45 protein-coding genes and 2 pseudogenes (1 of these 47 running past the window's edge) are annotated in these 57,671 nt (G+C 69.7%); 20 read left to right on the forward strand and 27 right to left on the reverse strand.

The window, feature by feature from the left end; genetic code table 11:
* Positions 1-141, forward strand: a pseudogene (locus ABIA33_RS00005) (IS256 family transposase); the annotation flags it as partial.
* A gap of 523 nt (positions 142-664) precedes the next feature.
* Here the strand turns inward: ABIA33_RS00005 and ABIA33_RS00010 are convergent.
* The 5 genes from ABIA33_RS00010 to ABIA33_RS00030 all read right to left on the reverse strand — a co-directional run bounded on the left by ABIA33_RS00010 (position 665) and on the right by ABIA33_RS00030 (position 5,185).
* Positions 665-1,666 (reverse strand): toll/interleukin-1 receptor domain-containing protein, encoded by a 1,002-nt coding sequence (locus ABIA33_RS00010; protein WP_370075455.1) that lies wholly within the window; start codon positions 1,664-1,666, stop codon positions 665-667.
* Between the two features lie 459 nt (positions 1,667-2,125).
* Positions 2,126-2,812 carry a hypothetical protein gene (locus ABIA33_RS00015; protein ID WP_370075457.1) on the reverse strand — a complete coding sequence of 229 codons (687 nt, stop codon included), beginning with the start codon at positions 2,810-2,812 and terminating at the stop codon, positions 2,126-2,128.
* Positions 2,813-3,561: 749 nt separating this feature from the next.
* Positions 3,562-3,759, reverse strand: a complete 198-nt coding sequence (locus ABIA33_RS00020) for a hypothetical protein (RefSeq protein ID WP_370075459.1) — start codon at positions 3,757-3,759, stop codon at positions 3,562-3,564.
* Positions 3,756-5,018: an MFS transporter gene (locus ABIA33_RS00025; RefSeq protein WP_370075461.1), complete on the reverse strand. Its 1,263-nt coding sequence runs from the start codon at positions 5,016-5,018 to the stop codon at positions 3,756-3,758. Before ABIA33_RS00025 ends, ABIA33_RS00020 begins: the two co-directional genes overlap by 4 nt.
* Positions 5,018-5,185 carry a hypothetical protein gene (locus ABIA33_RS00030; RefSeq protein ID WP_370075463.1) on the reverse strand — a complete coding sequence of 56 codons (168 nt, stop codon included), beginning with the start codon at positions 5,183-5,185 and terminating at the stop codon, positions 5,018-5,020. The genes ABIA33_RS00025 and ABIA33_RS00030 overlap by 1 nt, the downstream gene beginning before the upstream one ends.
* A gap of 509 nt (positions 5,186-5,694) precedes the next feature.
* Between ABIA33_RS00030 and ABIA33_RS00035 the strand changes: the two genes are divergently transcribed.
* Complete coding sequence (locus tag ABIA33_RS00035; protein WP_370075465.1) at positions 5,695-6,018, forward strand: hypothetical protein; 324 nt, start codon at positions 5,695-5,697, stop codon at positions 6,016-6,018.
* Complete coding sequence (locus ABIA33_RS00040) at positions 5,937-6,686, forward strand: nucleotidyl transferase AbiEii/AbiGii toxin family protein (RefSeq protein WP_370075467.1); 750 nt, start codon at positions 5,937-5,939, stop codon at positions 6,684-6,686. The genes ABIA33_RS00035 and ABIA33_RS00040 overlap by 82 nt, the downstream gene beginning before the upstream one ends.
* A 307-nt stretch (positions 6,687-6,993) precedes the next feature.
* On the opposite strand, the gene ABIA33_RS00045 is transcribed toward ABIA33_RS00040, so the two are convergent.
* The 3 genes and pseudogenes from ABIA33_RS00045 to ABIA33_RS00055 all read right to left on the reverse strand — a co-directional run bounded on the left by ABIA33_RS00045 (position 6,994) and on the right by ABIA33_RS00055 (position 8,943).
* Positions 6,994-7,293: a BTAD domain-containing putative transcriptional regulator gene (locus ABIA33_RS00045; RefSeq protein ID WP_370075469.1), complete on the reverse strand. Its 300-nt coding sequence runs from the start codon at positions 7,291-7,293 to the stop codon at positions 6,994-6,996.
* A 59-nt stretch (positions 7,294-7,352) separates the two neighbouring features.
* Positions 7,353-7,580, reverse strand: a pseudogene (locus ABIA33_RS00050) (winged helix-turn-helix domain-containing protein); the annotation flags it as partial.
* 373 nt (positions 7,581-7,953) lie between these two features.
* A complete protein-coding gene (locus ABIA33_RS00055; protein WP_370075471.1) occupies positions 7,954-8,943 on the reverse strand; it encodes a helix-turn-helix domain-containing protein in 990 nt (329 codons plus the stop codon).
* A gap of 188 nt (positions 8,944-9,131) precedes the next feature.
* Here ABIA33_RS00055 and ABIA33_RS00060 point away from each other — a divergent pair, with 188 nt between their 5' ends.
* From ABIA33_RS00060 to ABIA33_RS00075, 4 genes are all read left to right on the forward strand, one after another.
* Positions 9,132-9,917: an SDR family NAD(P)-dependent oxidoreductase gene (locus ABIA33_RS00060; protein ID WP_370075474.1), complete on the forward strand. Its 786-nt coding sequence runs from the start codon at positions 9,132-9,134 to the stop codon at positions 9,915-9,917.
* A gap of 255 nt (positions 9,918-10,172) precedes the next feature.
* Positions 10,173-10,631 (forward strand): cupin domain-containing protein, encoded by a 459-nt coding sequence (locus ABIA33_RS00065; RefSeq protein WP_370075476.1) that lies wholly within the window; start codon positions 10,173-10,175, stop codon positions 10,629-10,631.
* 91 nt (positions 10,632-10,722) lie between these two features.
* Positions 10,723-11,526, forward strand: coding sequence for an alpha/beta fold hydrolase (locus ABIA33_RS00070; RefSeq protein ID WP_370075478.1), 804 nt, complete (start codon positions 10,723-10,725; stop codon positions 11,524-11,526).
* 283 nt (positions 11,527-11,809) lie between these two features.
* Entirely contained in the window at positions 11,810-13,297 is a 1,488-nt protein-coding gene (locus tag ABIA33_RS00075) for an MFS transporter (protein ID WP_370075480.1), read from the forward strand.
* A 29-nt stretch (positions 13,298-13,326) separates the two neighbouring features.
* Here ABIA33_RS00075 and ABIA33_RS00080 read toward each other — a convergent pair whose 3' ends face one another.
* From ABIA33_RS00080 to ABIA33_RS00095, 4 genes are all read right to left on the reverse strand, one after another.
* The gene (locus tag ABIA33_RS00080) at positions 13,327-15,672 is read right to left on the reverse strand and encodes a beta-glucosidase (protein ID WP_370076210.1); all 2,346 of its coding nucleotides are present in this window, start codon (positions 15,670-15,672) and stop codon (positions 13,327-13,329) included.
* Positions 15,673-15,904: 232 nt separating this feature from the next.
* Positions 15,905-16,723: a carbohydrate ABC transporter permease gene (locus tag ABIA33_RS00085; RefSeq protein WP_370075482.1), complete on the reverse strand. Its 819-nt coding sequence runs from the start codon at positions 16,721-16,723 to the stop codon at positions 15,905-15,907.
* Positions 16,720-17,649 carry a carbohydrate ABC transporter permease gene (locus tag ABIA33_RS00090; RefSeq protein ID WP_370075484.1) on the reverse strand — a complete coding sequence of 310 codons (930 nt, stop codon included), beginning with the start codon at positions 17,647-17,649 and terminating at the stop codon, positions 16,720-16,722. The genes ABIA33_RS00085 and ABIA33_RS00090 overlap by 4 nt, the downstream gene beginning before the upstream one ends.
* Positions 17,650-17,682: 33 nt before the next feature.
* On the reverse strand, positions 17,683-18,972 hold the full coding sequence (locus ABIA33_RS00095) for an ABC transporter substrate-binding protein (protein ID WP_370075486.1): 1,290 nt from the start codon (positions 18,970-18,972) through the stop codon (positions 17,683-17,685).
* A 553-nt stretch (positions 18,973-19,525) separates the two neighbouring features.
* Between ABIA33_RS00095 and ABIA33_RS00100 the strand changes: the two genes are divergently transcribed.
* The 5 genes from ABIA33_RS00100 to ABIA33_RS00120 all read left to right on the forward strand — a co-directional run bounded on the left by ABIA33_RS00100 (position 19,526) and on the right by ABIA33_RS00120 (position 30,847).
* Complete coding sequence (locus ABIA33_RS00100; RefSeq protein WP_370075488.1) at positions 19,526-20,566, forward strand: LacI family DNA-binding transcriptional regulator; 1,041 nt, start codon at positions 19,526-19,528, stop codon at positions 20,564-20,566.
* Between the two features lie 211 nt (positions 20,567-20,777).
* Complete coding sequence (locus ABIA33_RS00105; RefSeq protein WP_370075490.1) at positions 20,778-22,973, forward strand: RICIN domain-containing protein; 2,196 nt, start codon at positions 20,778-20,780, stop codon at positions 22,971-22,973.
* 348 nt (positions 22,974-23,321) lie between these two features.
* Entirely contained in the window at positions 23,322-23,963 is a 642-nt protein-coding gene (locus ABIA33_RS00110) for a hypothetical protein (RefSeq protein ID WP_370075492.1), read from the forward strand.
* Positions 23,964-24,009: 46 nt separating this feature from the next.
* A complete protein-coding gene (locus ABIA33_RS00115; RefSeq protein ID WP_370075495.1) occupies positions 24,010-26,025 on the forward strand; it encodes an SPFH domain-containing protein in 2,016 nt (671 codons plus the stop codon).
* A gap of 61 nt (positions 26,026-26,086) precedes the next feature.
* Positions 26,087-30,847, forward strand: a complete 4,761-nt coding sequence (locus tag ABIA33_RS00120) for a DNA repair ATPase (RefSeq protein ID WP_370075497.1) — start codon at positions 26,087-26,089, stop codon at positions 30,845-30,847.
* Here ABIA33_RS00120 and ABIA33_RS00125 read toward each other — a convergent pair.
* Entirely contained in the window at positions 30,844-31,872 is a 1,029-nt protein-coding gene (locus ABIA33_RS00125) for a PucR family transcriptional regulator (protein ID WP_370075499.1), read from the reverse strand. The two genes, ABIA33_RS00120 and ABIA33_RS00125, sit on opposite strands and share 4 nt — an antisense overlap.
* A gap of 360 nt (positions 31,873-32,232) precedes the next feature.
* Here ABIA33_RS00125 and ABIA33_RS00130 point away from each other — a divergent pair, with 360 nt between their 5' ends.
* The 4 genes from ABIA33_RS00130 to ABIA33_RS00145 are packed head-to-tail and all read left to right on the forward strand — an operon-like array spanning position 32,233 to position 34,942.
* The gene (locus tag ABIA33_RS00130; protein WP_370075501.1) at positions 32,233-32,964 is read left to right on the forward strand and encodes a helix-turn-helix transcriptional regulator; all 732 of its coding nucleotides are present in this window, start codon (positions 32,233-32,235) and stop codon (positions 32,962-32,964) included.
* Positions 32,965-33,000: 36 nt separating this feature from the next.
* Complete coding sequence (gene thyA, locus ABIA33_RS00135; RefSeq protein ID WP_370075504.1) at positions 33,001-33,960, forward strand: thymidylate synthase; 960 nt, start codon at positions 33,001-33,003, stop codon at positions 33,958-33,960.
* Positions 33,957-34,484 (forward strand): dihydrofolate reductase, encoded by a 528-nt coding sequence (locus ABIA33_RS00140; protein ID WP_370075506.1) that lies wholly within the window; start codon positions 33,957-33,959, stop codon positions 34,482-34,484. The genes thyA and ABIA33_RS00140 overlap by 4 nt, the downstream gene beginning before the upstream one ends.
* Positions 34,481-34,942 (forward strand): HIT family protein, encoded by a 462-nt coding sequence (locus ABIA33_RS00145; protein ID WP_370075508.1) that lies wholly within the window; start codon positions 34,481-34,483, stop codon positions 34,940-34,942. Before ABIA33_RS00140 ends, ABIA33_RS00145 begins: the two co-directional genes overlap by 4 nt.
* Here the strand turns inward: ABIA33_RS00145 and ABIA33_RS00150 are convergent.
* On the reverse strand, positions 34,914-35,789 hold the full coding sequence (locus tag ABIA33_RS00150; RefSeq protein WP_370075510.1) for a cytidine/deoxycytidylate deaminase family protein: 876 nt from the start codon (positions 35,787-35,789) through the stop codon (positions 34,914-34,916). The genes ABIA33_RS00145 and ABIA33_RS00150 overlap by 29 nt on opposite strands.
* Before the next feature lie 3 nt (positions 35,790-35,792).
* Positions 35,793-36,410 carry an adenylyltransferase/cytidyltransferase family protein gene (locus tag ABIA33_RS00155; protein ID WP_370075512.1) on the reverse strand — a complete coding sequence of 206 codons (618 nt, stop codon included), beginning with the start codon at positions 36,408-36,410 and terminating at the stop codon, positions 35,793-35,795.
* Positions 36,411-36,852: 442 nt separating this feature from the next.
* Here ABIA33_RS00155 and ABIA33_RS00160 point away from each other — a divergent pair, with 442 nt between their 5' ends.
* Positions 36,853-37,671: a hypothetical protein gene (locus tag ABIA33_RS00160; protein WP_370075514.1), complete on the forward strand. Its 819-nt coding sequence runs from the start codon at positions 36,853-36,855 to the stop codon at positions 37,669-37,671.
* Here the strand turns inward: ABIA33_RS00160 and ABIA33_RS00165 are convergent.
* The 9 genes from ABIA33_RS00165 to ABIA33_RS00205 all read right to left on the reverse strand — a co-directional run bounded on the left by ABIA33_RS00165 (position 37,652) and on the right by ABIA33_RS00205 (position 51,400).
* Positions 37,652-38,485, reverse strand: a complete 834-nt coding sequence (locus ABIA33_RS00165) for a phosphate ABC transporter ATP-binding protein (RefSeq protein WP_370075516.1) — start codon at positions 38,483-38,485, stop codon at positions 37,652-37,654. The two genes, ABIA33_RS00160 and ABIA33_RS00165, sit on opposite strands and share 20 nt — an antisense overlap.
* Positions 38,486-38,521: 36 nt before the next feature.
* Entirely contained in the window at positions 38,522-39,478 is a 957-nt protein-coding gene (locus tag ABIA33_RS00170) for a sortase (protein WP_370075518.1), read from the reverse strand.
* Complete coding sequence (locus tag ABIA33_RS00175; protein WP_370075520.1) at positions 39,475-41,337, reverse strand: hypothetical protein; 1,863 nt, start codon at positions 41,335-41,337, stop codon at positions 39,475-39,477. The genes ABIA33_RS00170 and ABIA33_RS00175 overlap by 4 nt, the downstream gene beginning before the upstream one ends.
* A gap of 97 nt (positions 41,338-41,434) precedes the next feature.
* Positions 41,435-43,012, reverse strand: a complete 1,578-nt coding sequence (locus tag ABIA33_RS00180) for an Ig-like domain repeat protein (RefSeq protein WP_370075522.1) — start codon at positions 43,010-43,012, stop codon at positions 41,435-41,437.
* Positions 43,013-43,117: 105 nt separating this feature from the next.
* Entirely contained in the window at positions 43,118-44,104 is a 987-nt protein-coding gene (locus tag ABIA33_RS00185) for a hypothetical protein (protein ID WP_370075524.1), read from the reverse strand.
* Positions 44,105-44,275: 171 nt separating this feature from the next.
* On the reverse strand, positions 44,276-46,990 hold the full coding sequence (locus tag ABIA33_RS00190; RefSeq protein ID WP_370075526.1) for a hypothetical protein: 2,715 nt from the start codon (positions 46,988-46,990) through the stop codon (positions 44,276-44,278).
* Positions 46,990-50,007 (reverse strand): phosphate ABC transporter permease PstA, encoded by a 3,018-nt coding sequence (gene pstA / locus ABIA33_RS00195; RefSeq protein WP_370075528.1) that lies wholly within the window; start codon positions 50,005-50,007, stop codon positions 46,990-46,992. The genes ABIA33_RS00190 and pstA overlap by 1 nt, the downstream gene beginning before the upstream one ends.
* The gene (pstC, locus tag ABIA33_RS00200; RefSeq protein ID WP_370075531.1) at positions 50,004-51,008 is read right to left on the reverse strand and encodes a phosphate ABC transporter permease subunit PstC; all 1,005 of its coding nucleotides are present in this window, start codon (positions 51,006-51,008) and stop codon (positions 50,004-50,006) included. Before pstC ends, pstA begins: the two co-directional genes overlap by 4 nt.
* A 77-nt stretch (positions 51,009-51,085) precedes the next feature.
* Positions 51,086-51,400, reverse strand: coding sequence for a hypothetical protein (locus tag ABIA33_RS00205; protein WP_370075533.1), 315 nt, complete (start codon positions 51,398-51,400; stop codon positions 51,086-51,088).
* Positions 51,401-51,742: 342 nt separating this feature from the next.
* Between ABIA33_RS00205 and ABIA33_RS00210 the strand changes: the two genes are divergently transcribed.
* Positions 51,743-52,579 (forward strand): hypothetical protein, encoded by an 837-nt coding sequence (locus ABIA33_RS00210; RefSeq protein ID WP_370075535.1) that lies wholly within the window; start codon positions 51,743-51,745, stop codon positions 52,577-52,579.
* A gap of 60 nt (positions 52,580-52,639) precedes the next feature.
* On the opposite strand, the gene ABIA33_RS00215 is transcribed toward ABIA33_RS00210, so the two are convergent.
* Both ABIA33_RS00215 and ABIA33_RS00220 read right to left on the reverse strand, forming a co-directional pair.
* A complete protein-coding gene (locus ABIA33_RS00215; RefSeq protein WP_370075537.1) occupies positions 52,640-53,443 on the reverse strand; it encodes a TIGR03084 family metal-binding protein in 804 nt (267 codons plus the stop codon).
* A 181-nt stretch (positions 53,444-53,624) separates the two neighbouring features.
* Positions 53,625-55,160 (reverse strand): MFS transporter, encoded by a 1,536-nt coding sequence (locus ABIA33_RS00220; protein WP_370075539.1) that lies wholly within the window; start codon positions 55,158-55,160, stop codon positions 53,625-53,627.
* Between the two features lie 110 nt (positions 55,161-55,270).
* On the opposite strand from ABIA33_RS00220, the gene ABIA33_RS00225 reads away from it, so the two are divergent.
* The gene (locus ABIA33_RS00225) at positions 55,271-56,254 is read left to right on the forward strand and encodes a helix-turn-helix transcriptional regulator (RefSeq protein ID WP_370075541.1); all 984 of its coding nucleotides are present in this window, start codon (positions 55,271-55,273) and stop codon (positions 56,252-56,254) included.
* Positions 56,255-56,288: 34 nt separating this feature from the next.
* On the opposite strand, the gene ABIA33_RS00230 is transcribed toward ABIA33_RS00225, so the two are convergent.
* Entirely contained in the window at positions 56,289-57,314 is a 1,026-nt protein-coding gene (locus tag ABIA33_RS00230) for a hypothetical protein (protein WP_370075543.1), read from the reverse strand.
* 170 nt (positions 57,315-57,484) lie between these two features.
* Between ABIA33_RS00230 and ABIA33_RS00235 the strand changes: the two genes are divergently transcribed.
* On the forward strand, positions 57,485-57,671 hold the 5' portion of the coding sequence (locus tag ABIA33_RS00235) for an AAA family ATPase (RefSeq protein ID WP_370075545.1). The gene runs 2,741 nt beyond the window's last position; the window shows 187 of its 2,928 coding nt (coding positions 1-187); the start codon lies at positions 57,485-57,487; its stop codon lies beyond the right edge, outside the window.

Consider the following 57,671-nt stretch of genomic DNA (forward strand, 5'->3'; position numbering starts at 1 on the left):
GGCGCCGTCCTGGCCGAGCAGAGCGACGAGTGGGCCGAACAGCGCCGGTACATGGGATCCGAGATCCTCGGACGCTGCCGCCTTCACCTGATCGAAGGAGAAACCGGACCGGAAACGCCCCCAACATCCCTCACTGCATAACCTGTTAACGAATCACCGAGTGGCCGTCAATACACCACTCCACTGGACTCCACCGTTTCTTCTTTTCGTTGACCTTGGAATTCGGGCTAATCGGACACCGGTGGTCTACGCATTGCAATGCGTAGGACGCAGGTTCACCTTCTGTCGTTGGCCGACGTTGGCGAGCCTCTGACCTGCGACTTTCTGGGTCGGGTCGCAGAGCTATGCCGATTCCGTGATGCCTCCGTTGGACAGCCGTTGGACAGCTGTGCGTGATGCCTGGTCAGAAGGCCCTGGCTGCCTTGGGCTCCTCGGTCGCTCGGGGGATTGGAGGACGAGGTGCATCGGCGCTGGAACTGTGCTGTTCCGACATGCCGTAGGACGCGTTGCGGAAGCTCGCTATACAGGCCCGGGTCGTGGTCGGGGCCGGATGGCGAAGACCTCGACCTCTGTGTTCATCACCCGCAGCTTGTCGACAACGGCTGCGACGGCCCTGAGGCCACCGCCCGGAGCGACCATACGAACCTGACGACGAAAGAGCGTGTTAACCATTTGCGTGCCAGGAACTGGCAAGCATCTCCTGGACATTTTTAGCGTCACCCTGGGTCATCAGTAGCACGCCGTTGTAGATAGATTTGAACAAGGCCTCTGAGTTTATGGTCTTATCGATGACGCATGTCATTCGGTCTTGCGGAAGAAACTGAATCGCCCATCGGGGGCTGAAGAAGAGGATGCCCTCCTGTGTATCGGGGTCGATGATGACCGCCGAGAGAGTGGAGGCGCCGATATGGAAATGTGCAGATATGAGCTCCTTTTCTGCATCGTCAAGCAAGTTGAAAATCTTCTGGATGTCTTTGACGCTCTCCCTCAGATGGATAGCACCTTCAGGCGAAACCGCGCGAAGCGTTTCATAGGTCGCCAATATGAGCGTCACTCGAATATGGCGCTCCTTGACGAGGGCGACTAGGCCTCGTTTGCTTTCGGCGTCACTCATCCAGCTTCGGAGGTTCGGGCCAGCGAGGATGAGCTCTTTGTTGGCCCGCTTCATAAGATCCAGCCTAGAGTAACCGGCTGAGTCGAAAATGGCTGGGCCAGCTAGAATGTGGTCGTCAGACGGTACAACCCGCTGCACGGTCTGGAGCGATGCCCAGGCGCGGCCCGTCAATTCGGCAAGCAGACGCGTGCGGCTGTCTGGCGTTAGAACACCGAAGAGAACCTCGTTCTTCAGGTCTGCTGGCACCTTGCTGAGAGTCTCTTGAGAATCTACATACGGTGCGACGGTGGTCCCCGGAGTCTCGAGCGCATGTCGGAACTCCTTCATACACCACGGCGATTGCAGGTAATTCTTCGTGACGTAGGCGAGGACGAGGCTTGACCGAGAAATGGCGTCTTCGATGACGGGATTTAGCCTGTCGCCGGTCTGGATATGAGTGTCGTCAATCCAGCATTCGAGACCGGAGTTTATCAAATCCGCCCTAATCCCATAGACGAATCCCGCATCGTGCCTGGCGTATGACATGAATATTTGCGGCCGTATGATAGTCATCAATTGCTGCCACCTGTCGTATATCCGGCTGCTTGTGTTGCGCAAAGCGAGTGTGAGCCTGGGTGAATCACTGCATATGGCCGCCTGTGCCTTGATCGAGTTGCAGTACGTGACTTGCATTTGTGCCGGATCCACGTTTTGCCAACTGCCGAATCGAAGCAGGCCGAGCATGATGCCCGTAGGTGTTGCCCGAGTCGGCGTGAGGCGACAGCACGCAAGTCCCGCGCAGCATCCTGGGAAGGGCGCGGCCGGTCTTGCCCGAGAAGGAGATGAACAGGTGGTCCGTATTCAGGCGTCCGAGTTCGTTGATCCACCGACGCGCCTGGTTCAGGGGGCGGTCTCTGCGAGCTCTTCCCTGGAGATTCACCAGTCCCCCTTGATGTTGAGTCACTGCCAGCCCGGATGGTGATGGTGACACCAGAGTTGACTCGGCGCCTAGGTTTTCGCCGTAATAGACCGTTATGCGTCGGATCGAGGGCCCATCATGGCCCCGGCCTCGTGCACTCCCGCGAGATTGGCGAAGCCGAGCGCGTACGCCGCTATGTCCGACTGGACCCTGCGCAGCTCACTCCGGCATGCCTGTTTCTCGGGCCACGCCGATTCGGGGGCGCCTGGTTGTTGCTGCTCGAAGTCCCGCAGCTTGGGATGCCACTTGGCGAGGAAGGGGCGCAGCACATGGTTGAGCATGGTGATGGCCAGGTGCTCGACACTTTGGCCGGCTTTGCCCGGGACCGACGGGCGACTGGACTTCAGGGTGTCCCGGGTCGTGGCGAACAGTCCGTACAGGGAGGTGAGTGCCTCCCGCAGGACGCCGTCGTCGTCCGCCAGGGTCTGCGTTGAGATTCTGGTCACCACCTCGACGTAGATGCGCCAAGCGACCTGCCGCGATTCGTTGTTGACGACGAAGGTCAGCTCGCTGAGCTGCGGGACGGTGATCTTCAGCTCGGTCAGGCGCGCTGAACGCCCATACAGTCGCAATGTCAAGGCGGCGACCAGCCCTGATATTGCCCCGGTCACGATATAGAGGCCGACTCCAGCGAGCATGGTGACGCTGAACATGGCGGCGCCGACTGCCGCCCCCAGCAGAATCGCGGCGATGTTGGACGCGGTGCCGCCGCCGCGGAACCGCGCGGATGCAGCGCGCATGGATAACACCCTTGCCCCCCTCTTCGACCTGCACACGAGAATATGCCGATTTGTACTCGCTTCGCAGGGATCGGGCAGAAGTTGTGGAGGCGCCGAAGACAGGCCCCGAGGACTGGTGCTGTTCCCGCAATCCCGGCACGTCTATGTGCCCGCTCCCGGGCGGAGGGTCGAGGCGTGCGAACGGGCGAGGGGTGTCGACCAGCGTAGCCGGGGGGCGTTGACGGCAGCTCGGGGCGAGCTGGGCGGATGCTGTGCACGCGTCACTGAGGCGAGCGGTTGCACGATCGGCCCGCTGCCGGATCACATCAGTCTCACCCGTTCCCTGAGAATCTCCGTGCACAGCAGTGCCGACGTCGATCTGCGCCAAATCCCTTATTTGTCAAAAGCCATGACGGGGCGACAGGAGTAGGTGTAATCTCGCCAATCCGAGCACGACAGCCTCTCGACCCGTGGTGTCGCACCTTTGTCAAATCGCGCCATCGCCTGATAGCAATCGTGCTCGTCCGTCCGCCGCCGCACTGCGCTTTGCTGCGCCCGATCGCATGGGGGATTTCAATATTCGACAAGCACGCGTACCTGCCCCCTGAGCGCGTCGGGACCAACGACTGCTGCACACGCGGGGCAAGGACAGGACGGCGGCCGTGCCCCTGCGCGACAGCCGTCGGGCAAGTGCGTCAGCGGAGAGCGAGCTCGGACCTCGCAGCGCGTGATGATCCGCTGATCTCTTGCGCCACAGGCGTCCGCAGCCTTCAGGGCGGTTGCGGACACCTCTTGGTCGGGGCGGACCCGGGTCGGCCCATGTGGACAGGGGTGGCGGCGTCGGTGTGGTGCTGCTTGCTGGCGGTGACCGCCAGGGACATGACGGCCATGGCAGCCAGGAACAGGATCGCGCCGGTGGTGAAGGCCAAGTTGTAGCCGTGGGTCAGCGCGTTCGCGGCACGGGTCACCAGGGCGAGTCCTTGGTGGCCAGCCCGTGGTACAGGGCGTGGGCTGCGCCGGGTAGCTTGTCGTTGGCGGCCGAGGTCGAGATCGTCGACATGACCGCGAGGCCGAGGGCGCCGCCGATCTGCTGGGCGGTGTTCAGCAGCGCCGAGGCGATCCCGGCGTCTTCGTGCTTGACAGCACTGACCGCGCCCAGCGTCATCGGGACGAAGCCCAGGCCGAGCCCGAGGGCGGTGACGAACATCGCCGGCATGAGGTGGGTGGTGTAGGAGGAGTCCGGGTGCAAGGTGGCGAACCAGAACATGCCGACGGCGGCGACCAGCAGGCCGGGTACGGCGATCAGCCGCGGCAGGAGGTGGGTGACCAACTTGGAGCTGACGCCCGCCGCCAGGGCCATGCCGAAGCTGAACGGCAGGTAGGCGAATCCGGTCTTGACCGCGCTGTAGCCCAGGATCAGCTGCATGTACAGCGTGAGGAAGTAGAAGGTGGCGAACATGCCCGAGCCGATGAACAGCGCGGTGGCGTAACTGCCGGAGCGGTTGCGGTCCTTGAACAGACGCAGCGGCAGCATCGGGTGGTCGACCCGGGCCTGGTAGAGCAGGAAGGCGGCCAGCAGGCTGGCAGCGATGATGAAGGAGGCGAGGGTGACGCTGTCGGTCCAGCCGTGGTCGCCGCCACGGGTGATGCCGTAGACGAGAGCGATCAGGCCGCCGGTGCCGGTGATCGCGCCGGGGATGTCCAGGCGGCCGGGGTGGCGCTCGGCCTCGACCAGGTTCTTGGTGCCGGCGAGGACGGCTAGACCGATGGGGATGTTGACGAAGAACACCCAACGCCAGTTGAGGGCGTGGGTGAGGACACCGCCGAGCAGCAGGCCGACGGTGGCGCCGAGACCGCCCATGGCCGCGTACACGCCCATCGCGGTGTTGCGGGACTTGCCCGCCGGGAAGGTCGTGGTGACCAGGGCCAGTGCGTTCGGGGCGGCGAGGGCTGCACCGACGCCCTGCAGGACGCGTGCGCCGATCAGCAGAAGGGTGTTGGGGGCCAGCCCGCCCAGCAGCGAGGCCAGGGTGAAGACGGCGATCCCGGCGCGGAACATCCGCCTGCGGCCGGACAGGTCGCCCGCGCGGCCGCCGAGGAGCAGCAGGCCGCCGAAAGCGAGCGCGTAGGCGTTGACGATCCAGGCCAGGTTCGAGTCGGACACGCCGAGGGCGGTCTGGATTTTGGGCAGGGCGATATTGGTGATCGTGGCATCGAGGACCACCATCAGCTGGTCGCCGGCTGATGCCTGTCATCATCTGGGGCGAGAACAGATTTTGCGCTGCCCACGGCCGGGACGCCTGCGGCCTGGCAGGCCGAGTAGTACGCGGCCGCGTCCCCGCGCCACTCGCCCTTGTCGAAGTCACAGGTCAGCAGCTGGCAGGTGTCGTCCAACAGAAGCGCGTACAGCCCCGCGTGCAGTTTCTCGAACGTCTTTTCCGTGCCCGGCTCGGGCCGGGCCAGTGCTCGTACAGTGCCTGGTCCGTCACCGGCAGCAGCACTTGCTCCTCGCCCTCGCGCGGGTCCCACGGCGGCTTCTCGGTTGCTGGGATCCACCCGGAGCGGTCCTTCTTGTTCACCCACGGCTTGGCCTGCACATCGCAACGGCCCACGAACAGGGGCAGCTTCTCATGCCCCGCCCGAGGATGCGTCCGCGTACGGCAGCCCCGACGACGACAGCACCTGGGGCACCACGATCACACCCAACATCATCCGCAACCCGAGCGGCGAATGCACCACAACTGCGCAAATGCGCCCAGGCAGGTCGCCCCGCCGAAGGCGATGGCGACACGCTTTCTACGACGTGTTCGTGGGCGGCACCGCTTCATAGGAACCACCGTGCCACCAGCTGGACTCGCGGATGGCCGTGGCTGCCCGGGGCTCAGTCTGGGCATACTGGGTGCATGGAGTCACGGGTGCGGTATGCGGAGATCCGGCCGTACACGGTTCCGGAGACGTTGGAGGAGCTGGCCGGTCCGAGGGACGGGGTGGTGGTGCTGCCGACTGTGTTGGACTGGACGCCGAAGCGGGTCTATGACCTGTCGGACGACGTTGACTTGCGGATGCTTTACGAGACGGTCATCCGTGAGGCCATGCATGTGGAGGAGCTACGGCAGTTCTTGGACCGGGTGCTTCTCTCGGACGTGTGGCAGAGGCTGTGGCTTCCGCCGCGCGTGCGGTTGATGTGGGAGGGGCGATTCCCGCAGCTGGCTCGCAGGGCTGCGTAGTATTCGCCTGTATGGATCCGTTTCATGCCCGACTCGCCCGTATCGGCCTTGGACCTGCCGCGAAATACGGCTTCGTCCTGGCCGGCGGGTACGCGGTTCAGGCGCACGGGTTCCTGGAACGGCTGTCGGATGACGTCGACCTCTTCACGAACATCGCCGACCCGGTCGCTTTCTCCGAAGCCGTCGATGCGGTGGCTGCGGCTTACCGGGCAGCGGACCTGACCGTCGAGGTGGAGAAGTCCGGTGGGGTGTTCGCTCGGTTCGCGGTCGCTGATGAACAGGGGCACAAGGCGAAGGTGGAGCTCGGGTGTGACTGGCGGGCTCACCCGCCTGCCGTGCTGGAGATCGGTCCGGTCCTGCACCCGGATGACGCGGTGGCCAACAAGGTGACCACCCTGTTCGGACGGGCCGCGCCGCGGGACTACCTCGACGTGAATGCCGCGCTCGCCTCCGGGCGGTACTCCGGTGGGCGACTCCTGCAGTTGGCATCGGAGCACGACGCCGGATTCGATCCGCACTACTTTGCCCAGGCGCTGCAGGCGGTAGACCGTTGGCCGGACCGGGAGTACGAGGCATACGGCGTCGATAGCGGCCAGGTGGAGGACATGCGCCGACGGCTGCGCGCCTGGGCTGCCGAGATCCTCGATGAACGGATCACCGAGAGATGACCCAGTCGGCCGAGTCGACTCTGAGCGCCGCCTGGCGTCGATCCTTTCGTCGCCTTTGGCGTTCGGCACCCAAACAGGGGCATGATGCCGGGACCCGGCGAAGGGGCCCCTGTATGGTTTCTGCAATGAACTACGGTCGTCTCACCGACCGGTCGACATCATCGTCGGGATCCCAGTGCCAGTCTCGCGGACGGGCCGGTGACAACCCCTCCGGTGGACAGCCGGTGGACAGACGCCTTTGGGACGGTGCATCACGGGGCGGCACCGGTCAACCTATGGAACGTGCTCTGATCAGGAAAAACGTCACTCAGCAGCACGGCCAGGCATGCAGACAGAACATCATCAACCGCACCAGCGACTCGCGAAGTGGGTGCGCCTGCGAAGTCTCCGCGAGCTCCGCCGAGATCAGATGTCCCTGGCCTGCACGCAGCAGCTTCTCGGCCAAAAGCTCCAGTGCCCGCACCCGCGTACTCTCAAGGCGCTGCGCCGAACCCTCCTGCAGGAGCGCGGATCCGCAGTCAGCAAGCGCCGGCCCGCGCCACTGGTCAAGGACTTGGCGCAGCAATCGGATGGCCTCGTGGTCCACCTCCTCGTCAGCCTTTGCCACAGCGTCCGCAGGCGGTGGACGTCAATCTGGTCGGGATCGGCCTGCAGGATGTATCCGGGTTCTCGTGTGACCAGCTGGATGCTGTCGTCGAACATGCCGCGCAAGCTCGCAACATGGCCCTGCAGCACGGCCCTGGCAGTGGGTGGTGGGGACTGGTCCCAAACCATGCTCAGTAGCCGGTCGACGGGGACGACCCGGTTGACCTCCAGGGCCAGTGTGGCTAGCACTGCGCGCCGTTTGGCAGCGCCGATCTGCAGTACCGAGCGGTCGCGTGCCCGAAGTTCCACCGGACCCAGCAGCAGGATCTACACGTGATCTCCTGTTTTTCTAGCTCTCGTATTCTTGCGTGGCACCAGAAGCAAGAAGCACTTGGGTGCACCATCGGGGGAAGGAAGGGCAAGGGCCAGCAGCCCGGGCATCGACCAGAAGACAGAAAGTCCAGGCGCGGGCAAAGTGACCCCGATGCGGAAGCAGGTCTGCGTCTCCGGGAGGTCTCATCGGCTCCCAGGTCGAGGAGCATCTTGGTAGGGAGTCTAACTGGAATGCTGCCCCCCGATCCGACGGAGGGTAAACGATGGGGGTACGTGTGGTGTCAACTACACCGCTGGGGGCCTGCAGTGGATGGTTGACCTACCCAAGGCGGACAGTCGGCCCGTCGGTTCAGATCCCGGCCGACCGGGTCGACCGGGCATACTCGGTGGGCGTCCGGCCGTAGTGCTTTTTGAAGGCACGGATGAAGTGGCTGCTGTCGGAGAACTGCCAGTGTGCTGCGAGTTCTGAGACGCTCAGCCGGCCGGAGGGCGGCGCCGTGAGGGCGAGCCGGGCCTCTTCCAGTCGCCGCCGGCGGATGTAGGAGATCACTGACCCTCCCGCCGCGGTGAACGCCCGCTGCAGAGTGCGTACCGAGACGTTGAGTTCTCGCGCCAGGACCGCCGCGGAAAGCCCGGGATCGGAGAGTCGGCTGTCGGCGAGGTCTTTCGCGGCCTGGGCGAGCGCGGGGGCCAGCCGGGGTTCCACGTCGTCGAACCGGCGGGTGGCGACCGCCTTGGCCAGCTCAATCAGGGTGCTGTGGGCGGCCTGCACGCCGGCCGGGGCGAGCTCGGGTATCGTTTGGTGGACCATGTTCGTGTGGGCCGTCAACAGGCGCACTTCGGCCGAGTCCGCCGGCCCGGTGATGATCCGGTTCCCGAGCAGCGGTTTGAGCATGGCGGCGGGCAGGACCAGGACCTTCGCCAAGGTGTCCGGCAGGGTCTCGAAGTGCGACGACCGCCCGACGTGCTTCAGGAGGAACTGCCGGGCCGAGATGGTGCGTTCGCCGCGATCGTGCGGGCCGCCCAGAGTCCACGCGCCGCGCTGTACGACGTACAGCCGCACCACGTCCTCCACGCCGTTGAGGGGGCCGTCGGTCCGGATGACCGACGCGCCGTGCAGATCGGTGAGCGCCACATCGCACACCTTGGTGGCGCGGCTCTTGACCCGGAAGTCGCCGGTCGTGGCCGGGCTGAAGGCCGGCAGCGGGACACCATCGCCGAACTCTGCCTCCCACCCGCGCCGGAAGGCGTCGAACGCTCGCGATACGCCGCCCGGGATCGTGGGGTCCGGGGAGAACTCGCCGCGTGGCCTGTCGTTGTCCGCTTCGGTGCTGTCCATCGCCGCTCGATCTCCCTTCGCGTTCATCTCTCTCCGATGCAGATCTCTTCGATGCAAAGCCCTGTGGCGCTGATGTTCTGTTCGGATGGCGCTGTGGTTCAAGCGCGCGCTGTCCCAGTCTTCCTAGGCTCGGTCGTGGGGGCAATCCCCAGTTCAGGCCCGAAGGCATAGGAAGGGACAAGAGATTGATGACCCAACAGAACTCTGGCCGGGTGGTCGTCATCACGGGTGCGGGCACCGGCATCGGGGCCGCGACCGCGCACCGGTTCGCCGCCGACGGGTACACCGTGGTGCTCGTGGGCCGCACCGAGGCGACCCTGAAACAGACCGCACAGGCGAGCCCGGATGGCGCGGACATGCATCCCTGGGTCGCGGACATTTCGGACCTGGCTGCCGTCACCGCGGCCATGGACGGAGTGGCCGAGCGGTTCGGACGCCTGGACGTGCTGGTCAACAACGCGGGCGTGGCGATTCCGGGCACCGTGGACCAGATCGACGTGGACAGCTACCGGACCATGGTCAGGACCAACGTCGACGGCGTGTTCTTCGCTTCGCGGGCCGCCCTGCCGCACTTGCGGATGGTGCGCGGATGCATCGTCAACGTCGGATCCGTGGCCGGGCTCCGTGGTGAGTGGAATCAGGCCGCGTACAACATGACCAAGGGTGCGCTGGCGAACCTGACCAACTCGATGGCGCTGGACCACGGTCGGGAGATCCGGGTCAACGCCGTCCACCCTGGCGTGACGCTCAGCCTGCCGTTCCTGCGCGACGCTCTTGCCGAGGGAACCCCGCTGCACAGGCGTTTCGCCGATCGCGTGCCCATGGGTCGAGCGGCCGAACCGGCCGAAGTCGCAGCGGTCATCGCATTCCTGGCCGGTCCCGACGCCGGGTATCTCAACGGAGTGCACATCCCCGTGGACGGTGGTCTGACCGCGTCGGACGGCCAGGCCAACCTGTACATGATCGATGGCTGACAGCTCCGGCCTCGGTGGTGAGGAGGAGTTTTCGTGCGTCCCGACTTCCGGAACCGCAGCGCCGAGGCGGGCCGGCGCGATGACCGGGACGGCGTGCGCGACACAGGTCGTGGGGGTCGAAGGTTTACCAGGTCCCTCCGGCCGCCGTTCATGAGAGTCCACTTGCACAAAGCGACTGGCGGGCCCTACTCTTATGATAGTTAGCTCTCATGAGCTGAGTTAACTATCACAGTCATCTCGATGGAGGCGTTTCCCATGGCACAGGTTTCAGTGGTCGGCCCGGATTCCGGTGAGTCGATCCAGCTCGGCCCGACCCGGATGCGGATCCTGGAGGACGGCACCACGACCGGGCACCGCCTGGGCATCGGGGAGATCACCCTGGCCCCGCACACCGACGGGCCGCCGCAGCACCGGCACGCCCGGCACGACGAGGGCTTCTACGTGGTGTCCGGCGCGGCCCGGTTCACCGTCGGCGAGACCGTGTACGACGCACCCGCCGGAACGCTGGTCATGATCCCGCCCGGCGCCCCGCACACCTTCGCCAACCCGACCGACGGCACCACGGTCCTGCTCAACACGTTCACCCCGGACCTGTACGTCAACTACTTCCGGGACCTGCGCGACATGATCGCCGGCGGCCGGCCGCTGACCCCCGAGTCGACGATCGAGGCGATGAGCCGGTACGCCACCGAACCGGCCACCGACTTCGCCTGAGGCGCCCGCGCCCCGCACCCCGCGCCCCGCACCCGTCACGTCCCCGCCTGCCGTCCGGCATCCGGGACCAGCAATGATCAAGGAGAAGGCCGTGGGCACCACGACTCAGTACACCGTCACCCTCGAGGGCATCGGCCCGGTCGAGGTGTCCGTCTCCGACTACGGGTCCGGGCAGCCGTTCCTGCTCCTGCACGGCGGTGCCGGCGAGCAGTCGGTGACCGGGTTCGCCGAGAAGTTCGCCGCCACCCACGAGGTGCGCGTGCTCACCCCGACCCACCCGGGCTTCGGCGGGACCGTCCGGCCCGAGGCACTGACCTCCGTCGCCGCCCTGGCCGCGCTCTACCAGGGGCTGCTGGACCAGCTGGACCTGGCCGACGTCACCGTCATCGGCAACTCGATGGGCGGGTGGATCACCGCCGAGATCGCGCTGCTGAAGTCGCCACGGGTCAGCGGCATCGTCCTGATCGACGCCGTCGGCATTGAGGTCTCCGGCCACCCCGTCGCCGACTTCTTCTCCCTGACCATGGATCAGGTCTTCGAGCTCAGCTTCCACAACCCCGATCCGTTCCGCTTCGACCCCGCCACGCTGCCCCCGGCGGCGCAGGCCATCGCGTCCGGCAACCGGGCCGCGCTGGCCGCCTACGCCGGTGCCGGAATGAGCGACCCGGCCCTGGCCGCACGCCTGGGGACGCTGGAGATCCCGACCCTGGTGCTGTGGGGGGAGAGCGACCGGATCGTGGAGGCCGACTACGGACGCGCCTACGCCGCGGCCATCCCCATGGCCCGGTTCCAACTGCTGACCGGCACCGGCCACTCCCCGCAGCTGGAAACCCCCGACCAGGTACTGGACGCGATCTGGGACAGCGCGGACACCGACTTCTCGACGGCGCGCTGATCAGCCACGAGCGCTAGGACCACTGCGACCTGGAGGCCTTCGAAGCCCGCGATGTCCCGGGACGCTTCTGCCTCTACGAGGTCCACACCGACGCCGCCGCGTTCGACTCCCACCTGACGATCGACCACGTCCACCGCTTCATCCCCCACGCCGCCCCGCGACCCCATGCGGGGCGTCGGCAGCGTCGGCACCGCCCGCACCCAGCTGACACCGCAGGTGGTTCGCGGACCGGCGGGCGCGGCGCACACCGGGACCACACCACCACTGATCGAGGAGGACGGACATGACGACGCATACGCCGCCGGCCGACGGCGGCCCCCAGCGGGGAGGGTTGGTGCTGGCGGTGTGCTGCCTGAGTCTGCTGATCACCGCACTGGACACCACCGCCGTCAACGTGGCCCTGCCTGCCGTCGGCCGCGATCTGCAGGCCTCGGTGAGCGGGCTGCAGTGGACCGTCGACGGCTACACCCTGGCGGTCGCCGCCTTCATGATGCTCGCCGGATCCACCGCCGACCGGATCGGACGGCGCCGGGTGTTCCAGGCCGGACTGGCCCTGTTCACCGCCGGCTCGCTGGCCTGCTCCCTGGCCCCGACCCTGGGTTGGCTGATCGTGTTCCGCGTCGTCCAGGGCCTCGGCGCCAGCATGCTCAACCCGGTCGCCCTGTCGATCATCACCCATGCCTTCCCGGACCCGCGCGAGCGCGCCCGCGCGATCGGGCTCTGGGGCACCACGGTCGGCCTGTCCCTGGCCGCGGGCCCGGTGGTCGGCGGTCTGCTGGTCGCCTCGGCCGGCTGGCGCTCGATCTTCTGGATCAACATCCCGATCGGAGTGGCCGCCCTGGTGCTCGCCGCCGTGTTCGTGCCCGACTCCAGGGCCGCGGCGGCGCGACGCCCGGACCCGGTCGGTCAGGTGCTCGTGGTCACGATCCTGACCTCGCTGATCTTCGCGATCATCGAAGGCTCCCGCCGAGGATACGGAAGCGCCCCCATCATCGCCCTGTTCGTCGTGTCCGCGATCGCGGTCGCGGCGCTGCCCGGCTACGAACGACGCCGCGAGCAGCCGTTGGTCGACCCGGCGTTCTTCCGTTCGGTCCCGTTCACCGGTGCCTTCGTCGTCGCGGTCACGGCGTTCTTCGTCCTGTCCGGGTTCCTGTTCCTCAACACCCTGTACCTGCAGGAGGTGCGCGGCTACAGCGCGCTGCACGCCGGCCTGCTGACCGTGCCGATGGCCGCCGGCATCGCGCTCGCCTCACCGCTGTCCGGGCGTCTGACCGCCGCGCGCGGCCCGCGCCCGCCACTGGTCGCCGCCGGCCTGCTGATCGCCGCCGCCGCGCTGACGCTGACCACGCTCACAGCGACCACGCCCTGGGCGGTCCTGCTCGCCGCCTACCTGCTGCTGGGCATCGGCTTCGGCCTCGTCAACACCCCGATCACCAGCACCGCCGTAGCCGGCATGCCGCGCGCCCAGGCCGGGGTGTCCGCCGCGATCACCACCACCGGCCGCCAGGTCGGCAACAACCTCGGCGTCGCAGTCCTCGGCTCGATCGTCACCGCGCGCACCCGGGCTCCGGGCCATGCCGGATTCACCGCCGCCAGCCACCCGGGCTGGTGGATCCTGGCCGCAAGCGGACTGGTGATCGCGGCGATGGGCCTGGCGGCCACCACCCGCCGCGCCACCGCCACGGCCACACGGGTCGCCGCACGCTTCCCGACCGATCCCGTGACCACCGTGAGCAGCACGCCCACGATGCCCCGAGGCGCACAGGCATGATGCGTCGTCAGCGCTGGGCGACGGGGAAGTCAACCTGGAAGCAGCGCGGTCGGAGTGCTCATCGTTCGGGTCTGGTCGACGAAGCGTGTGTCTCCTTCCAGCGTGACCTGGATGGTTGTCCCGGGGTCGCCGGCCGACTGGGCGAGACGTAGGACGACGTGTCCGGGTTCGACTCGTCTGCGCAGATCCCGTCCGGTGAAGCTGGTCATGTCCGTATGGACCTCGAACTGCACCGTGCGGGTCTCGCCGGGGGCGAGGTCGACCCGGGTGAATCCGATCAGTTGCCGGACAGGGCGGGTGACCGAGGCGACCGGATCGGTGAGGTAGAGCTGGGGCACCGCGGTGCCCGCCCGGTCGCCCGTGTTGGTCACCGTCGCGCTCACGGCGACCAATCCGTCGACAGGTACGAGAACCGGGACGGCGCCGACGGAGCCGACGGCGCCGACGGCTCCGAGGACATGGACGTCGGTGATCGTGAAGGCGGTGTACGCCAGTCCGTGTCCAAAGGGGAAGGCGGGGGTGGGGTCGATGTTGCTCACGCCGTCACTCCTGAGCGCGAGCGGGGATGCCAGGTACGTGCCCGGCTGGCCGGCGGCGTCTCCCGGGATCTGGACAGGCAGGCGTCCGGACGGGTTGATCCGTCCGGAGAGAACACCGGCAATCGCCGCTCCGCCCTCCTGTCCGGGGAAGAACGCCTGCAGGGTCGCGTCGGCCTGCTCGGCGTACCGGCCGATCGCATACGGGCGGCCCGAGACGACGACGAGCACGGCCTGCTTGGCAGCAGCCACCACCGCCTGGACCAACTCACCCTGGACTCCTGGGAGTTGCAGGGTGGCGACATCGCAGCCCTCTCCTGAGGTGCCGTGGCCGAACATGCCTGAGCGGTCGCCGACGACGAGCAGGGTGACGTCTGCGGCTGCGGCTGCGGCCACGGCGGCTTCGATGCCGCTGCGATCGTCGCCGTTACGGCCGGCATCAGTGATGTGGCAGCCCGCCGCATAGTGCACCGTTGCGTGCGGGAACTCCTGTCGAACCGCATCGAGCACGGTCGGAGCCTCGACGCCCAGCGAGAGCTCGGGGTGATGCGGCAGGACGTGGTTGGGGAAGGAGTAGCAGCCGAACAGGCACTGGGCGTCGTCGGCGACGGGGCCGATGACGGCGATGGAGCGCGGGCCGGTGAGCGGCAGCAGGCCCGCGCTGTTGTCGAGCAGTACTACGGACTCCTCGGCCATGCGGCGGGCGATGTCGTGGTTGCGTGGCGAGTTGAAGTCTGCGGGTGCCGTGTACTGCGCGGGGTTCCATCCGTGGTCGAGGAGGCCCAGTTCGGCCTTCTGCGTCAGGACCCGCAGCACCGCCCGGTCCAGGAGGTAGGTGGGGACGCGTCCGTCCTGCACCATCTCCCGCAGCGGTTCGCCGTAGCCGGAGGTGTGGGGCAGTTCGATGTCGATGCCTGCCTGCAGTGCGACCCGTGCTGCGCCTGGGATGTCGGCGGCCACGTGGTGCATGGAGGCGAGGAAGGCGATCGACCAGTAGTCCGACACCACCGTTCCGGTGAACCCCCAGGTGTCGCGCAGGAGTTGGGTGAGCAGGTTGTCGTCCGCGCCGCAGGGGACGCCGTCGACGTCGTTGTAGGCGTTCATCACCGAGCCGACGCGGCCGTGCACGACGGCCTTCTCGAAGGGCGGCAGGATGACGTCGGCGAACTCGCGGGGACCGACCGCCGCCGGAGCGTGGTTGCGCGCCGCCCGGGAGGTGGAGTACCCGGCGAAGTGCTTCACCGTGGCGACGACGCCGGCGGACTGCAGGCCCTGGACGTAGGCAAGCCCGAGTTCGGACACCAGGTAGGGGTCCTCGCCGAGGGTTTCCTCCACCCGGCCCCAGCGGTAGTCGCGCACCACGTCGAGGACCGGCGCCAGACCCTGGTGGATGCCGACTCCCGCCATGTCCGCGCCGAGGGCGCCCGCCATCTGCCGGACCAGGTCGGGGTCCCAGGTGGCGGCCCAGGCGAGCGCGGTCGGATAGACGGTGGCCTGCCAGGTGGTGAATCCGGTCAGGCACTCCTCGTGGGTGATGGCCGGGATGCCGAAGCGGTTGGCGGCCACCACCTGCGTCTGCAACTCCGTGAGGCGTTCGCGGCCGGCCTCGGCAGTAATCGGTCCGGTGCCGAACACCCGGGTCAGGTGGCCGAGACCGTCGACGACGGCCTTCTCGAAGGGTTCTGCGTCCTGGAACGTCTCCTGCATCGGTGCCACGTCACCGCCGGCGTCGTGGCCCGGCCAGGAACTGCCGAGCTGTCGGATCTTCTCGGCTTCCGTCATGGCGTCGAGTAGGGCCTGAGCGCGGACGGGCGCCGGAAGGGCGGGGTCGTTCCACATCCCGGTCGTAGGGCGCTCATCGTCGTTCGTCAAGATCTGGTCCGTTTCTCTCCGGACGCGGGCATGGGCGTCCTGCCGGACGGCGCCGACGGGTTCGCGGTCGGCGCGTTCGGTCCTTGGTTCGGGGGTAGTTCGTCCGGGGGTGTGTCGACTGAGGGACGGCCTGTCGGTCAGGCCGTGGCTTCCTGTCCCGCTGTCACTTTCGGTCCTGCTGTCACTCTCTGTCCCGCTGTCACTTGCCGCCGGCTCCCATCAGTCCCGCCACCAGGGCCCGGCGGGCGAAGAGGTAGACGAGGAGGATCGGGACCGCCGACATCAGCACGGCGGCCAGCAGGGCCGGGATGTTGGCTCCGTACTCGGAGACGAAGTTGTACAGGCCGAGGGTGACCACCTTGGTGGAGTCGGACTGCGTCATGATCAGTGGGAAGAGGAAGCCGTTCCACGCCTGCAGGGCCGCGAAGATGGATGCGGTCGCGATGCTGGAACGTGACAGCGGGATCACCAGGTCCAGCAGGATCCGGGCCGGTCGGGCGCCGTCCAGGGCCATCGCCTCGTACAGCGAGACGGAGATGTTCCGCATGCCTCCGCTGATCACCAGCACACTCACCGGCATCGAGAAGGCCGCCGTGGGCAGGATGATCCCCCACAAGCTGTCGTAGAAGCCGAGGCGGTTGATGATGAGGAAGAGCGGGATGATGACCGCCTGGGCGGGAATCGCCAGTCCCAGCAGGAAGAGTCGGAACACGCCTCTGGTCAGCCAGCCGTGCCCTCGTACCACGGCGTAGCTGATGGGTACGGCAAGGAGCAGCACGATCGCGACGGTGGCCGCCGCGACGAGAGCGGTGTTCCAGAGGTAGCCCACGAAGCCGCTGCGCACCACGGTGACGAAGTTGTCGAAGGTCACTGCGGAGGGAAGCGACACCGGCCCCCGGTCGGTGTACGTGGTCTGCGGCTGGACCGCGGTGTTCACCAGTGCGTAGAGCGGGACGCCGATGATCAGCAGCCAGCCGAACGTGGCGATGCCGGCGAGGTAGTTGGGGCGGCTTCTCACATCCCCTCCAGGGTGCTGGTCATCTTGTCGTAGCCGCTCAGCTTCACCATGACGAACGAGGCGCCGGTGGCGAGCAGCAGCAGGAAGCTCGCGATGACACTGGCGTATCCGTAGTCGTAGGTCCGGAACGCGGTCTGGTACATCGTGAAGGGCAGGATCGACGTGTCCGTACCGGGCCCTCCGTTGGTGAGCAGCAGCACGATGTCGAACGTGGTGAGGCCGCCGACCAGCATGAAGGTGGTCGAGGTCACGATGGTGTTGCGCAGCTGCGGAAGCGTGATGTGGAAGAACTGCCGCGCTCTCCCCGCGCCGTCGATCGCGGCCGCCTGGTACAGGGTTTCCGGGACGGTGCGGGCAGCGCCCTGGTAGAGCAGGGTATGGAAGGGGATGAACTGCCAGCTGGTGACCAGGACCAGACAGGCGACCGCGCCCCCCTGGCTGCCGAGCAGGTTGGCGCTCCCGAGGAGACCGGCGAGTTCGGCCGGGACGCCGAAGTTCGGGTCGAGCAGTTGGCGCCACATGACGGCCGTGGCAGCCGTGGAGAGCAGCAGCGGCAGGAAGAAGATCGCCGAAAGGACCGCGCGGTTGCGCTGGTGGCCCGCGGACCAGACACCCAGAAGAATGCTGATCGGCGCCTGCACCGCGATGTTGCCCACCAGTAGGACGGCGGTGACCAGCGTGGACTGCCACATCTGGCCGTCGCTCAGGAAGCGGGACCAGTTGTGCAGTCCGGTGAACTGCGGGGCGCTGAGGCCGTCCCAGCTGGTGAGGGACAGGTAGACCACCCCTGCCATCGGTGCCAGCGCGAAGACGGCGAAGAACAGCAGCCCGGGAACCGCCCAGGCCACTCCGGGCCGCTCCAGGGCGAGAGTGGCCCGGCGCGCCTCACGGTTCCGGACCAGCCGCGAACTCGTAACGGAGACCACGTGCGTTGCCTTTCTTGCTGTTTGATCAGTCAGCTAGGGCTTGATGGCCAGCACGCCGCTGACGAACTGCTCCGGAGAGTCCTGGCCGTTGAACAGCCTCTGGATCTCGGTGAGCAGTGGCGTGCCGAGGGTCAGACCGAGCGCCTGGTCCCAGGACTGGGTGAAGGCCGGCGCCTTCTGGACCAGGTCGTACTGGAACCCGGCGTAGGTCGGGTCAGGTGCCTTGGCCAGCGCCTGCTTGGCGTTCACCGTGACGGGGACCTCCCCCTTGGCGACCAGTCCGGCGACATAGCTGTCGCTGTACGTGGTCTTCAGGAAGTCCGCCGCGGTCGTGGCGGGAGCGGCGGTGGTCACCGAAAGGTAGTTGGTGGGGTTGCCGACGACATCGGCGGGATCGCCCTTGCCGCCCTCGACGGACGGGAACGGCAGGTAACCCAGGCCGTCCTTGGCGAAGGCAGGGTCGGCGCTCTGCTGGGTGGCGTACTCCCATGACCCCATGAGGACCATCGCCGCCTTGCCCTTGTCCAGCAGGGTCGATGTGCCGCCCGCGCCGTAGCTGACGGAGGCGAAGTTGCTGCCGAAGGCACCGCTGTCCACCAGTCCCTTGACCATCTGCGCGGTCTTGAGGATCGCGGGGTCCTTCCACTGCGACCAGTCCCCGGCCGCGATCTTCTGGAACAGGCCAGGACCGGCGAGCCGGTCGACCAGGTACTCGATCCACATCAGCTCGGTCCACGAGGAGGTGGCGTTGCCGGCGACCGCGAAGGGGGTGATGCCCTTGCCCTTGAACACCTGGACCAGGTTGGTCAGGTCGGCCCAGGTCGTCGGCGGCTGCACCCCGGCGTCGGTGAACACCTTCTTGTTGTAGAAGAGGAACACCGGCTGGGTACCACGGGCCGGTATCCCGACCAGCTTGCCGTCGACCGTGCCGGCCTGCAGCGCCGAGGGGAGGAACTGCGACTTCAGCGCCGGGTCGAGGGTCACCAGCTTCCCGGCGCGGACGTAGTCGGTGAGGCTGCCGCCGCCCCAGTTGAAGAAGATCCCGGGCATCAGGGACGAGCCCATGGCCGTCCGCAGCTTGTCCTTGAAGCCGTCCGTGGCGATCACGGACATGGCGACCTTGCCGGGGCCGGCGGAGTTGTAGGAGTCCACCGCGGCCTGCTGTACCGAGTTGGTCGGATCCTGCAGCGTCCAGAACTGGACGCTGCCCGTCGCGGACTTGGCCGAGCCGGCGGAGGATCCGCAGCCTGCGGCGGTGACCACGAGTGCGGCACTGACCACCAGGGTGGCGCAGGCCCGCTTTCTGGAGATGCTGTTCATCATGGAATGCCTTTCGATTCGGCAAGGTGTCCCGCCAGGGTTCGCTGTCACCCGACGGGCGGTGGAAGCCCTTTTGCGCCCAGGGGCCTATGGAGAACCAGTGCTTGTGGTGACCGTCCGCAGCACCTGCAAGCTGTTCCCCTGCGGCGAGCTGTCACGTTAAGCGCCACGATTCGGCGAGGCAATAAACCGGACATCCTCGGTTCCGAAAGACTTTCGGAACTGGGGGCAGCGGGCACCGGCCATGTGCGCACGTAGGCTGTGGCATGTACCGCCGGTCGGCTCCGCGGAGGCGCGTCGGCGCGAAACTCTTTCGGAGCCACGGCGAGGAAGCCCGGCGGGCCCCGCGAGCCGGGTCAGCAGCGGTGGTCTGTCCCGGTCGACCGGAGCGGACGCCGGCCGCTTTCGACCTGGGCCTCTCGGCCTTCTCCCTCGTCGTTCTGGCAACGGCCTTGCTTCTGGGTATTTGCCCGGTTATCTTGCGTCGGCATCTGACGAGGGAGTCGGTGCGTGTCGGCGAATCGGTGTCGGCGAGTGCGAGTGAGGCAGGCATCGGGTGACAACTCAGGGCAAAACGCATCCGAATGCGCAGTACGGTCTGCTGACGAGCATCGCCGGCGAGGCGGGGGTGTCGCTCAGCACCGTGTCCAAGGTCGTGCACCGCCATCGTGACGTCGGTGCGGTGACCCGTGCCCGGGTCGAGGAGCTGCTGGCGCTGCATGGTTACGTCAGGGAGTGGGAGCGGGATCCGGCGATCCCCCGTCAGATCATCGCGGTGTTCCGGGACCTGTCCGGCCCGTACACGCTGGAGGTCGTCCGGGGGATCGTGGACGCGGCGGGGGAGCTCGGCATCCATGTGGTGACCGGGACGACGAGCCGGCGTTCGATCTCCCAGTGGATCGAGGAGTGCGTGGCGCTGGGTGCGGCAGGGTTGATCATCGTGATCTCGATGCTGACCGAGGAGGACCAGCGCCGCATCGTCGAGCAGCGGCTTCCGGTGGTGCTGGTCGATCCGCTCAGTGCGCCGACCCTGGACATCCCGAGCATCGGGGTGACGAACTGGAGCGGCGCCAAGGACGCGGTGGAGCACCTCCTGGAGTGCGGGCACACCCGGATCGGTATGGTCGCGGGCCGATCGCACTCGCTGACCGGGGCGGCCCGCCTGCACGGCTACCGGGCCGCCCTCGAAGAGGCCGGGATCGCCTATGACCCCGCGATCGTGCGCTCGACCGACTTCGACTTCGATCAGGCGCTGGCCGCCAGCCTGCAGATCTTCCGCTCCGACCAGCCGCCCACGGCCGTCTTCGCGGCCAGCGACGCACAGGCGCTCGGCGTCCTGGAGGCCGCCCGCCAGAAGGGGCTGGGCGTCCCGGACGATCTGGCCGTCATGTCCTTCGACGACACCTTGGTCGCGGCCATGGCCTGCCCGCCGCTGAGTGCGGTGCGGCAGCCGTTCGAGGAACTAGGCCATGAGGCGACCCGAGTGCTCATGCAGGTCGCCGAGGGCCGGCCGCCCGCCTCCCCGCGGATCGAGTTGGCGACAAAGCTCGTGCTGCGTACGTCGACGTCCGGTCGCCGCCGCGTCAGTACCCCGTGACGACCAGCGCCCGAAACACTTTCGAAATGCGCCAGTGACATGGCGGCCCCGCACCCGAATACTGGCTCCACCCTCGCTCCCCCTCGCGGATTTTATGGAGCGCCGCGGCGGGCGGGTCGCGAAAGGGTTTCCCATTCGGCTGCGGAGCGGCCCTTCCCAGGCCTCATGGTCGCTCACCATGACCTTCAGAGGAACTGCATTGATACAATCAATGGCACGAAAGGCTCTCGCGACAGCGACAGCCGTCTGCATCGGCTTGGCTTTCGCCGTCGCCTCTGCAGCGAGTGCGTCGGCGTATCAGCCGAGCCCGTCGAACCTGTATGTCGCGAACAATCCCGCCTCGTGCAACAAGAACCCCTGTGTGCTCTACCCGAAGTCGGCCCAGCTTCCGAGCGGCCGGATCGTGGCAGCGTTCGAGAACAGTCAGAGCGCTCCGGTGGGGCAGACGATGCCCGTCTACAACAGTGACGACAACGGCACGACGTGGCAGAAGCTGTCGGATGTCAAAGCTCCCGCCTACCTGTCCAGCGACCCCCAGTACGCGAAGTACACGAGCACCTGGACGAACCCGTTTCTCTACGTGCTCCCGCAGAACGTCGGAAACCTCAGTGCCGGCACGTTGCTTCTCGCGAGCATCGTCTCGGGGGACGACTACTACTACCAGGAGCAGAAGGCCGCGAACCCCAACTGGACACCGTCCGGCGACGGCGACCGCAAGGACGTGGCACTCGCGTTGTACTCCAGCACCGACCAGGGCGCGACCTGGAACATCGTGAACATCATCGCCGCCGGCGGATGGCAGGGCGGGAGCGCGGGAGACCTCGGCCGCGTCTCCAGCGCCAACACCTACGCGCAGTCCGATGCAGTCTGGGAGCCGCATCTGATAGCCCGGAACGGCCAGCTCATCGCCTACTACTCCGACGAGAACGACTACCTCGGTTTTGACGCCTCAACAGGAGCGCCGACCCTCGACCCGAACAACGGCACGGCGTCGGATTCGGGCGGCCAGGTCCTCGTGCATCGGACCTGGGACGGTAGCAGCACGTCCTGGAGCCAGCCGGTCGTCGACGTCCCGGGTCTCACTGTGGACCGGGGCAACGGCAAGACGGAGATCGGCGGCGGACGCCCGGGCATGGAGACCATCGCCCCGACCACGGACGGCAAGTGGCTACTCACCTACGAGTACTGGGGCGGCGGAACGAATGTCCGATACAAGATCGCGGACGACCCGCTGAAGTTCTACGCGGCCAGTGACGCCCCGATCACCGCGCTGCCCGTGCCCGCCGGGGGGCACACGCTGTCAACGGGTGGCAGCCCGGTGCTCCTCGCGATGCCGGACGGACGGATCGTCTACAACGCGGCCGGCAGCGGCAACGTCTGGGTGAACGAGTCCGGTCTGAGCACCGGTACCTGGAAGGAGTACCAGACGCCGATCGCCGCCGGTTACAGCCGCGATCTCCAGTACGTCCAGGGGACGGGACGCGTCCTCATCCTCCAGGCCTCGTGGAGCGGCGGGAGTGTCGGCCCCGTGACCTACGCCGAGGTCGACCTCGGTCACTCCGACGGTGCCTACGACACCCTCGTCAACCGCCTGACCGGTCAAGTCCTCAGCCCCGACGCAGGGAAGACACAGGACGCGAACCTCACCGGAAACGTCCCCGACCTCGTCCTCCGAACTCAGAATGCCGCAGACGACACGCAGCGCTGGCATCTGACGGCCAAGGGCAGCAACGTGACCCTGCTCAACAAGGCGGGTGGTCGCGCAGCCGGCGTCTGGACCGGCAACGCGACGGCCGGGCAGCCCCTCGCTCAGTGGGTCGACGACGGAGCCACCGACAAGCAATGGACCCTCGTCCCCCAGACCGACGGGTACGACAAGATCCAATCGGTCCGCAACTCGAGTCTGTTCATGACGGGCGCGACCCAGAACGGCGCCGTCGCCCTGGAAGCGTTGATCGACACGTCCACAAACCCTGCGGCGGGCTACTCGCAGGAGTGGCAGCTCGTCCAGGAATCCTCGACGACGGGTGTGCCCTCCACATTGAAGGGCAGCAACTCCGGTCGCTGCCTCAATGTGCCGAACGGCCAGACGGGTGTGCAGATACAGATCTGGGACTGCCTCGGGAATCAGAACCAGGAAATCACGGCGACCGCCGCAGGTGAACTCCGTGTCTCCGGCAACTGCCTTGCCGCGGCCGGTGACGGCACCACCGCGGGCACCAAGCTCATCCTCTGGTCCTGCAACGGGAAGTCCAGCCAGCAGTGGTGGTTCCGTCTGGACGGATCCATCATCAACCGCTCCAACGGTCTCGCTATCGACGTCGGCGGTTGGGCGACAGCCAACGGCTCGCCCGTGCAACTGTGGACGGCTCTCGGCAACGCTACCCAGAGGTGGAGCCGAGGGTAGTCCGGGCTCGCCGGGCAGGCCATCACCGCGGGAACCGACCTCTCGGCCGGTCTCGCCGCCTGGCGGAAGAGGATCACCGACTGCTGACGCACAGGGTGGCCGGCGTGTCGAATACGGAGTCGAATACGGAGTGGCGGACTCCGGTGTTCGATCATGGACGTCAAGAGAGCGCTAAGACTGCCGGGATCATGCAGTGTGCGGGCCTGGGGCGGGCTGCCACTCTGGCGCAGGCGGCGTGAGGGGGATCGGGCACGGCGCCGGGCGCGGCCGATGGTGCCGCGCCGGATCTGCAGAGGCGGGGCGACGTCGGTGAAGGGCTTTCTGGGGGCGGTCACGGGGTTTCCGACCGTGTTGTTCACCTTCGCGCTCGTGGTGGTCGTCGGGTACTGGTTGCTGGTGCTGGCCGGGGGGATCGGCCACGGGGGACACCATGCGGGCGGGGGAACCGGCGGCCACGGGGGACACGGCCACGGCCACGGCGGCCACGGTCATGGGGGCCGCGGTCACGGGGGACAGGGCCGCCACGGGGGACTGCGGAACGTTCTGGGCCTGGGCGGAGTGCCGATCACCGTGGCCGTGTCGCTGCTGATCGCCTTCACCTGGTTCAGCTCGCTGTCGATCGGGGTCCTGCTGCACGGCCGGTACGGGGGCGTGGTGCTGCCGGCGGCCCTGCTCGGCGGCTGGTCGGGGGCGCGGCTGCTGGTGTGGCCGCTGCGGCGGATCATGCCGGCCCCCGGACCGCCGCCCTCGCGACTCGACTTCGTCGGCAGCGGCTGCGTGATCCGCACCGGCCGGGTCGGCCCGGACTTCGGGCAGGCGGAGGTACGGGCGAAGGACGGCTCCGCCTCCCTGGTCCAGGTCCGCCAGAGCGGCGATGAAGCCGCAGGCGTCGGCCGGACGCTGACCAAGGGTGCCACCGCGCTCATCTACGCGTACGACGCCGAGGGCGAGTTCTTCCGGGTCATGCCGGACCTGCCCGGTCTCCGCTGACGTTCATTCACATCAACCCGACACAAGCTCGGTCAAGGGACCAGTCATGTCTGCTGTCACGATCGGTATCGGCGTGCTCATCGCCGTGCTCCTGCTCATCGGCCTGGGCACGCTGCTGCTCTTCGGCCGGCTGTTCCGCAAGGTGGTCCAGGGCGAGGCCCTGATCATCTCCAAGCCCAAGCACGTGGACGTCACCTTCACCGGCGCCCTGGTCGTCCCGGTACTGCACCGGGCCGAGGTCATGGACATCTCGGTGAAGACCATCGAGATCGACCGCACCGGCCGCGAGGGCCTGATCTGCCAGGACAACATCCGCGCCGACATCCGGATCACCTTCTTCGTCCGGGTCAACAAGACCGCCGAGGACGTCATCAAGGTCGCCCAGGCCATCGGCACCGACCGGGCCAGCCACCAGGAGACGCTGCAGACGCTGTTCAGCGCCAAGTTCGCCGAGGCGCTGCGGACCGTCGGCAAGCAGCTCGACTTCGTCGACCTCTACACCAAGCGCGAGGAGTTCCGGGACCGCATCGTCGCCGCCATCGGCACCGACCTCAACGGCTACCACCTCGAGGACGCGGCGATCGACCACCTCGAGCAGACCCCGATGGTCCAGCTCGACCCGGCGAACATCCTGGACGCCCAGGGCATCCGCAAGATCACCGAGCTGACCGCGATCGAGCACGTCCGCACCAACGAGTACCAGCGCAACGAGCAGATGGAGATCACCCGTCAGGACGTGGACGCCCGCGAGGCCGTCCTGGAGCTGGAGCGCCGCCGCTCGGAGGCGGAGATCCGGCAGCGCAAGGGGATCGAGACGCTGCGCGCCAAGGAGGAGGCGGCCACCGCGCAGGTCCAGGAGGAGGAGCGGCTGAAGTCGCACAGCGCGCTGCTGCGCACCGAGGAACTGCTGGGCGTCCAGCGGGAGAACCAGCAACGGGAGATCGCCGTCGCGGAGAAGAACCGCGAGCGGGTCATCGCCATCGAGACCGAGCGGATCGAGAAGGACCGGCTGTTGGAGGTCGTCAACCGGGAGCGGGAGGTCGAGCTGTCCCGGGCCGGCATGGACAAGCAGGTCGAGGTGGAGCGGCGGGGCGTGGCCGAGGTGGTGCGCGAGCGCATCGCCGTGGACCGAACCGTCGCCGAGCAGGAGGAGGAGATCAAGCGCGTCCGGGTGGTCCAGGAGGCCGAGCGGACCCGGCAGGCCGTCGTCATCGCCGCGGAGGCGGAGGCGCAGGAGCTGCTGGTCAAGGACATCAAGTCGGCCGAGGCCGCCGAGACGGCCGCGCACTTCCGGGCCAAGGAGCAGCTGGTGCTCGCCGAGGCGCGGCAGCGGACGGCGGACATGGACGCGGCGGCGGCGATCCGGCTCGCCGAGGGCGAGCGGGCCCGGGCCGGTGCGGCCGGCCTGGCCCAGGCCGAGGTGTCGGAGCGTCAGGCCATGTCTGACGCGGCCGGGATCCGGGCCCGCCTGGGGGCCGAGGCCGAGGGTCTGAAGCAGAAGGCCGAGGGCATCGAGAAGGTGGGTCTGGCCGAGGCTGCCGTCGCCGAGAGCAAGGCGCTCGCGGAGGCCACCGGGATCAGGGAGCGGCTGCTGGGCGAGGCGGCGGGGCTCAAGGAGAAGGCCGCGTCGATGGCCGCGCTGGACGAGGCGTCCCGCACCCACGAGGAGTTCCGGCTGCGGCTGGCGGCCGACAAGGAGGTCCGGCTGGCCGCTCTCGAGGTCCAGCGCCAGGTCGCGGAGGCGCAGGCGGCGGTGCTCGCGGCCGGGCTTGAGAGCGCCGACATCGACATCGTGGGTGGGGACAGTGTGTTCCTGGAGCGGCTGGTCGGTGCGGTGTCGTTCGGTAAGGGAATCGACGGGGTGGTGCAGGGGTCGGAGACCGTACAGGCCCTGGGCGCGGACTGGTTGAGCGGGAAGCAGAGCTTCCCGACGGACGCGACCGAGGTGCTGAGCGCGTTCGGCGTGGGTGGCCTGCAGAACCTGGCGGCGCTGCTGCGGTTGTTGAACACCCCCGGTGGCGACGCCCAGCTGCCGCAGGTCCTCAACGGCACCGCCAAGTAGTCACGCCGAGCAGTCACGTCGAGCAGTCACGTCGAGCAATTACCAGGAGCAGGAAGAAGCCATGGGCGTCGAAGACGGCACCTACCAGATACTGCGGGCCCGACTCGCGGACCGCGCCGCCGAGTTGGGTCGGCGGGCGGCGGCGCTGAACGCAGAGCGGCAGCAGGTCTTCGGCGCCCCCGTGCTGGAGCTGTCGAGCTCCGCGCGGCTGCGCACCACGGGGGAGGCGCAGGCCTGCGGCGTCGTGGCCGTCCGTCCGGGCGTGCTCCTGCTGGGCACGTCCGCGCCGACGCCGGCCGAAGGCATGCTGTCGCTGCAGACCCCGGACGGGGAGCAGTCGGCCGAGGTCAAGGGTCTGCTGGACGGCGAGCGCTTCCGCCGCGACCTCGCAGAACTACTGCGCTACTACCGCGACGCCCGGCTGGTGGAGCTCTGCCGCACGCCGGCCGGGCTGCTGCTCGCGGTGTTCCGCACCGGCGAGCAGGACGGTGACGTCCGGGTGCTGCGCTGGCAGTTGACGGACGATCAGGCCGAGTACCTGGACAACCACGGCGAGCGCGACCTGCCTCAGCCGCCCGTCTTCGAGTTGGAGTGGACGCAGACCGGGCGGGAGCACCACGACCAGGGCCGGATCGTCGTCGAGGGCGCCCTCTCGGTGGCCACGACCGGGGGCAGTCTCAGTGTGCGGGGCGCCGACGGACGCACGCTGTACGAGGAGCCCGTCGACGATCCGCTGCAGAGCCTGGCCGACGCCGCCGTCGCGTACAGCCGGGCCACCGAGAGCCTGACGCTGCTGCGGGTCCGCCCCTACAACGAGCCGGCCGACCGCTATCTGGTGGTCAACACCCGCACCGGCTCGGTCCGCAGGCAGGACACCCTCGCCCAGGGGGCCCGGCTGCTGCCCGCGGAGCAGGGCCTGATCTTCCCCGGCGGCTACGAGCTGGCCGACGGCACGCACCGCGCCTTCCGCACCGACACCACCGCCGGGCTGCGCTTTGACGCGGTCGTGCTCTCGCCCGACGGCGAGGACCTGCTGTACGTACTGAGCCGACCCGGCCGGGCCCAGGTGCTGCTGCTGCCCTGGAACACCCTGCGCCGCGAGGCGGCCGCCCCGCTGTACGGGGCCGGCTACGCCCTGCTGCCGGACGGCACCCTGGTCCTGCTCAAGTCGGCGCAGGTTCCGGGCCGCAGCCATGACGTCCAGCTGTGGCGCACCCCGTTCAGCTCCACCGACCACGTCGCCGCGCAGCCAGTGGGCGATGGGCCGCTGGAGCGGATCGGCAACGCCGACCTGGTGCGCGGTATCGCGGACTGCCTCGACATCGTCCGAAGCAGCAGTAGTGGCAGCAGCGGCAGCGATGGCGACACCGACCCGGCCGTGGTTGTGGACGCCTGCGCCAAGGCCGTCGACCGGCACTACTGGCTGGGTGACGCCGGACTGCTGGAACCCCTGGTCGAGCTGCGCGACGCCGCCGAGCAGCTCGGCGCGGAAGAGGCCCGGATCGGGGCCCTTGCCGCCCGCGCCGCCGAGGCGCTGGCGCAGGCACGGGAGGAGGCGGCCTCGCTGGTCCGCCGCTCCCAGGGGGAGCCGCCGACCGGCGCGGACGCCTGGACGGCGCTGCTCGCCGAACTGCGCCGGGCCCAGGGCCGGATCCGCTCGCTGCGCGAGCTGCCCCGACTGGACCTGGCGGCACTGGAGTCCGTCGAGGACATGCTCGCCGCCGAGCTCGGCTCCGCGACGGAGCGCGCGCTCGCCTACTTCGCCGGTCCGGACGCCTTCGGCCACTCCCTCGCCGCCGCGCAGGCCGCCGCCGAGGTGGCCGCGGCTGTCGCGACGGGAGCCGAGGCCACCCGGCTCGCCGGCCAACTCGCCGAGCAGGCCGATGCCTTGGCCACCGTCACGGACCTGGTCACCGACGCGGCCACCGCCGACCCCGGTGCGGGCACTGCGGTGCTGCTCGCGATCGGCGAGGTTCTCGCCGCCGTCAACCGCGCCCGCGCCGTCCTGGACGGCCGCCGCCGCGCCCTGTTCGACAGCGAGCACCGCGCCGCCTTCGCGGCCGAGTCCGCGCTGCTCGCCCAGGCCACGACTGCGGCGCTGGCCGCCGCCGACAACCCCGGCGCCTGCGACGACCAGCTGGCCCGGCTGCTGCTGCGCCTCGACGGCCTGGACGCCCGCTTCGCCGAGGCCGAGGACCTCGCCGAGCAGCTGGTAGCCCGGCGCGAGGTGATCCGGCAGGCGTTCGCGGTCCGCCGGCAGACTCTGCTGGACGAGGGAGCCGCCCACGCCGACCGTCTCGCCGCCTCGGCCGGGCGGGCGCTGGAGGCTCTGCGCCGCAGGCTCTCCGGGCTGAGCACCCCCGAGGACGTCCACACCCTCCTGGCCACCGACGCGATGGCCCGGCGGGTCCGTTCCGCCGCCGCCGAACTGCGGGAACTCGACGACCAGGTCCGCGCGCAGGAGCTGGCGGACGGCCTGACCGCCGCCGCGCAGACCGCGGTGCGTACGCTGCGCGATCGGGCCGACCTCTCCGCCGACGGTGGGGCGACCGTCCGCCTGGGCCGGCACCGCTTCGCCGTACGGCGCGACCCGGTCGAGCTGACGCTGCTGCCCGACGGCGACGGCGACGGCCTCGTCTTCACCGTCACCGGGACCGGCTACCGCCGTGCGGCCGGCGTTCCCGGGCTGCTCGACGGCCGGGCCTTCTGGTCGCAGCCGCTGGTCAGCGAGTCGGCAGAGATGTATCGCGGTGAGTTTCTGGCAACCGGGCTGCTGGAGCAGGGGGTTGACGGAAGTGACGGAACCGGTGGAACTGGCGGTTCCTTGATTGATCTGGTGCGCGGCGCGGCGGAGACGGCCTACGACGAGGGCTATGAGCGGGGCGTGCACGATCACGATGCGGCGCTCATCCTCGACGCGCTGCTGCGGCTGCGCGCGAGGGCCGGGCTGCTCCGCCACCCCGCTGACCGGCGCGCGGCAGCGCAACTCTTCTGGGCGCACGGCGCCACCGACGCCCAACGCCTCGCCTGGCAGCGCCGCGCCCGCTCGCTCGCGGCAGCCCGGACCACATTCGGGCCCGCAGCCGACGAGCTGGTCTCAGCGACGGCGCGGATCTCCAACGAACTCGAGGATGCGGCACGGCAGTTCGCCCTCACCGTCGGACTTGGCCGGCCCTGCCCCAGCGGGGTCGGCGACTACCTGGTCGAGGAACTCGCCACCGCACCCGAGGGCTTCGCCACCAGCGCGGCCGCCCGCGAGCTGCTGACGAGCTTCCGCGCAGCGGCCGGAGCCGCCCGACTCGCCGATGATCTGGACGCGCTGGAGCCGGACGACCTCGCCGCCCGCCAGCAGCTCGCCATGGCCTGGTTCGGCGCGTTCGCCGGCACCTTCGCCGGCTCCGATGACATCCGCGCCGATGACATCCGCGCCGATGACATCCCCGCCGACGGCGTCCTCGCAGAGGCCGCGGCCCTGCTCTGCGCCGACACCCTGCCCCACTACGACCTCGACGCCCCGCTCAGCGAGACCGTCCCGGGACTGCTCGGTACCCACCCCCGGATCCAGGGCGGACGACTCACCGTCAGGATCGACGAACTTCCGCTCCGGGCCCTGCAGTTCCGTACCCACCGAGTCCCCGCCTTCCGCGCCTTCCAGCGACAGCGCGCGGAGGTCCTGGCGGCGGAACGGGCCCGGCTGCGGTTGGAGGACTACCGCCCCCGCCCGCTCGCGGGCTTCGTCCGAAACCAGCTCATCGACGAGGTCTACCTCCCCCTCATCGGGGACAACCTCGCCAAGCAACTCGGCGCGCTCGACGCGTCCACCGCCGACCGCAGCGGGCTGCTGCTCCTGCTCTCTCCGCCCGGCTACGGCAAGACGACGCTGATGGAGTACGTCGCGGACCGCCTCGGCCTGCTGATGGTGCGCGTCGATGGCCCGGCACTGGGCCAGGGGACGAGCTCCCTCGACCCCGACCGGGCACCCGACGCGGCGGCCCGCCGCGAGGTCGAGAAGATCGTCTTCGCCCTGGAGGCCGGCAGCAACGTCCTGCTGCACATCGACGACATCCAGCACCTCTCCGCCGAGCTGCTGCAGAAGTTCATCCCGCTGTGCGACGCGGGCCGGCGGATCGAGGCCGTCAGCGACGGCCAGGCCCGCAGCTTCGACCTGCGCGGACGCCGGTTCGCGGTGTCGCTGGCCGGCAACCCTTACACGGCCTCCGGGCAGCGCTTCCAGATCCCGGACATGCTGGCCAACCGCGCCGACGTCTGGAACCTCGGGGAGGTGCTGACCGGCCGGGAGGAACTCTTCGCGCTGAGCTTCCTGGAGAACGCACTGGCCGCCAACCCGGTGCTGGCGCCGCTCGCCGGCGGCGATCCGGCCGAGCTGGGGCTGCTGATCGCGCTCGCCTCCGGCGACCCCGCCGCCCAGGCCGACCAGCTCGCTCGCCCCCTGCCCGATCTGGACCGGATCCTGGCCGTGCTGACCCGGCTGCGCCAGGTGCAACGGACGGTCCTCGCCGTCAACCGCGCGTACATCGCCTCCGCGGCCCAGGAGGAGGCGACCCGCACCGAACCCAGGTTCCTGCTGCAGGGCTCCTACCGGACCATGGCCGCACTCGCCGCACGGATCGACCCGGTCCTCAACGACGCCGAGGTGGAGGCCCTGGTCGACGACCACTACCTGGCCGAGGCGCAGACCCTCGGCAGCGCGGCCGAGGCCGGTTTCCTCAAACTCGCCCATCTGCGCGGCCGCGCGACCCCCGAACAGTCCGCCCGCTGGTCGGTGCTCTGCGCCGAACTCCGGGCAGTCAGGGCCGCCTAGGCCGGGGCGGGTGGTGGGCCCGGCCAGGCCAGGAGCTTGGCGCCCAGCGCGGCCGTCTCCAGGGTGTAGCGCTGGAGCGCGTTGTCCGGATCGAGGCCGGTCAACTGCGCTACGCGCTCCAGCCGGTAGGACAGCGCTCGCACGCTCAGCCCGAGCCGCCGGGCCGCCTCCGCCGCCACGTACCGCGACTCCGCGTACACGGCCAGGGTGTCCAGCAGCGGCTTGGCCCCGCCGCGCGCCGTCGTCAGCGGCTCGAGCACGCTGCGGACCAGGTCCTCCAGGGCGTCCCGGTCCCGGAGCAGCACCGGCAGCACCAGCAGATCGGCGGCCCGCAGCAACGGCCCCGGCAGGCCCAGCCTGGTCGCCTGCTCCAGGGCCGTCCGCGCCTCCTCGTAGGAGCGGACCACCCCGCCGGGGCCGCTGTGCGCCCGGCCCACAGCGACCCGGCGCCCCTGCGTCAGCGCGGCGAAGGCATGGACCGCGGACTGCTCGCTGGAGCCGGTCGGCGCGATGCACACCAGCCGGCCGTGTTTGACGGCGAGCAGCACGTCCTGCTCGCCGAAGCGCCCGATCAGCTGCCGCTCGACCCCGCGAACCAGTGGGTCCTCCAGGTCGTAGCCGTCGCCCTCGGCGACCGCCACGACGTGCGCGCAGGCCAGGTTGAGGCCGAAGCGCTCGGCGTGCTCGGCCAGCCGCCCCAGGTCACTGCGGCTGCTCAGCAGGTCGGCGAGGAACTCCCGGCGGCCGGCCTCCTCCTGGCGCAGCCGCTGCCGATAGGCCCGGCCATGGCCCTCGGCCAGCGCCGCGACCGCGGACCGCAGCGCGGTCATGGACGCGGCGTCGACCCTGCGGCCGAGCCATACGGTGCCGGTCGCGGCCAGGTGCTCGTCTATCAGCTCGGCCAGGGCCCGGCCCTCGGCGGCGGCTTCGTCGCCGGACTTGCGCATCGACTCCAGTTCGTCCCGGCGCAGCCGTCGCCCCGTCACCGCGACGTCCTCAAGCAACTCGGCCCATGCGGTGGCCATCGGCGCGTTTCCTCCCCCTACCCCGTACCCCGTGCGCTACTGCGACGCGCCAGAGTAGCTGCCCGGGCAGGGAAACGGACAACCCCGTTGCTACCGAAGGCCTCCAGGACCGGTCACCTCGAAAGGATCTTGGCTTTCGCCTGCTCGAACTCCTGTGGGCTCAGGTATTTCACCCAGCTCCCGGCTATTCGAATCGCGCGTTGTCGGGTGCGGTGAAGGTCAGGAGTAGATGCTGCATCTATACGCTCAGTGTCTACGCGCGTCGGCAGGGCTGGGCCGCGCGCGGTTCAGTATGCTGAGCAACGCTCCACGCGCCCTCGCGGCGCGGGAAGGTCGAGGGAGTCGAGGGAACCGCACACCATGGACGCGCCAGCCCCTAGCCACTCAGGCAGTTCCCGCGAGATCGAGCAACTTCAGGCCTACCTGGCAAGTGCCCTCACCGCTCTCGGGGCTGGCGAGCGGGCGCGGATTTTCGAGATCTCGGATGTCATCGCAGAGGTGTGCCAGAGCTGCGGAATCGCCCTGTACGAGCCACGAAAGATCACGGATCCGGTCCACCATCCGGATATCTCGGACACCGAGGTCTTTCGCCTCGATCGGCAGCGGGTGGTGCGCTCCGATCTGGTGATCTACCTCGCCGACCAGCCCAGTACCGGAGCGGGGCAGGAGCTCGTCTTTGCGACCGAGGCGATGACCCCGATCGTCGTAGTCGCGCAGTCCGATCTGAATGTCAGCCGCATGGTCACCGGAATGCCGGGGCGGACGGCGATCGTGCGCTACTCGCAGGCGCGGGATCTGCGGACAGAATTGACTCAGGGTATCGTCGAGCTCCGGCCGACTCTCGAACAACGCCGGCGAGTTCTGCGCGAATACACCGGAAACGGCCTCGGTTCGCGAATCCGCGAGCTTCGGGAAGCCCGTGGGATGACCTATCAGGAAGTCGCGCGTGCGGTCCGGATCCCGGGCGGAATAACGGCTCAGCAGATTCGACTCTGGGAGCAGAGCAGCGACCGCGACAATAACATGAGCATTCTCTTTCTCCGGGAACTCGCGGCGGCTCTGGGGGCCAGTGCGGCCGATCTCGTCGAATAGGACCGCACGGTTCCGCGGCGGGGCGCTATCGGCAGAGTGCTAACATTGCCGTGGCCAGTTCATGCACCAGTTGCGGCCAACGGCGTCGTGGAGACTACTGTGGATTACCTTCCTTACGGGCAGCGCAGGCCGGACCTGCAATACAGCGAGATTCTTCGGAGGATTCTCGACCGTGGTATCCCGGCCCCGACCCGGCAAGGACCGCGGGCGCTGACACTCATGCAGCAGACCATGCAGTTCGACCTGGCGAACGGATTCCCGATCATCACCGAGCGGAGCATGTCCTCATTCTGGCGAAAGCCGATCGGGGAACTGTGCGCATTCATCAACGGTGCCACGACCGTCGAGCAGCTGCGGGAATTCGGGTGCACCTGGTGGGATCCCTGGGCCACTCCCGAGAAGACGTCGTCGCGCGGACTTCCGCCCGGGGATCTCGGGCCCGGTTCCTACGGTGGGGCCTTCATGAACTTTCCGACCTCGGAAGGGAAGGGATTCGACCAGTTCCAGCACATTGTCGAGCAGATCAGAGAACTTCCGAACGACCGCACCCACTTCATTTCCCCGTGGATCCCGCAGTACCAGGTCCGAGGGGTGGGAAAGACGCCGAGGACGACCATTTCCCCGTGCCACGGGTGGGTGCATGTGCGGGTGCTCGACGACCAGCTGCACCTGCATATGTTCCAGCGTTCCGGAGACGTCCCGGTGGGTGTCCCTTCCAACATCGTCCAGTATTCCGCGCTCCTGCTCATGTTCGAGCAGCTGACCGGAAAGAAGGCCGCGGCCTACTACCACACGATCTCGGACGCACACATCTATGACGACCAGGTCGACAGCGTGGAGCTGATGCTCACCCGGGCGCCGCGCCCGTTCCCCACGGTCCGGCTCACCGAGCAGGGCAGGAACGTCCAGGACATCCACGACTTCCGCGCCGAGCATTTCGAGGTCTCCGACTACGATCCCCACCCCTCGATGCCCGGAATCCCGGTGTCCACATGATCACGTCACTGGTGGTGGCCTGTTCCGCCAACGAGGTCATCGGACGGGACGGGGACCTGCCCTGGCACCTTCCGGAAGACCTGCGCCACTTCAGACGGCTGACGTCCCATCACGCCGTGGTCGTTGGACGGGTGACGCACGACTCCATCGTCGCCAGGCTGGGGCGGCCGCTTCCCAACCGGGTCTCTGTGGTCATCAGCGGAAGCCCGGGTACCGGGGACGAAGCCACGGAGCAGGTGATCCGGCAGCCCTCATTCGAGTCCGCTTTGCGGGCCGCGGAGGCGGCCGAGGAGGCATTGGGAGGGGACGAGGTGTTTGTCATCGGCGGAGCCTCGGTCTACCGGCAGGCACTGCCCTTCGTGGACCGGATCTATCTCACCCGGGTCGACCTCCAGTGCGAGGGGGACTCCCGGATGCCCGACGGGTGGACCGACGGGTTCGACGTGGTGGAACGGGACGACGGCTACGACGAGAAGTCGCAGATCTCCTACTCGTTCCTGCGCTACCAGAGGGCCGGCCAGTGAGCCTCTACTGCTTCGAGAACGCTCGAACAGCGGAGCAGTCGGCCGAGATGGAGCGACTGGAACGGCTCGGCGTCTGCCTGTTCTGTCCCGACGACATCAAGGGGCACGAACGGCAGCAGGTGCTCTGGGAGACGGCCCACTGGATAGTCACGCCGAACGAGTTCCCCTACCAGGGGACCCGCCTGCACCTGCTCCTGGTGCCGAAGTTCCATGCGACGGACATGATCGACCTGCCGGCCGAGTCCCAGGCGGACTTCTGGGCAGTCCTCTCCGAGGTCCGGGAGCGCCACGGCCTGACGTCCTACGGACTGGGGGTGCGCAACGGCGACTGCCGCTTCACCGGGGGAACCATCAGGCATGTGCACGCGCACGTGCTGGTGGGGGCCGAGGCGGCGCCAGCCGAGGAGTTCGTTCCGGTCCGGATGCGATTCAGCTCGACGCCGGATCGTCGGGCATAGACTCCCACGTGTCGACCCAGATCAGCTCGATTCCGCTCGCGCGCAGGACGTCCTGGCCCGCCAGTACGGAATACGGGCCGGCGAAGAAGCACCGCGAGAACCCAGCCTCGGCGACGAGCCGTGCGCAGGCCGGGCAGGGAAACGTGCTCACATAGAGATCCGCGCCGTCGAGGCTCTGCGCGTCACGCGCGCACTGTGCGATCAGCGCCGCCTCGGCGTGGATGGCTGTGGACAGGTCCGCGCGGATTCCGCGCCGGAACTCGTTCCGCGGGTCTCCGTCGATGTAGGGGGCGTATTCGGTGGGGAGGTGCCGGTTGAAGGTCTCTCTGAGCACCCGCCCGTCACGCGCGGCGACCGCGCCGACCTGACGCCACCAGTCCGAGCTGTGCGTCGACTGCTCCTGCGCTTCGCGCATGAACTCCCGGTCGAGGGCGGCGCGCGAGATCCGGCCGTCGAAGTCCGCCGGCAGCTGCGCCTGGCTCCACTTCCGGTCCCACCGCAGGAAGGTGCGGTCGAACTGCACGGTGGCGGTGCGCGGAAAATCGGGGAGGCCGGCGAGGGTGTGCATGATCTCCTCGTCCGGCATGACGACCAGGTCCCCGGTGATCGCCGAAGGCACATCCTGGGGGTCGATCAGCCGGACCAGGGAGCCGGGCGCGGAGATTCGGGCATACGCCGCCGCGCGCTCGGGGGCGAGCGCGCGGATCTCCTTCGACATCGCTGGAAACAGTTCCCGGAACCCGCTGCCGAGGATGAGGATCTCGGCCGAGTCCGAGTGCCGTTCCAGGAATGCCTCGTAGCCGGAGTGCATGACGGGCAGGTAGAGGACGGCCTGCTTCAGCGACACGTCTCACTCACCCTGGGGGGCGTCGGTGGGATGCGTCGCCCCGGAGTCCGTAAGGCCCAGCTGGATTCTGCGGAGGCGTGCGGAGGTGCTCACCGTCGCCATGCGTTCGAGGACGATCACCTTCCCGCAGTAGCCGTCCTCGAGCTCCTTGATCTCCACCTCGGTGTAGGTGTCCTCGGTGGCCACCAGGACGTCCGGCCGGACCGCCTGGATCAGGCTCCACCGGGCGTCGGACAGGTTCTTGAGCGTGACCAGGCCGACCCCGCGCTGGTGCGTGACCATCCGCAGCCGCTCCATCTCGGGGACGGCCGGCCGGTTCGGTCCCTTGCGGGCGCGAATCTTCTCGTCGCTGTCCAGGCCCACGATGAGGAAGTCGCCGAACTTTCGGGCGGCCTCCAGATACATGGAGTGGCCTTCGTGCAGGATGTCGAAGGAGCCGCTCGTCAGCACCACCCGCATGTCGAGCACCCGCAGCGCAGTCACGATCTCGGTGATGCGCTGGAAGTCCTGGATGTACCGCTGCTCGAAATTGGACTCGTCCCCGAAAAGCCCGCTGTTCGCCAGCGAGATCTCCACGGCGGTCGTTCGGCTGCGTCCAGTGCCGACGGTGTGGCCTGTCATGCGTGTTCCTGCTCTACGAAGCGAATCCGTTGGGACCGATGGGCTGTCCTGGCACCTTTCATCGCCTTCGATGGTAGCCGCTCGGGCTGCTGTGACTCCAGGGACGGGACGGTGTCCGAGCGGCGGCCGAGCCGGTCGGCTCCGTCCCGCCGGACGGTCAGCGGGCGGTTCCCCCAAGTTGGCTACCCAGCTGACCGCTTGGCGGCATGCTGGAGTCAGGCGGCGGGGCGGCGGCGATGGCGTGGGGGTTCCTCTGATGATGAACGGTGACGGGCGTCTCCTCTCCGGCGCTGGACTCCTGAGTGCGCTGGCCGAGCCGGACCGGATCTTTCGGGCGGGTTCATGGAGGCCCGAACAGGTACTGGGAGCCGGGTACAGCGTTCGACTCGGTGGTGACCTGCTGGTCATTCCTGATGCTCCGGGGAAGTCCAGGTATACGGCGGTGACGGCTCAGAGCCGGGTTTCCGCGTTCACGCTGGCCCCGGGTGATTCGGCCCTGATCTCCACGATCGAGAAATTCTCCTTTGATTTCGACATAACGGCGACGATCGGCGACAAGTTCGCCATGTCGGCCCGGGGCCTGCTCATCCTGCACGGTGCGGCCGTCCACCCCGGATACGGCAGGACCTACGACTCGATGGCCGACCGGTGGGTGCCGAAGCACGACGAGCGCCTCTACTTCATCGTCGCCAATGTCGGCCCGATCGACATCCACCTGCGCGAGGGCGACGAGATCGCCTACCTACAGTTCTTCGACATCGAGCCGGCGGCGCAGCTGCGGTCGGTGTCGAACGTCGGCTTCGACTACCTCAGCAGGCTCTTCCGGGCGGACCACGACACGGAGGACGGCGGGCTCGCGTATTTTCGCAACGTCAAGGATCTGCGGAGCGAGACGGAGAGCACTGTCAGGGATCTGCAGACCCGGATCGAGCAGAGCCAGCGAGAGATGGAGTCCGAGCTCGCCCAGCTGAAGCGTGAGGTCAGCGACGCGCAGACCTCCGTCGACCGGGTCACCAACGCGAGCAACACCGTGGTGGTCTTCGGGGTGTTCCTGGTCGGCGTCACCTTGCTCGGATTCGTGCTGACCAGCATCGCGGACCTGATCGACAAGCTTCCCGATCACATGGGTGCCGGTCGGTTCGCGATCGTCGTCGCGCTGGCCGTAAGCTACGGCGTCGCCGCCATCGCCGGTGTGGGCTTCGTCGCCAAGGCCGCGTGGGCATCGGCGGGGAGGACACCTCCTAGCCGAAGCGGCCGTTGACGTAGTCGGCGGTGCGTGAGTCCTGCGGGGAGCCGAACATCGCCTGGGTCGGGCCGTGCTCGACGATCCCGCCGGGGACGCCCTGCGCGGCGAGGAAGAAGGCGCACTGGTCGGAGACCCGGGCAGCCTGCTGCATGTTGTGGGTGACGATCACGATGGTGACCTCGGCCACCAGCTCCCTGATGGTCTCCTCGATCCGGCGGGTGGAGGTCGGGTCCAGAGCGGAGCAGGGCTCGTCCATCAGCAGCACCTGGGGCCGGACCGCCAGGGAGCGGGCGATGCAGAGCCGCTGCTGCTGTCCGCCGGAGAGTGCCCCACCCGGCTGCCGCAGCCGGTCCCGCACCTCGGTCCACAGACCCGCCTTGACCAGGCACTCCTCGACCAGCCGGTCCCGCTCGGACCGGGACGCGCGCACGCCGGTGAGCCTGAGCCCGGCGGTGACGTTGTCGTAGATCGACATCGCCGGGAACGGGTTGGGCTTCTGGAAGACCATGCCGATTCGGCGCCTGGCGTCGGTGAGCCGACGATCGGGGGCGTAGACGTCCTCGCCGTCCAGCAGCACCTCACCGCCGAGCGCGGCGGCCGGGATCAGCTCGTGCATCCGGTTGAGAATGCGCAGGAAGGTGGACTTGCCGCAGCCCGAGGGGCCGATCAGCGAGGTCACCTGACCTGCGGGCATGGTGAGCGAGACGCGTTCTAGCACCTTGTGGTCGCCGAACCAGGCCGAGACCTCGCGGGCCTCCAGGCCGCCGGGACGCGCGGTGCGCTGGACCGGCAGGACCACGGTCTCTGCGGTGCTCTCGGTGACGGACATCGATCGGTACCTCTCACGCGGGGGGTGTGACGGGCTTCAGATGAGGTTCGGCAGCAGGCGGACCACCTGGTCGGCGACGGACAGTCCGAGCGCGCCGAGGACCGGCACGCCGACGATCCAGGCCTGCCAGCGGCCCCAGCGGACCCGGGCCAGGGTCAGCACGACGGCTGCGAGCAGCAGCGCCTCACCCCACAGCACCAGTGGGACCCAGGCGGCCGGATCGCCGCCCATCGGCAGTTCCGCCGGGCCGAGTCCCTGGGTGGTCAGCGGTCGGTCGGGCGCGGGACGCACCGTGCCGGTCAGGTCGGCGTCGACCAGCAGTACCCCGTCCGGCATGAACGCGGGGCCGTCGGCGGTGACCAGGATCAGCCGGCCCTTGCCGTCCGCAGGGGCGGGCGGCAGCGGGTCGCCGGCGCGGCGCACGTCCAGGACCCGGTAGACCTGGGTGCCCTGACCGGTCAGCAGGCTGAAGGTCTCGGCCGGCCGCAGTTCGCCGATGTGGCCGAAGGGTCCGCCGAAGCCGGACTGACGGCCCATCAGTACGCTCGTCCCGGCCTGGCCCGGCAGGGGGGTGTCCCGGCGGTGACCGGGTCCTGAGGCGAGCACCCCGGAGGTGGTGCCCTCGTGGACCACCTCCCGCAGGGCCAGCTGCGGGATGGTGAGCAGGGCCACGGGTTGGCCGAGCGCCAGCAGCTTGCCGTCGGTCCCGGTCTGGCCGACCGGGACGGTTCCCTGCGCGAAGGCCAGCCGCAGGTCGGCGTAGGAGGTCTCGCTGTCGCGGGCGTGCCGCAGGTCGCCGATCGGGCCGACGTCGAGCAGCAAGCCGAACAGCAGTGCGGCCAGGATGCACAGGGTCGCGCCGTAGACGCCGGCGGCGTCCGGACCGCGTCCGGCAGGGGCGGAGGTGAGCCCGGGGGCCGGGCCGGTACGCCGGGCGGCGGCGGGGTTCGGGACTGCGTGCGCGGCGGGGGCATGGACCTCGGTGAGTGTCATCGCCGGGCCGCCTTGACCTGGGCCCGGCGGCGCCGGACCTGCGCCGCGCCGAGGAATGCCAGCAGGGCCCCGCCGCCGGCCATCGCGATCACCGAGCCGACCGGCGTGCCTGCCCCGGCAGCCGTGGCGGCCTGCGCGAGCGGGGCAGGGGTGGCGGTGGGGGCGTTGGCGGTGCCCGCGGCCACCGAGGGGGTCGCGGTGGACTCGCTGCCGTGGGCCAGACCGGCGGGTGCCACGTGCTCGGCGGTCCAGGTGCCCTTCGCGCCGAAGGTCAAGGCTCCGTCGAAGTCCCGCAGGTGGGCCGGCAGGAAGCGACCACGGCAGTAGACGTCGACCACGTAGCGGCCGCGCAGCGCGCTCACTCCGTGCTGCTGGGCGACCACCCGCAGGGTCTCGGTCAGCGGGACGACGTAGCCGCCGTTGGCCGCGACGGAGTAGATCCCCGCAGAGGAGAGGCCGAGCACGGACGCGCCCGCCGCGGGGAAGCCCGCACCGCTCACGGAGGCCATCAGCCAGTCGCCGGGGTGCGGGCACCGGCCGGAGGTGACGACATCGATGGGGTCGTCGTCGTGTCCGGTGGCGTAGTCGAAGGCGAGGGTGCCCGAGCCCGTCCCGCCGTCGGCGAGCGCGCGGGGCGCGGCTACGGCCACGCTGCCGAGGGCGAGCAGGAGCACCAGACCGAGCATCGCGGTGACGGGCGCCGCGGTCTTGCCCTCGGGCACCGCGGTCTTGCCCTCGGCCACTTCAGGGGCCTCGGCGGCGGGGACGGTCGGCCCGGCGGGGGCCGTCGGCGCGGGGGGGACGGGCGGTACGAGCGGCGCTGACGGCGTTCCGCCTCCGCCGGTCCGCCGCCGGCGCCTGCGCAGGAACTGCCGTACGGCCAGGGCGATCAGCGGCAGCACGATCGCGAGCAGGGTCCACGGCACGGTCGCGTAGCTGACGCTGCTGGTCGCGCTCGGCAGGGCCGGGTCGACGTCACCGGGCAGGGCCTGCGGGTCGATGGTGACCGAGGCGGTCGACCACAGGGTGGGGAAAACCCCGGAGACCTGCACGGTGTAGGTCTCGGTGTTGCCCGGCAGCAGCTCGGTGAGATCGGCCGGTCCCCGCGCGGTGACCAGGTTGCCCAGGGCGTTTCGGACGCGCACCGCCTGGTGCCCGGCCAGCCGCACGTTGCCGGTGTTGCGGACCAGGTAGCTCGTGGTGGTGCTGCCGGTGCCGAAGGGGTTGAGCGTGCCGTGGTAGACGACGTGCACGGACTCCACCGCGAGTCGGGGCCGCAGCGCTCCGGGCACCCGCAGGTGGATCCTGGTGCCGACCCGCTGGTCGACGGCGACGGCGTTGCCCTTGGCGTCGACCGTGTGCCGACGCAGCGACAGCACGATGCCGCCGGAGTGGTCGCCGGGCGTGGCCGCAGTAGGCACGGCGAGCGTGAAGGGCACGATCTGCCGGGTACGTGGCGGCAGTTGGACGCTTGCTGCGGCCAGGTGCACCCAGGAGCCGATGTCGCTGGACGGCTTTCCGGCGGGAAGCACGTCGTAGCCGCCGCTGTCGGTGTTGAAGGCGTCGGCCGCGCAGAGGGTGAGGGTCAGCGGCTGGTCGCCGTAGTTCCACACCGCCACATGGTCCTTGAGCTGCGCGCCCGGGGAGGCTGCGAAGGTGTAACCGGTCCGGGTGTCGGGTCCGGACGCGCTGGCGGGCTGGATGCCGAAGGTCTGCTGCTGCTGTGCTCGCGGGAGCGTGGGCGCGAGCCCGGCGGCCCCGGCGGCGGGAGCCGCGCCGAGGCCGAGGAGCAGCACCGCGAGCAGCGCGACCAGCGCGGCGAGGCGGGGTCGGGGCCGGTTCGGTACGGGGCGTGTCATCGCGGGCTCGTCCTCTTGGTGCGGCGGGGTGCGGGAGGAGCGGGAGCCCCGCCGCGTCGCGGGCTGCGACGCGGCGGGGACCACTGGTGACGGATCGTCAGATCGCAGTCAGGGTGAGCACGCCGGTGTAGGTGCCGGCCTGCGTGGAGGTCGGCGCGACCAGGGAGAGGTCGGCGCCGATCTGCGCGGTGCCCAGACCGGTCGCGGTGGCCAGGGTGCGGGAGGACTTGAGGCCCAGAGCGCCCGAGTCGCCGGGGGCGACCGCGTTCGCCGGGGCGACGTTCCCGCCCAGGGTGACCTTGAGGCCGTCGCCCTTGTTCACCAGGTTGGGGGCCCAACCGAGGTTCTCGGCGCTGATGGAGTGGGTACCCGAGGTGAAGTCGGCGACCTGGCCGCTGAGCGACCAGCCGGGCGCGCCGGCACGGGTGTCGGTCACGGTGACGGTCTGGATCGGACCGGCCGCCGCGAACAGGGTGCTGGTGGAGTTGAGGGTCAGCGGGGGCAGGTTCACGTTGGACCCGGCCACGCTGAGCACCAGGGCGCCGGAGGCGACCGTGGTGGTGATGTTCTCGGTGCCGGTCGCGCCGCCGCCGGTTCCGCCACCGGTGGGGGCGCTGACGGTGAAGGGCACCGCCACGGAGGTGGAGGCGGCGTAGGCGGTGGAGTCGGCGGGTGCGAAGGACGCGGTCAGCGAGTGGTCGCCCTGGGCCAGCGTGCTGACGGTGAGCGAGGCGCTGCCGGCGGCGACGGCCTGCGTGCCGAGGACGGTCCCGTTGCTGGCGTCGGTGAAGGTCACCGTGCCGGCCGCGCCGGACGGGGTGGTGGTGGCGGTCAGGGTGATCGGGGTGCCGGCGGCGGCCGAGCCCCCGGGGGTGACGGCCAGGGCGGTGGTGGTGGCCGCCGCGCCCGCCGGGCTGACGGTGTACGAGGTCGCGGTGGAGGTCGAGTTGCCGAAGGCCGGGTCCGTGGAGGTGAACGCCGCGGTCAGCTGGTGCGCGCCGACACTCAGCGCGGAGGTGGTGAGGGCGGCGGCGCCGTTGGCCACGGCCACCGGGCTGCCGAGGGCGGTGGTGCCGTCGAAGAACTGCACCGAGCCTGCGGCGGTCGGGGAGACCTGGGCGCTCAGGGTGACCGAGCTGCCGGCGGCGGCCGGGCTGGCCGGGGTGACCGACAGGGTGGTGGTCGTGCTCTGCTGGCTGGGGTTGGTCGAGGTGTACGTGGTCGGGCTGGTGAACCAGATGCTGCCCGTGAAGTCGCCGAAGGTCGTGGCGCCGAAGGGGTTCTTGCACACCAGGGTGAAGTTGTACTGGCCGGACAGGGCGGTGATGCCGGCCTGCTGGGCGAACCACTTCATGGTGTTGAACAGCGGGACGACATATCCGCCGGCCGGGGTCTGCTGGTAGATCGAGATCGCCGAGTTGCCGACCACGTTGGTGCCGGCGGCCGGGAAGCCCGCGCCCGTCACGAACATGAGCAGGTTGGTGCCGCTGGGGCAGGCGCCCGACGTGGTGAAGCTCATTCCGTCGCTGTCCGCGCCGGTGGCCGGGGTGGCGGTCAGCGTGCCGAGGATGGTGTCGGCATGCGCGGCGGGGGCGCCGAGCAGTGCCAGCGTGCCGGAGGCCAGCATGGTCGCGGTGCCGAGCGCGATGCGCTTGGGCAGGCGGTTGGTGGACACGGTGGGACTCGCCTTCTGTGGTGGAGGGAAGAGCCGGTGGGACGGTGGTGCGGGCGGAGCGGTAGTGCGGCGTTGCGGTGGCGCGACGGTCAGTTGCAGGCCTTGTCAGCCGGAGGTCTTGGAGGTGTCGCCGCAGTTGGCGTCGAGGCCGAAGCCGTACGACTTGATGACGCTGCTCTGCTGGCAGATCGCCGATCCGGCGCCGACGAAGACGGTGCTGTAAGGGGCGACCCCGACCTGGGTGCTGGGGATCACGTTGTAGACCTCGCGGGTGGCGGCGGAGCCGGTGTTGAGCAGCAGCGAGGGGGTGCCGCCGATACTGCCGAGCACCGCGGAGCCGCGCAGGTCGGCGAGGGTGCCGGCGCCCTGGGCGATGTACTGGGCGATGGAGAACGGTGCGATGGAGGTGTCGTCGAGGACGCGGCCGTCGTGCTCCTCGATCGGCTTGCCGCCCTTGGTGTCGCTGATGCAGGGGTACTTGCCGGAGACCACGTCGGCGTCGGCGATGCCGACGGTGGACTCCCAGAAGCTGCGGGTGCCGGAACCGGCCTGCGGCAGCAGCGGGTGGATCGAGTAGGAGGGGGCGGTGCCGACGTAGTTGGGGTCGCAGGTGTAGATGCCGTGCAGGTCGACGAGGGTGAGCGTGCGCGGCAGCGCGCTGCCCGGGGTGATCGCGTAGGTGACCGCGTCCACGGCGTAGGGGATGTAGGTGAGGCCGGGGCTCGACGGGGTCGTGTTCAGACTGGAGGAACGGGAGAACTGGAGGCAGCCGTTGGCCGCGCCCAGCGAGTTGAGCAGAGCGGTGCGTCCGGCGCCCGAGCCGTTCGGCCGGGCGACGGCCTGGCAGGCGGTGCCGGCCTGGGTGGCGATGGTGGGGGAGCCGACCGCGTCGTAGGAGCCGATCACCTTGTTGCCGTTGATGGTGATCGCGTTGGACAGGGCGTTCATCACGCCCTGGGTGGTGTCGGAGCCGACGCCGGCGAGCGGACGGAAGGTCGGCGGGCCGACCGGGTCCGCCTGGGCGGTGCCGGCGCCGACTGCCAGGAGACCGACGCCTGCGGCGGCAGCGAGGAGCTTGAGCATGGTGCTCATGGGAGATGCATCCCTTTCGACGGTGGAGCGGGGGCGCGGCCGGAGGGCTCCGGACGGCGGGGCGGAGCGGTCTGTGGGGTGGAGCGGTCTGAACGGCGGAGCGGCCTGTGGGGTGGAGCGGTCTGAACGGCGGAGCGGCCTGCGGCGCGGGGCGGCGGGGAGAACGGGCGGTCAGCTTCGGCGTCGGCGCAGGTACCTCGGCAGCAGCGGCCCGGCCAGCCCCGCCGCGGCTCCGGCCGCGAGCAGGCCCAGGAACAGGTAGCGGACGGGCCCGACCGGTGTCCGTGCGGTACGGGCGGTGACCTGCACGGAAGGCGTCGTGGGAGCGAGGCTGGTCACGGCGTGGGCGGCGGAGGGTTGTCCGGAGCCGCCGCCGGAGGCCCCGGCCGAGGTTCCCGCCGATGTCCCCGCGGAGGTTCCCGCCGACGTCCCGGCCGACGTACCGGCCGAGCCGCCCGCGCTGCCGCCGCCGCCGCCCGCCGCCCCGCCGCCGGTGGACCCCCCGGATGTCCGGCCCCCTCCGGCGGAGCCGCCTCCCGTGCTGCCGGACTCAACGGCCAGCGCGGCGGTCATCGCCTGGCTGCGCAGGGTCTGCGGCAACGGCACGTAGCCGTCGCTCAGTTGGCCCGCCTGCACGCCGGGCTGCTGGCCCGAGGTGGTGGCGTAGCGGATCAGCGCGGCATAGTCCTTGGCCACGGCCGGCTTGAGCAGGCCGGGCACGGTCGCGGCGTAGCTGACCACAGTGAGCGGGTACGCCCCGGCGGCCTTGGATCCCGGCGGCAGCAGCCGCACGCTGGTGCCCGGCACGGTCGTCATGGCCGCCTCCGCCGCCAGCATCGAGGTCGTGGTCGGGGCGGTGAACTGCCCGGCTCCGTTGAGCAGCAGCGCGGTGTTCAGCCCGTACCGCGCGGCGGTCGCGGTGTCGGTGACGGAGAGGATTCCGCGCAGCCCCTGCGGCTGCGGCGCCGCCTTCTTCAGCTGGGGCGGCGTCGCGGTGGCGTCCCAGATCGAGCGGGAGAGGGTGTCGCCGCGGGCGGCGGAACGGGCCGCGTCGTGCATGCCGTTGGCGTAGGGGTGCGCGTCCAACGTGCACCACGGCGGGCGGCCGTTCGGGTCGTTGGGGAACGTCTGGCAGTAGGGGTCGCTCTTGGGGAAGTCGTCGCGCGGCAGGTTCAGCTTGTCCGCGGTGTAGTTGGGATTGACCTGCATGCCCCAGGGGTCCTTGGTCCCGGCCAGGAAGGCACGTGCGTCGGGGTCGGCCTCGACCCAGGCCCACAGGTGCCGGGCACTGTCGGACTGCCCGAGCGGGACCAGCATGTCGGCGATCCGGGAGGGGAAGGCCAGCGGGACGAACGCCGGATTGAACTTCAGGAAGTCGGGGTCGGTGGTCAGGTCGAAGGGGTTGTTCTGGACGTCGGTGGCGGCGTAGCCGACCGCGTAGCGGTAGGACTGAGTGAGCAGCTTGGCCACCAGCCGCGGGGTGAGCTTGATCTGCGGGATCCGCTGCCCCTCCCGTTTGCGCACCGCGTCCGGCGCGCTGGCGTAGGACTGGCTCTCCACGTCGAAGGCGATGGTCACCCCGGACAGCGCGACGGGGGCGTAGACGGGGGTCCGTCCGGTCGGCACCAGCGAGGGCGGCACCGGATCGGACACGAAGACCAGGCCGGGATCGGCGCCGGTGGTGAGCTTGGCCCGGGCCAGATCGTCGTCGATCTTCGTGTAGCCGAAGATCGCCGGGGTCTTCCGGCAGAGCACCGGCTGCCAGCGGGTCAGCGCCTCCTGCACGACCTCGGTGCCGTAGGTGAGGCGTTCGGCGCTGCCGATCGGGCAGTTCAGGCCCAGCGGGGCGAAGTGCAGTGGCACCACCATGCGGTGCTGCCAGTTGCTGGTGGACAGCGGGGAGGACTGCAACTGGCCGGAGTTGGTGGTCGGAGTGCTGCCGTCGACCTCGGTCTCACCGCGCGGAACCACGACCAGCCAGCAGCGGCGGCCCTCCGTCGGCGGCGTCCTGGGGTGGTCCGGGGTCTGGCCGCAGCCGAGCCCCGGAGCCTCCAGGCCGGTCTGGGTCTCGAAGTAGACCTGCCCGCTGCCATCGGCCCTGGTCGGCGCGAACGGCACCTCGTTGGTGGAGCCCAGGTCGAAGAACTGGCTGCCCGAACCGGTCTCGGTGACCCCGTTCACGCTGGTGAAGGGGACGTAGACGTTGACGTTGGGCGTCGTCTGCTTCAGCGGTTCCAGCGGGTCGACCAGCGCCGTGCCGTAGTTGAGCTGGCGGCTGGGCACATACGCGCCGCCGCGGGTGTCGCCCTTGTCCGCGCCGTACTGGCACTGGGTGCGGTCCGGTCCGGTGGCGGCGTCACCCCAGCACTGCATGATCTCCAGGTAGTCCTGGGCGAAGGTGGTGGGGTTGGGCACGGTGGGCTTGCCCCCGGTCCAGCTGACGTTGACGACCTGGTCGACCAGGTCCGCCGTCTGACTGACCGTCACAGCGAGCCCGGCGAAGGGGCCGGTGCCGTGCACGGTGATCGCCGAGCCGGAACTGGAGCCTGTCTGGACGACCGGGTGGCCCGGCAGCACCGGGGTCGTGCCGGTGGCCGAGCCCGCCGGTGCGGGCGAGCCCGCCGCAGCGGGTGCGGGCGCGGCCGGGGAGTCGACCGGCACCGGGGCGCCGGTGATCGGGTCGATGGCGACGGACGGGCTAGCGGCCGGGCCGGCCGCGGAAGCGCCGATCGGATCCCGGTGGTCTCCGGAGGCGTTCACCCCTGCCGTCGCGACCAGCAGCAGCGCTGCGCACAGCGCGGTGCGCAGCGCCCGTGACAGTGATGTGGAACCGGAACCAGAACCGGAACGGGACTTGGAGCTGGAGCCGGAGTTGGATCTGGTCATCAGAGACCTGCCCTGCGGCGTGCGGCCCGGCGTGCGATCACCGGTGGCAGGACCACGATCGAGCCCAGCAGCAGTCCGGCCAGCAGCATCAGCGTGTGCTGCAGTCCGCTGCCGGAGGTGGCGGCGATCGCCACCGGATCGGCGACGACCTGTGCGCCGCCACCCGAGGAGCCACCCCCGGTGGACCCGCCGCCGCCGCCCGCCAGCCCCGGGTCCGCCGCAGCTGCCGCACCGGCCGAGGTCGCCCCTGCCGCCTTGCCGGCCCCCGCGCCGTTCGTCGTTCCGGTCCCGGCGGTCGCGGCTCCGGTACCCGCGGTCCCGGACGTGGCGCCGGTACCGGGGGCTCCGCCGCCGGCGCCGTTCGTGCCGCCGCCCGCGCCTGCCGTGCCTCCCGAACCGCCGCCCGTACCCGCGCCGCCGCCGGCTCCGCACTGCACGGTCCCCTGCTTGTCGCAGGCGGCCGGATACGGGGCGGTCTTCGCGAGGGTGTTGGTGCCGTCGGTGGAGAAGGTCGGGTTGTTGCAGGAGCTGATGGTGATGTTCTGGGCCACCACGCCCGGGATCCTGCGCACCTGGTTCAGCGCCGCCTGGACCAGGTTGATCGGTAGTGGGGAGTAGCCCAGGTCAGGGGCCTGCTGCTGGCCCTGGCAGAGGAAGTAGTAGGCGAAGGCCCCCAGGGTGCGGCCCTTGTCCTGGTTGAACCCGCTCTCCAGGGCCGTGGGCAGGATCATGTAGCTGTAGCTGGACAGCGGGTAGGTGCGCGGGTCTGTGCTGTCGTAGACCCCGGTGAGCTGTTGGGTGAGGTCCGCGTTGATCCGGGCCTGGGTCAGCGCCACCGCGACGTCGGGTGCCGTCGGCGCCACGTAGTAGTGGGCGGCGTTGAGCATCTTCGCCACCGGGAAACCGGTGTTGAGGGCGTAGGAGTACTCGACGTAGGTGATCGAGCCCTCGTTCTGGTCCTGGGCCACGAAGCCTGAGACACCCTGGGAGCCGCTCAGCGCGATGAAGCCCTTGCTGGGAACGGTCGGGTAGAAGGAGGTGACCCCGCAGGGGGCGGTGCGCCCGGCCTTGACGCAGTAGGCGTCCCAGAGCGACTGCTGGCGCAGGCTCATCCAGGTGGTCAACTGGGCCGTGGTGCCGGAGCCGTCCGAGCGGACCACCGGGACGATCTGCCGGGCGGGCAGGGTGAGCCCGGGGTTGTCTGCGGCGACCGCCGGGTCGTTCCACCGGGTGATGGTGCCGGTGAAGATCCCGGCGATGGTCGCTCCGGACAGCCGCAGGTTGGTCACCCGTTGCCCGTTGATTTTGAGGTTGTACATGAACGAGGTACCGCCCGCGACGATCGGCATGTAGGCGAAGTGCCGGGACGGCGGGGCCTCGTAGACGCCCTGGTCGGTCAGGCCGTAGGGGATCTCGGAGACCCCGAAGTCCACCGCGCCGTTCTTGAACTTGGCCCGGCCGTCGGAGGAGCCGGTGGCGTCGAAGTTGATCTGCATGCCGTACTGCTTGACGTTGGTGGTCCAGGCGTCGATGGCGTTGCTGCTCCAGGTGGAGCCCGCACCGGAGATGGGGACGTAGTTGCTGGCGGCGGCCCTGGGTGCGGCGCTCAGCACCAGTCCGAGGGCGAGCATCAGCAGCGCCGCGACCGGCGCCGCCCCTCGGTGCAGCAGGGCGGAGGTACTGCGGCGCACCACGGATTCCTTCCGGTCGGGGGTGTCGGGGGTGTTGCGGGACACGGCGTTGGCAGGCATGAGGGTGGGCGGTGTGCCGACGGCGGCCGGTGGCGCGAAGCGGGCCGCGGTGCGGGCGGAGGCGGTCCTCCTGCGCCGCTGCTGGCGGTTCGTCAGCTGACCGGGAGCGCGGCCGCCGATGATCCGGGCGACCACGAACAGCGCGAGCACCAGCACCAGCAGCACCGCTGCCGCCCCGAACCCCCGGGCGATCTGCGCCGTCGAGGGCAGCCGGACCAGGGTGAAGACCAGCAGCGGCAGGGAGACCTGGGGGCCGTGGAAGGGGTCCGCGTTGAAGGCCTTGTTGTAGCCGGCGGTGAGCAGCACCGGTGAGGTCTCGCCGATCCCCCGGGCCGTGCCCAGGATCACCGCGGTGGTCAGCCCGGAGCGCGCGGTGGGGAGCACCACCTGCCACACCGTGCGCAGCTTGCCCGAACCCAGGGCGTAGGACGCCTCCTTGAGCGATCCGGGCACCAGTCGCAGCACCACGTCCGAGGCGCGGATGATGATCGGCAGCATCATCACCGCGAGCGCGCATCCCGCCGCGAACCCGCTCCGCCCCAGGCCGAGGAGCAGCACGAACACGGCGTAGATGAACAGCCCGGCGAGGACCGAGGGCAGAGCGGTCATCGCCTCGACGATGGTGCGCACGAAGCGCGCGAAGCGGCCGGGCACCTCGGTGAGGAAGACCGCGCAGCTCACCCCGAGCGGCACGGTGATCAGCAGGGCGATGCCGATCTGCTCCAGCGTGCCGACCACGGCGTGCAGCACACCACCGGTGGTCAGCGGGGTGAGCGAGCTCGCCCCGGACATGTCCTGGGTGTAGAAGTTGCGGTGCGGAAGCGCCTGGGCGCCCTTGTAGAGGGTGAAGCCGATGGTGAAGAACAGGGCGAGCAGGACCAGTGCGGCGATGCTGTGGATCACGGCGGCGGCCAGCCGGTCGCGCACCGCCAGGCCGTTCTCGTCCTGGGCGACCAGCAGCCCGTACAGGCCGAGGAAGATCAGCCAGGTGGTGACGGTGAAGCCCAGCGGGCCGTTGAGCGGCAGCAGGTAGCGGAAGAGCAGGGTGGTCAGCCCGATCGCCCCGGCCAGCGCGCCGAGCAGCGCGTACGCGTCACTGGCCCGGCCGGCGCCGGGGCGGCGGCGGGACTCCGCCGCGCCCGGCGGGAGCGGTGCGCGCACCGGCAGGGTGGTGCGGGGGGCCTCGGCGGTCGGCGGCTGGGGCGTTGGCGGCGTCGGCGGCGTTGGCGCCTGATCCGTCGGCGTCTGCGGCGTGGTGGTGCTCATGTGCTGGCTCCGGAGCGGCTACGGGCGACCACGGCTGAGGCGGCGAAGTTCACGGCCAGGGTCATCAGGAAGAGGGCGAATCCGGCTGCCATCAGGGCGGAGATGCCGAACGAGGAGGAGTCCCCGTAGTGCAGGGCGATGAGCGCGGACACGGTGCTCGCACCGCTCTGCAGCAGGTGCGGCTGGATCGCGAAGACCATGGAGATGATCATGTAGACGGTGATCGTCTCGCCCAGGGCCCGGCCGAGGCCCAGCATGGTTCCGCCGATGACTCCGCCGCGCCCGTACGGCAGCACCACGGAACGGATCACGCCCCAGCGGGTGGCGCCCAGCGCGTACGCGCCCTCCCGCTCCCCCGGCGGTGCCTGGCCGAAGACCTCGCGCATCACCGAGCACATGATCGGTGTGATCATGAAGGCCACCACCGTCCCGGCGATGAAGGTGGAGGAGGTGTACGCGGCCACCGGTGCGAGCGGGTCGTTGGGGTCGGCCCCGTCGACCTTGAACAGCGGGATCCAGCCGAAGTACGTGGAGATCCACCGGGCCAGCCCGGTCATCCGCTGCTCCAGGAAGAAGAAGCCCCACAGTCCGTAGACGACGCTGGGCACCGCGGCCATCAGGTCGACCAGGCTGATCAGAGTCTGCTTGAGCTGCCGGGGCGCGTACTCGGAGATGTAGAGCGCGGCCGCCAGCGCCATCGGCAGTGCCAGCGACACCGCCAGCAGCCCGATCAGTACCGTTCCGCAGAGCACGGCGGCGATGCCGAAGTGGCCGTGGCCCGCGTCCGGCTCCCAGGTCTGGGTGGTGAGGAAGGCGAAGCCGCCCACCTTCAGTGCCTGTGCCGCCTGGTACGCCAGGAAGGTGCCCACCGCGAGCATCACGGCGAGGACGAGCGCGCCGCTGCCGCGGGCTCCGCCCTGGAACAGCCGGTCGCCCAGCCCGGGGTTGGCGCTGAGGACACGACGGGTGTCGGTGTCGGGCGGCGAGGGGTTCTCGGGCACCGGAGGGTTCTGGGGAGTCGGGTTCTGGGGGGTCGGGTTCCGGGGAGTCGCCGACCGCGCGGCGTCTGCGCGCCTCATCAGGCCGTCAGCTCGTTCCGCGCACGGGGTGCGGCCGGATCGGCGTCCAGTACCCCGGCCCGGAACTGCGCCAGGTTGTACCGGCACTCACGCTGCCTGCGGTAGGCCCGGGCGGACAGGGCCACCGGGCGCTCGTCGATGTCCAGCCGCCAGCCCCACATCGCGCTGGGCTGGACCGTGCACATCACCGAGGCCGCCCGCTCGACGTTGTCGCGGAGCCAGGCCACGGCCTCCCGGCAGGAGTCCTCGTCGAGGAAGTCGGTCAGGCTGCGACCGAGCTCGCGGTTGTTGGCGCTCAGCAGCCGCCAGGCCATGCGGACCTCCTCAAAGGTGTCGGTCCGGGCCGGTCTCGTGACGATCAGGAACCTCGCGTGTCCCATCCCGTGCCTCTCTCTCCCCACCTGGCCCCGTGTCCAACGCCCGTCGCCGCCGGACGAGGGAGACGGTCCGGCTTCCAGACGGACTGGCAGACACGGCGACACGAACGCCGGACATGGGGAGGATGAACTGCGGGCCTCGCTGATGTCGGGGAGTTGTGCGCATGGCGCGTCGGCGCGCGCGACCGCTCGCCGAGGTGCAGTGCCGGAGCGGGTCCTGCGCCGAGGTAAGAAGGGGGAGTTCGGGACTGTTGAGATTGGTGTGCCATTCTTTGCGCCATGACGACTGGCCAACACCGGCAGCACGGCCCCGTGGCCCCGCTACAGCGCGCGATGAGCAAGGTCCCGGAGGTGACGGTCTACTTCTGGATCACCAAGATCCTCACGACCGGCATGGGTGAGACGACGTCGGACTACCTCGCCCACGTCCTCGATCCCATGATCGCGGTGGGTATCGGCGGCGTGGCCCTGGCGGCCTCCCTGGCGCTGCAGTTCTCCGTGGGCCGGTACGTGGCCTGGATCTACTGGACCGCCGTCGTCATGGTCAGCGTGTTCGGCACGATGGCGGCCGACGTCCTGCATGTCGGCCTCGGCATCCCCTACGCGGTGTCCACGCCGTTCTTCACGGTCGTCCTCGCCGTGATCCTCGTCGCCTGGTACGCGTCGGAGCGGACGCTCTCCATCCACAGCATCCACACCCGCCGCCGCGAGGCGTTCTACTGGGCCACCGTCATGGCGACCTTCGCGCTCGGCACCGCCGCGGGGGACATGACCGCGGTCACCCTGCACCTGGGGTACTTCTCCTCGGGTGTGATGTTCGCCGCACTGTTCGCCGTCCCCGCGCTCGCCTTCTGGCTGTTCCGTCTGAACGGGATCTTCGCGTTCTGGTTCGCCTACATCGTGACCCGGCCGTTCGGCGCCTCGTTCGCGGACTGGATGGGCGTGTCGCACGTACGCGGTGGCCTCGCCTGGGGCACCGGACCGGTCAGCCTGGCCCTCGCCGGGGTGATCGCGGGCTTCGTCGGCTTCCTGGCGGTGACCCGCAAGGATGTCGCGCGCGAAACCGACCAGGCGCCGTCGCGCGAACGGGAGTACCAGCCCCACGAGATGGCCTGACCGGCCTCACCCGCCGCCGAGCGGGCTTCCTGCCCCTGCCCCTGCCCGCTCCGGCGGAGCTCAGCTGTGGCGCGGTGCCGGGCCCCGTCCAGGGGGGCCGGCGAACGCCTGGGCGATGTCCGACCAGCGCTCCGCCTGGGCGCCCTGGACGGTGAGCTTGAGCTCGTTGCGGTGACGCCGCCGGGTGACCAGCAGGCAGAAGTCCAGGGCGCTCGCGCTCACCCGCTGCTCGGCGTCCTCTGGCCCCCAGGTCCACAGCTCGCCGCTAGGGGAGGCGAGTTCGACGCGGAAGGGCCCCTCCGGCGGCGTCTCGCCACGGTTGATGAAGGCGAAGTCTCTGGTGCGGACTCCGAGATGGGCGATGTGCCGTAGCCGATCGGTCGCGGGCAGGGACACGCCGAGCGCTTCGGCGACGTCCTGGCCGTGTGCCCAGGTCTCCATCATCCGGGCCGTCGCCATCGACGCCGGGCTCATCGGCGGCCCGAGCCACGGCATCCGGCGTCCCGGCTCCCGGGCCTCCCAGGCGGCCAGCGCCGTGCCGACCAGGGCCCTCCCCTCCCGCCAACGCGCGAGCAGCAGATCATAGGGCGGGTGCGCGCCCTCCTCCGCGCCCGCGTCGACAAAGCTGTCGGGGACGAGGAGAGCCGCCGCCACGACGGCCTCGAAGGGCGCCGGGTCCGGATCCGCCGCGGCGACCGCCGCCCGGTCGGTCCAGGCCAGGTGCGCGATCTGGTGGGCGATGTCCCAGCCCTCCGCAGGGGTCGCCAGCTGCCACTGGGCGTCGGAGAGCCCGGCTACCAGCGCATCGAGTTCCGAGCTCTCGGCGTCGAGGTCGGCGAGGAGTGCGTCCAGGTCTGCGGGCATGGCGTCAGCGCTCCTTCTCCGCGCCGGTGGCGCTTCTCGACAACTCTGCGGCCAGATCCGTGGCAGGAGACAACCCTACCGATCAGTAAGGTTGTTGCACAGGTACCCCGCCGGGTCTCCCGCGACGAGGCGCGCCGCCCCGGATCCGGGCGGCGCGCTTCGTCGTATCGCATGCTGCGGCTCAGGGGGCGAGGGCCAGTTCGGCCTCCTCCGCAGCCGCGCTCACCGCCGTCCCGGTGACGTTCGCGACGTCTGCGACGTCCCCGGTGTCCTCCGTGTGCTGCTTGGCCCGCTTGGGCAGGGCGAACATCAGCGCGAAGGCCAGCAGCAGCCCGCCGGCGACCCACCCCAGCGAGTCGGTGAATCCGGCGCCGAAGATCTGCGCCGCCGTCTGCCGTGCCCGGTCCCCGTGCTCGACGACCCCGAAGAAGCACACCGAGACCAGGCCCATGCCCAGCGCCACACCCAGCTGGTTGGTCGTGTTGATCAGCCCGGACGCCGAGCCCGCGTGCTCGCGCGGCACCTCGGACAGCACCGAGTCGGTCAGCGGCGCCACGATCAGACCCATGCCCGCGCCCATCACCAGCAGCGGCAGCATCATCTGCCAGGAGTGGATGCCCCCGCCGTAGCGGCCGATCTCCCAGACGTAGATCCCGGTGCCCGCGGCCATCACCAGCGCCCCGGCCTGCAGTACCTTGCGGCCGAACCGCGGCACCAGCAGCTGCACGGAGAGTCCCGCGGCCGTCGACACGCCGAGCGCGAACGGCAGCCCGGTCAGCCCGGCCCGCAGCGGGCTCCAGCCCAGGCCGATCTGCATGTACAGGGTCCAGACCAGGAAGAAGATGCCTGCCACGATCCCGAAGACGAGCTGCACGCCGATGCCCGCCGCGAAGCTCTTCACCCGGAACAGCGACAGCTCGACCAGCGGCGACCCGTCCTTGCGCGCCTTGGCCCGCTCGTACCGGACGAACAGGGCGAAGACCAGCGGGCTCGCACCCATCGACACGAAGCCCCAGACCGGCCAGCCGGACTGCTGGCCCTGCGTCAGCGGGTAGAGCAGCATCAGCAGTCCGACGCTGACCAGGGCCACGCCGACCAGGTCGAGCCGCATCGCCTTGGGGGCCTTGGACTCGGTGATGTAGCGGACGCCGAGGACGAGTCCGGCGATGCCGACCGGCAGGTTGATCAGGAAGATCGGGCGCCACTGCAGGCCGAACAGGTTCCACTGGGTGAGCAGGGCGCCGAACAGCGGACCGGTGACCGCACCCAGGCCGATCATCGCGCCGAACATCCCGAAGACCTTGCCGCGCTCGTTCGCCGGGAAGGTGGTGTGGATGATTGAGAGCACCTGCGGAACCATCATCGCGCCCGCCGCGCCCTGCAGGATCCGGGTGGCGACCAGCATGTCCGGGTTCGCGGCCAGGCCGCACAGTGCGGACGCGATGGTGAAGCCGCCGATGCCCAGCAGGAACAGCCTCTTGCGACCGTAGATGTCGCCGAGGCGCCCGCCGGTGATCAGGCCGATGGCGAAGGCCAGCGCGTAACCGGCGGTGATCCACTGGATCGCGCTGAACGAGGCGCCGGTGTCCCGCTGGATGCTCGGGACGGCGATGTTGACGATGGTGACGTCGACCATGTCCATCAGGCTCGCGGTCATCACGACAGCCAACGCGAGCCAGCGCCGGGGGTCGGGGGTGACGGGTACGTCGGTGCTCATGGGATGGCCTTCCGGGGGCGAGAAGCGGTCCTCCGCTGCTGCGGTACGTCCTTGACGATAGAGGCCATATAGGACAGTTCCTGTCCCAGTTGGATGGCATTCTTGAAGACATGACAGACACCCCGGCCCGCCTGCTGAACCTCCTGTCTCTGCTGCAGACCCCGCGCGAATGGCCCGGCAGCGAGCTCGCCGAGCGCCTGGCGGTGAGCCCCCGCACGATCCGGCGCGACATCGACCGGCTGCGCGAGCTCGGCTACCCGGTCGAGGCCACCATGGGCGCGGTCGGCGGATACCGCCTGGTCGCGGGCGCGGCGATGCCGCCGCTGCTACTGGACGACGAGGAGGCGGTCGCGATCGCGGTCGGTCTGCGCACGGCCGCGGGGAACGCCGTCGGCGGCATCGAGGAGGCGTCGGTGCGGGCGCTGGCGAAGCTGCAGCAGGTGCTGCCCTCGCGGCTGCGGCACCGGGTCGGATCGCTCAGCGCGGCGACCGTGTCACTGACGGGCTGGGCGGGTCCGACGGTCGACCCCGAGGTGCTCACGGTGCTGGCCTCCGGGGTCGCCGGGCACGAGAAGCTGCGCTTCGGCTACCGAGCCGCCGACCGGGCGGAGACCCGGCGGCTGGTGGAGCCCTACCGCCTGGTCTCCGCCGGGCGCCGCTGGTACCTGGTCGCCTACGACAACGACCGCGAGGACTGGCGGATCTTCCGCGTCGACCGGATCAGCGAGCCACGGCTGACCGGAGCGCGCGCCGCGCCGCGCGAGCTGCCGGCGGCGGACGCAGCCGCCTACGTGGGCGAGAAGCTGTCCGGGCTGCAGCGCACCGTCCAGGCGGTGGCCACGCTGCACGCCCCCGTCGAGGAGTTGGCCCCTCGGCTCGGGAGCAGTGCGGAGCGGCTGGAGCCGATCGACGAGCACAGCTGCATGCTCTACAGCCGAGCCGACGCGCTGGAGTGGCTGGCCGTCCGACTCGCGATGCTGGGCTGCGAGTTCGAGGTGCACGAGCCGCCCGAGCTGGCCGCCTACCTGCGCGCCCTCGGCGCGCGGGTCACCCACGCGGCCGGCGGAGGCCCCCGGGCGGGGGCCACGGCCTAGGAGAGTGCTGAAGATCTAGGCCGGGCTCGCGGAGCTACCACCCGTGGTCCAGCAGCTGTTCCAGATGGTTGGGGCGGTCCGCGGGGAGTTCGCCCTCGGGCCGGTAGCGCAGCGTGTGGCCTTCCCAGTCCAGGTAGCCGGCCACCCAGGAGGCGAGTCCGTCGGCGTAGCGCTCGACGGCGCGGCGCTGCGGGCCGTCCAGGCCGAGCCGGGTGCAGAGCTCGGGGATCTCCACGGCCAGGCGGGTGTACTCGTCGATCATCCACTGGGTCTCGGCGAGCACCGCCGCCCCGGCCTCCTCGACCCCGCACTGCCGCTGGTGCTGCAGGATCACCACCAGGTTGTACGCGTCGCCGCGCGGGGCCTCCTTGCGGTACGAGCGCACGTCGTTGCTGAAGGAGGGGATGTCGGCCGCGAGCTGGCGCATCAGCCGCAGCGGCGGGCTGTGGAACGCGGTCGGGGGAACCTCCGAGGCGAAGCGCTCGATCATGTCGATGACCGTCTCGGTGCCCCCGGTTCCGCGACGGAGCGTCAGGTAGGAGGCGCGGTCCGGCAGCTCCTGGTTCCCGCCGTCGCGTTCGGCCGCCGCCGCGCGGGCCCGGCCGAGGGCCTCGCTGGGATGCGACGCGAAGTACCACTCCCAGTTGTACGAGGCCCGGGCCCGCCAGCGGGTGGACATGCCGGCCGAGCTGCGGTGCCACAGGTCCGCGAACGCGGCGGCCACGGGCGAGGCCTTGGCGCCGGCGAAATCGCCGTGGACTATGCCGATCAGCGGGTCGCAGATCCTGGCGACCTCGGTGGGGTGCAGCCCCAACTCGCTGTCGAACTGATCGTCGAAGAGGAAGTAGAAGCCGAACAGGTCGGTCGCGAGGACCAGGTCCTCGCAGTCCGCTTCGGGGAAGCTCCGGGCGGCCAGGTCCGGTACGGCCCAGCGTGCGTAGAGCTCGGTCGCCTCGCGGCCCCTGAGCATGTTGTGGGCCTGCAACCAGTCGAGGTTGCTGGCCTCGGCGGCGGACTGGTGTGCGCTCGCCTTCCTCTGGAAGGGAATAGTGAGTTCCATCGATGGGTCACCTTCCTCTTGCGCCGGACCTGACGAAACTACCCGGACTGATCATCCTCTGGCGGTGCTCAATCCGTAGCTCCTTCAACTATCGCTCGAAAATTCGAGACCTGTCCGTGACGACTGCTCACCGAACCCTCACCACAAGGGCCTTGATGTAGATAGCCTCGATGGGAGTGGTGCCGAGGGAGCGGGAGCGAGCGGTGACGAAGCGCGGTTTGTACGAGCGGGAAGATCTGACTGCCATTGCGGAGCGGGCCCTGGTCGTCCTCCGCGAGGGCTTCCTGGCCGGGGACACCGATCTGGGCAGCCTGCTGCTCTACAGCGGCGAGGCAGGGCTGGGGAAGACCAGCCTGC

The sequence above is a fragment of the Streptacidiphilus sp. MAP12-16 genome, from assembly GCF_041262165.1.
Lineage (GTDB): Bacteria > Actinomycetota > Actinomycetes > Streptomycetales > Streptomycetaceae > Streptacidiphilus.

Bases quoted from the DNA above. Each gene is read 5' to 3' on its own strand.
- ABIA33_RS00010 (WP_370075455.1), bottom strand. From the start codon at position 1,666: ATGACTATCATACGGCCGCAAATATTCATGTCATACGCCAGGCACGAT.
- ABIA33_RS00225 (WP_370075541.1), top strand. From the start codon at position 55,271: ATGACAGACACCCCGGCCCGCCTGCTGAACCTCCTGTCTCTGCTGCAG.
- ABIA33_RS00220 (WP_370075539.1), bottom strand. From the start codon at position 55,160: ATGAGCACCGACGTACCCGTCACCCCCGACCCCCGGCGCTGGCTCGCG.
- ABIA33_RS00230 (WP_370075543.1), bottom strand. From the start codon at position 57,314: ATGGAACTCACTATTCCCTTCCAGAGGAAGGCGAGCGCACACCAGTCC.
- ABIA33_RS00115 (WP_370075495.1), top strand. From the start codon at position 24,010: ATGTCTGCTGTCACGATCGGTATCGGCGTGCTCATCGCCGTGCTCCTG.
- ABIA33_RS00065 (WP_370075476.1), top strand. From the start codon at position 10,173: ATGGCACAGGTTTCAGTGGTCGGCCCGGATTCCGGTGAGTCGATCCAG.
- ABIA33_RS00120 (WP_370075497.1), top strand. From the start codon at position 26,087: ATGGGCGTCGAAGACGGCACCTACCAGATACTGCGGGCCCGACTCGCG.
- ABIA33_RS00170 (WP_370075518.1), bottom strand. From the start codon at position 39,478: ATGACACTCACCGAGGTCCATGCCCCCGCCGCGCACGCAGTCCCGAAC.
- ABIA33_RS00055 (WP_370075471.1), bottom strand. From the start codon at position 8,943: ATGGACAGCACCGAAGCGGACAACGACAGGCCACGCGGCGAGTTCTCC.
- ABIA33_RS00165 (WP_370075516.1), bottom strand. From the start codon at position 38,485: ATGTCCGTCACCGAGAGCACCGCAGAGACCGTGGTCCTGCCGGTCCAG.
- ABIA33_RS00155 (WP_370075512.1), bottom strand. From the start codon at position 36,410: ATGACAGGCCACACCGTCGGCACTGGACGCAGCCGAACGACCGCCGTG.
- ABIA33_RS00015 (WP_370075457.1), bottom strand. From the start codon at position 2,812: ATGCGCGCTGCATCCGCGCGGTTCCGCGGCGGCGGCACCGCGTCCAAC.
- ABIA33_RS00130 (WP_370075501.1), top strand. From the start codon at position 32,233: ATGGACGCGCCAGCCCCTAGCCACTCAGGCAGTTCCCGCGAGATCGAG.
- ABIA33_RS00205 (WP_370075533.1), bottom strand. From the start codon at position 51,400: ATGGCCTGGCGGCTGCTGAGCGCCAACAACCGCGAGCTCGGTCGCAGC.
- ABIA33_RS00025 (WP_370075461.1), bottom strand. From the start codon at position 5,018: ATGGTGGTCCTCGATGCCACGATCACCAATATCGCCCTGCCCAAAATC.
- ABIA33_RS00215 (WP_370075537.1), bottom strand. From the start codon at position 53,443: ATGCCCGCAGACCTGGACGCACTCCTCGCCGACCTCGACGCCGAGAGC.
- ABIA33_RS00095 (WP_370075486.1), bottom strand. From the start codon at position 18,972: ATGATGAACAGCATCTCCAGAAAGCGGGCCTGCGCCACCCTGGTGGTC.
- ABIA33_RS00190 (WP_370075526.1), bottom strand. From the start codon at position 46,990: ATGACCAGATCCAACTCCGGCTCCAGCTCCAAGTCCCGTTCCGGTTCT.
- ABIA33_RS00140 (WP_370075506.1), top strand. From the start codon at position 33,957: ATGATCACGTCACTGGTGGTGGCCTGTTCCGCCAACGAGGTCATCGGA.
- ABIA33_RS00175 (WP_370075520.1), bottom strand. From the start codon at position 41,337: ATGACACGCCCCGTACCGAACCGGCCCCGACCCCGCCTCGCCGCGCTG.
- ABIA33_RS00075 (WP_370075480.1), top strand. From the start codon at position 11,810: ATGACGACGCATACGCCGCCGGCCGACGGCGGCCCCCAGCGGGGAGGG.
- ABIA33_RS00105 (WP_370075490.1), top strand. From the start codon at position 20,778: ATGGCACGAAAGGCTCTCGCGACAGCGACAGCCGTCTGCATCGGCTTG.
- ABIA33_RS00185 (WP_370075524.1), bottom strand. From the start codon at position 44,104: ATGAGCACCATGCTCAAGCTCCTCGCTGCCGCCGCAGGCGTCGGTCTC.
- ABIA33_RS00035 (WP_370075465.1), top strand. From the start codon at position 5,695: ATGGAGTCACGGGTGCGGTATGCGGAGATCCGGCCGTACACGGTTCCG.
- ABIA33_RS00125 (WP_370075499.1), bottom strand. From the start codon at position 31,872: ATGGCCACCGCATGGGCCGAGTTGCTTGAGGACGTCGCGGTGACGGGG.
- ABIA33_RS00210 (WP_370075535.1), top strand. From the start codon at position 51,743: ATGACGACTGGCCAACACCGGCAGCACGGCCCCGTGGCCCCGCTACAG.
- ABIA33_RS00080 (WP_370076210.1), bottom strand. From the start codon at position 15,672: ATGTGGAACGACCCCGCCCTTCCGGCGCCCGTCCGCGCTCAGGCCCTA.
- pstA (WP_370075528.1), bottom strand. From the start codon at position 50,007: ATGAGCACCACCACGCCGCAGACGCCGACGGATCAGGCGCCAACGCCG.
- ABIA33_RS00060 (WP_370075474.1), top strand. From the start codon at position 9,132: ATGACCCAACAGAACTCTGGCCGGGTGGTCGTCATCACGGGTGCGGGC.